The sequence below is a fragment of the Trichlorobacter sp. genome (assembly GCF_034008105.1).
In the GTDB taxonomy this organism is placed as follows: domain Bacteria; phylum Desulfobacterota; class Desulfuromonadia; order Geobacterales; family Pseudopelobacteraceae; genus Trichlorobacter.
Window position 1 is genome coordinate 1 of the sequence record NZ_JAVEPN010000013.1, and the last position, 56276, is coordinate 56276.

Annotated in this window: 58 protein-coding genes, 2 tRNA genes and 1 pseudogene (1 of these 61 running past the window's edge); 51 read left to right on the forward strand and 10 right to left on the reverse strand. The window is 59.4% G+C overall.

Translation table 11 applies throughout. The features are described from left to right. Positions 1-168 (forward strand): annotated as a pseudogene (locus RBQ93_RS12455) (Fic family protein); the annotation flags it as partial. After that, positions 168-2483 carry an EcoAI/FtnUII family type I restriction enzme subunit R gene (hsdR, locus tag RBQ93_RS08905; RefSeq protein WP_320371759.1) on the forward strand — a complete coding sequence of 772 codons (2316 nt, stop codon included), beginning with the start codon at positions 168-170 and terminating at the stop codon, positions 2481-2483. The pseudogene RBQ93_RS12455 and the gene hsdR, both read left to right, overlap by 1 nt. 17 nt (positions 2484-2500) lie before the next feature. Here hsdR and RBQ93_RS08910 read toward each other — a convergent pair whose 3' ends face one another. Further along, positions 2501-3754: an MFS transporter gene (locus RBQ93_RS08910; protein WP_320371760.1), complete on the reverse strand. Its 1254-nt coding sequence runs from the start codon at positions 3752-3754 to the stop codon at positions 2501-2503. Next, a complete protein-coding gene (gene rfbC / locus RBQ93_RS08915; protein WP_320371761.1) occupies positions 3747-4292 on the reverse strand; it encodes a dTDP-4-dehydrorhamnose 3,5-epimerase in 546 nt (181 codons plus the stop codon). Before rfbC ends, RBQ93_RS08910 begins: the two co-directional genes overlap by 8 nt. 112 nt (positions 4293-4404) lie before the next feature. Here rfbC and RBQ93_RS08920 point away from each other — a divergent pair, with 112 nt between their 5' ends. Continuing rightward, on the forward strand, positions 4405-5676 hold the full coding sequence (locus RBQ93_RS08920) for a pitrilysin family protein (protein ID WP_320371762.1): 1272 nt from the start codon (positions 4405-4407) through the stop codon (positions 5674-5676). Positions 5677-5714: 38 nt separating this feature from the next. Here the strand turns inward: RBQ93_RS08920 and dut are convergent, their stop codons facing one another. Beyond that, positions 5715-6179 carry a dUTP diphosphatase gene (gene dut, locus RBQ93_RS08925; protein ID WP_320371763.1) on the reverse strand — a complete coding sequence of 155 codons (465 nt, stop codon included), beginning with the start codon at positions 6177-6179 and terminating at the stop codon, positions 5715-5717. An 87-nt stretch (positions 6180-6266) separates the two neighbouring features. Here dut and RBQ93_RS08930 point away from each other — a divergent pair, with 87 nt between their 5' ends. The 12 genes from RBQ93_RS08930 (at position 6267) to RBQ93_RS08985 (ending at position 16675) form a co-directional block, all read left to right on the forward strand. Further along, positions 6267-7367: an aminopeptidase gene (locus RBQ93_RS08930; protein WP_320371764.1), complete on the forward strand. Its 1101-nt coding sequence runs from the start codon at positions 6267-6269 to the stop codon at positions 7365-7367. A 1-nt stretch (position 7368) separates the two neighbouring features. Then, on the forward strand, positions 7369-7980 hold the full coding sequence (locus RBQ93_RS08935; RefSeq protein WP_320371765.1) for an L-threonylcarbamoyladenylate synthase: 612 nt from the start codon (positions 7369-7371) through the stop codon (positions 7978-7980). Between the two features lie 17 nt (positions 7981-7997). Next, positions 7998-9095, forward strand: coding sequence for a sensor domain-containing diguanylate cyclase (locus RBQ93_RS08940; RefSeq protein WP_320371766.1), 1098 nt, complete (start codon positions 7998-8000; stop codon positions 9093-9095). 60 nt (positions 9096-9155) lie between these two features. Continuing rightward, positions 9156-10433, forward strand: a complete 1278-nt coding sequence (locus RBQ93_RS08945; RefSeq protein WP_320371767.1) for an O-acetylhomoserine aminocarboxypropyltransferase/cysteine synthase — start codon at positions 9156-9158, stop codon at positions 10431-10433. A gap of 129 nt (positions 10434-10562) precedes the next feature. Continuing rightward, a complete protein-coding gene (queD, locus tag RBQ93_RS08950; protein WP_320371768.1) occupies positions 10563-10931 on the forward strand; it encodes a 6-carboxytetrahydropterin synthase QueD in 369 nt (122 codons plus the stop codon). After that, positions 10924-11670, forward strand: a complete 747-nt coding sequence (locus tag RBQ93_RS08955; RefSeq protein ID WP_320371769.1) for a 7-carboxy-7-deazaguanine synthase QueE — start codon at positions 10924-10926, stop codon at positions 11668-11670. Before queD ends, RBQ93_RS08955 begins: the two co-directional genes overlap by 8 nt. Beyond that, a complete protein-coding gene (locus tag RBQ93_RS08960) occupies positions 11667-12389 on the forward strand; it encodes a creatininase family protein (protein ID WP_320371770.1) in 723 nt (240 codons plus the stop codon). Before RBQ93_RS08955 ends, RBQ93_RS08960 begins: the two co-directional genes overlap by 4 nt. Continuing rightward, entirely contained in the window at positions 12382-12774 is a 393-nt protein-coding gene (locus RBQ93_RS08965) for a hypothetical protein (RefSeq protein WP_320371771.1), read from the forward strand. Before RBQ93_RS08960 ends, RBQ93_RS08965 begins: the two co-directional genes overlap by 8 nt. Then, positions 12771-14075 (forward strand): class I SAM-dependent RNA methyltransferase, encoded by a 1305-nt coding sequence (locus tag RBQ93_RS08970; protein ID WP_320371772.1) that lies wholly within the window; start codon positions 12771-12773, stop codon positions 14073-14075. Before RBQ93_RS08965 ends, RBQ93_RS08970 begins: the two co-directional genes overlap by 4 nt. Before the next feature lie 49 nt (positions 14076-14124). Continuing rightward, positions 14125-14400 carry an HU family DNA-binding protein gene (locus tag RBQ93_RS08975; protein ID WP_320371773.1) on the forward strand — a complete coding sequence of 92 codons (276 nt, stop codon included), beginning with the start codon at positions 14125-14127 and terminating at the stop codon, positions 14398-14400. Between the two features lie 8 nt (positions 14401-14408). Further along, positions 14409-15332, forward strand: coding sequence for an exopolyphosphatase (locus tag RBQ93_RS08980; RefSeq protein ID WP_320371774.1), 924 nt, complete (start codon positions 14409-14411; stop codon positions 15330-15332). 107 nt (positions 15333-15439) lie between these two features. Beyond that, complete coding sequence (locus RBQ93_RS08985) at positions 15440-16675, forward strand: EAL and HDOD domain-containing protein (RefSeq protein ID WP_320371775.1); 1236 nt, start codon at positions 15440-15442, stop codon at positions 16673-16675. A 15-nt stretch (positions 16676-16690) separates the two neighbouring features. On the opposite strand, the gene RBQ93_RS08990 is transcribed toward RBQ93_RS08985, so the two are convergent. Genes RBQ93_RS08990 through RBQ93_RS09000 form a run of 3 tightly spaced genes read right to left on the reverse strand, consistent with a single transcriptional unit; the run spans position 16691 to position 19114 of the window. Next, positions 16691-17506 carry a tetratricopeptide repeat protein gene (locus RBQ93_RS08990; RefSeq protein ID WP_320371776.1) on the reverse strand — a complete coding sequence of 272 codons (816 nt, stop codon included), beginning with the start codon at positions 17504-17506 and terminating at the stop codon, positions 16691-16693. Further along, positions 17499-18434 carry an MlaD family protein gene (locus RBQ93_RS08995; protein ID WP_320371777.1) on the reverse strand — a complete coding sequence of 312 codons (936 nt, stop codon included), beginning with the start codon at positions 18432-18434 and terminating at the stop codon, positions 17499-17501. Before RBQ93_RS08995 ends, RBQ93_RS08990 begins: the two co-directional genes overlap by 8 nt. Beyond that, a complete protein-coding gene (locus tag RBQ93_RS09000; RefSeq protein WP_320371778.1) occupies positions 18431-19114 on the reverse strand; it encodes an ATP-binding cassette domain-containing protein in 684 nt (227 codons plus the stop codon). Before RBQ93_RS09000 ends, RBQ93_RS08995 begins: the two co-directional genes overlap by 4 nt. Before the next feature lie 148 nt (positions 19115-19262). Between RBQ93_RS09000 and iorA the strand changes: the two genes are divergently transcribed. From iorA to RBQ93_RS09180, 36 genes are all read left to right on the forward strand, one after another. Continuing rightward, entirely contained in the window at positions 19263-21038 is a 1776-nt protein-coding gene (gene iorA, locus RBQ93_RS09005; RefSeq protein ID WP_320371779.1) for an indolepyruvate ferredoxin oxidoreductase subunit alpha, read from the forward strand. Continuing rightward, on the forward strand, positions 21035-21613 hold the full coding sequence (locus RBQ93_RS09010; protein WP_320371780.1) for an indolepyruvate oxidoreductase subunit beta: 579 nt from the start codon (positions 21035-21037) through the stop codon (positions 21611-21613). Before iorA ends, RBQ93_RS09010 begins: the two co-directional genes overlap by 4 nt. Positions 21614-21625: 12 nt before the next feature. After that, on the forward strand, positions 21626-22933 hold the full coding sequence (locus tag RBQ93_RS09015) for a phenylacetate--CoA ligase (RefSeq protein WP_320371781.1): 1308 nt from the start codon (positions 21626-21628) through the stop codon (positions 22931-22933). Between the two features lie 140 nt (positions 22934-23073). After that, positions 23074-23505: an ACT domain-containing protein gene (locus RBQ93_RS09020; protein ID WP_320371782.1), complete on the forward strand. Its 432-nt coding sequence runs from the start codon at positions 23074-23076 to the stop codon at positions 23503-23505. Positions 23506-23528: 23 nt separating this feature from the next. Further along, on the forward strand, positions 23529-24677 hold the full coding sequence (locus RBQ93_RS09025) for an ABC transporter substrate-binding protein (RefSeq protein WP_320371783.1): 1149 nt from the start codon (positions 23529-23531) through the stop codon (positions 24675-24677). A gap of 10 nt (positions 24678-24687) precedes the next feature. Beyond that, entirely contained in the window at positions 24688-25830 is a 1143-nt protein-coding gene (locus RBQ93_RS09030; RefSeq protein ID WP_320371784.1) for an ABC transporter substrate-binding protein, read from the forward strand. A gap of 94 nt (positions 25831-25924) precedes the next feature. Beyond that, complete coding sequence (locus RBQ93_RS09035) at positions 25925-26809, forward strand: branched-chain amino acid ABC transporter permease (protein ID WP_320371785.1); 885 nt, start codon at positions 25925-25927, stop codon at positions 26807-26809. Between the two features lie 4 nt (positions 26810-26813). Further along, the gene (locus RBQ93_RS09040; RefSeq protein WP_320371786.1) at positions 26814-27779 is read left to right on the forward strand and encodes a branched-chain amino acid ABC transporter permease; all 966 of its coding nucleotides are present in this window, start codon (positions 26814-26816) and stop codon (positions 27777-27779) included. After that, a complete protein-coding gene (locus tag RBQ93_RS09045; RefSeq protein ID WP_320371787.1) occupies positions 27772-28527 on the forward strand; it encodes an ABC transporter ATP-binding protein in 756 nt (251 codons plus the stop codon). Before RBQ93_RS09040 ends, RBQ93_RS09045 begins: the two co-directional genes overlap by 8 nt. After that, entirely contained in the window at positions 28527-29270 is a 744-nt protein-coding gene (locus RBQ93_RS09050; RefSeq protein WP_320371788.1) for an ABC transporter ATP-binding protein, read from the forward strand. The genes RBQ93_RS09045 and RBQ93_RS09050 overlap by 1 nt, the downstream gene beginning before the upstream one ends. Position 29271: 1 nt before the next feature. Continuing rightward, the gene (gene pyrF, locus RBQ93_RS09055) at positions 29272-29997 is read left to right on the forward strand and encodes an orotidine-5'-phosphate decarboxylase (RefSeq protein WP_320371789.1); all 726 of its coding nucleotides are present in this window, start codon (positions 29272-29274) and stop codon (positions 29995-29997) included. Continuing rightward, entirely contained in the window at positions 29994-30731 is a 738-nt protein-coding gene (gene rlmB, locus RBQ93_RS09060) for a 23S rRNA (guanosine(2251)-2'-O)-methyltransferase RlmB (protein ID WP_320371790.1), read from the forward strand. The genes pyrF and rlmB overlap by 4 nt, the downstream gene beginning before the upstream one ends. Continuing rightward, positions 30728-32173, forward strand: a complete 1446-nt coding sequence (rlmD, locus tag RBQ93_RS09065) for a 23S rRNA (uracil(1939)-C(5))-methyltransferase RlmD (RefSeq protein ID WP_320371791.1) — start codon at positions 30728-30730, stop codon at positions 32171-32173. The genes rlmB and rlmD overlap by 4 nt, the downstream gene beginning before the upstream one ends. A 42-nt stretch (positions 32174-32215) precedes the next feature. Continuing rightward, positions 32216-32290 (forward strand) — tRNA-Val (locus tag RBQ93_RS09070). 58 nt (positions 32291-32348) lie between these two features. Then, the gene (gene thrS / locus RBQ93_RS09075; RefSeq protein WP_320371792.1) at positions 32349-34259 is read left to right on the forward strand and encodes a threonine--tRNA ligase; all 1911 of its coding nucleotides are present in this window, start codon (positions 32349-32351) and stop codon (positions 34257-34259) included. A gap of 30 nt (positions 34260-34289) precedes the next feature. Next, positions 34290-34817 (forward strand): translation initiation factor IF-3, encoded by a 528-nt coding sequence (gene infC / locus RBQ93_RS09080; protein WP_320371847.1) that lies wholly within the window; start codon positions 34290-34292, stop codon positions 34815-34817. Between the two features lie 33 nt (positions 34818-34850). After that, on the forward strand, positions 34851-35048 hold the full coding sequence (rpmI, locus tag RBQ93_RS09085; RefSeq protein WP_320371793.1) for a 50S ribosomal protein L35: 198 nt from the start codon (positions 34851-34853) through the stop codon (positions 35046-35048). 100 nt (positions 35049-35148) lie between these two features. Continuing rightward, a complete protein-coding gene (gene rplT / locus RBQ93_RS09090) occupies positions 35149-35502 on the forward strand; it encodes a 50S ribosomal protein L20 (protein WP_320371794.1) in 354 nt (117 codons plus the stop codon). An 87-nt stretch (positions 35503-35589) separates the two neighbouring features. Further along, positions 35590-36606: a phenylalanine--tRNA ligase subunit alpha gene (gene pheS, locus RBQ93_RS09095; RefSeq protein WP_320371795.1), complete on the forward strand. Its 1017-nt coding sequence runs from the start codon at positions 35590-35592 to the stop codon at positions 36604-36606. Between the two features lie 14 nt (positions 36607-36620). Further along, on the forward strand, positions 36621-39026 hold the full coding sequence (gene pheT, locus RBQ93_RS09100; RefSeq protein WP_320371796.1) for a phenylalanine--tRNA ligase subunit beta: 2406 nt from the start codon (positions 36621-36623) through the stop codon (positions 39024-39026). A 102-nt stretch (positions 39027-39128) separates the two neighbouring features. Then, positions 39129-39410, forward strand: a complete 282-nt coding sequence (locus tag RBQ93_RS09105) for an integration host factor subunit alpha (protein WP_320371797.1) — start codon at positions 39129-39131, stop codon at positions 39408-39410. A gap of 24 nt (positions 39411-39434) precedes the next feature. Continuing rightward, on the forward strand, positions 39435-39785 hold the full coding sequence (locus RBQ93_RS09110; RefSeq protein ID WP_320371798.1) for a MerR family transcriptional regulator: 351 nt from the start codon (positions 39435-39437) through the stop codon (positions 39783-39785). A gap of 3 nt (positions 39786-39788) precedes the next feature. After that, a tRNA-Pro gene (locus tag RBQ93_RS09115) sits at positions 39789-39865 on the forward strand. A gap of 201 nt (positions 39866-40066) precedes the next feature. After that, a complete protein-coding gene (locus RBQ93_RS09120) occupies positions 40067-40606 on the forward strand; it encodes a DUF177 domain-containing protein (RefSeq protein WP_320371799.1) in 540 nt (179 codons plus the stop codon). 33 nt (positions 40607-40639) lie between these two features. Beyond that, positions 40640-40825, forward strand: a complete 186-nt coding sequence (gene rpmF / locus RBQ93_RS09125; RefSeq protein ID WP_320371800.1) for a 50S ribosomal protein L32 — start codon at positions 40640-40642, stop codon at positions 40823-40825. Positions 40826-40846: 21 nt separating this feature from the next. Next, positions 40847-41872: a phosphate acyltransferase PlsX gene (gene plsX / locus RBQ93_RS09130; RefSeq protein ID WP_320371848.1), complete on the forward strand. Its 1026-nt coding sequence runs from the start codon at positions 40847-40849 to the stop codon at positions 41870-41872. A 62-nt stretch (positions 41873-41934) separates the two neighbouring features. Continuing rightward, positions 41935-42918: a beta-ketoacyl-ACP synthase III gene (locus tag RBQ93_RS09135; protein WP_320371801.1), complete on the forward strand. Its 984-nt coding sequence runs from the start codon at positions 41935-41937 to the stop codon at positions 42916-42918. Between the two features lie 28 nt (positions 42919-42946). Further along, entirely contained in the window at positions 42947-43870 is a 924-nt protein-coding gene (gene fabD, locus RBQ93_RS09140) for an ACP S-malonyltransferase (protein WP_320371802.1), read from the forward strand. A gap of 23 nt (positions 43871-43893) precedes the next feature. Beyond that, on the forward strand, positions 43894-44331 hold the full coding sequence (fabZ, locus tag RBQ93_RS09145; RefSeq protein ID WP_320371803.1) for a 3-hydroxyacyl-ACP dehydratase FabZ: 438 nt from the start codon (positions 43894-43896) through the stop codon (positions 44329-44331). 28 nt (positions 44332-44359) lie between these two features. Then, positions 44360-45097 carry a 3-oxoacyl-[acyl-carrier-protein] reductase gene (gene fabG / locus RBQ93_RS09150; RefSeq protein ID WP_320371804.1) on the forward strand — a complete coding sequence of 246 codons (738 nt, stop codon included), beginning with the start codon at positions 44360-44362 and terminating at the stop codon, positions 45095-45097. A 153-nt stretch (positions 45098-45250) separates the two neighbouring features. After that, positions 45251-45484, forward strand: coding sequence for an acyl carrier protein (acpP, locus tag RBQ93_RS09155; protein WP_320371805.1), 234 nt, complete (start codon positions 45251-45253; stop codon positions 45482-45484). An 85-nt stretch (positions 45485-45569) separates the two neighbouring features. Beyond that, entirely contained in the window at positions 45570-46805 is a 1236-nt protein-coding gene (fabF, locus tag RBQ93_RS09160) for a beta-ketoacyl-ACP synthase II (RefSeq protein WP_320371806.1), read from the forward strand. A gap of 3 nt (positions 46806-46808) precedes the next feature. After that, positions 46809-47261 carry a ribose 5-phosphate isomerase B gene (rpiB, locus tag RBQ93_RS09165; protein ID WP_320371807.1) on the forward strand — a complete coding sequence of 151 codons (453 nt, stop codon included), beginning with the start codon at positions 46809-46811 and terminating at the stop codon, positions 47259-47261. A gap of 101 nt (positions 47262-47362) precedes the next feature. Next, positions 47363-48610 carry a serine hydroxymethyltransferase gene (glyA, locus tag RBQ93_RS09170; protein ID WP_320371808.1) on the forward strand — a complete coding sequence of 416 codons (1248 nt, stop codon included), beginning with the start codon at positions 47363-47365 and terminating at the stop codon, positions 48608-48610. Between the two features lie 129 nt (positions 48611-48739). Then, complete coding sequence (locus tag RBQ93_RS09175) at positions 48740-49141, forward strand: (deoxy)nucleoside triphosphate pyrophosphohydrolase (protein ID WP_320371809.1); 402 nt, start codon at positions 48740-48742, stop codon at positions 49139-49141. After that, positions 49138-52395 (forward strand): UvrD-helicase domain-containing protein, encoded by a 3258-nt coding sequence (locus tag RBQ93_RS09180; RefSeq protein ID WP_320371810.1) that lies wholly within the window; start codon positions 49138-49140, stop codon positions 52393-52395. The genes RBQ93_RS09175 and RBQ93_RS09180 overlap by 4 nt, the downstream gene beginning before the upstream one ends. A gap of 91 nt (positions 52396-52486) precedes the next feature. Here RBQ93_RS09180 and RBQ93_RS09185 read toward each other — a convergent pair whose 3' ends face one another. The 4 genes from RBQ93_RS09185 to clpB all read right to left on the reverse strand — a co-directional run. Further along, a complete protein-coding gene (locus RBQ93_RS09185; RefSeq protein WP_320371811.1) occupies positions 52487-53536 on the reverse strand; it encodes a hypothetical protein in 1050 nt (349 codons plus the stop codon). Positions 53537-53546: 10 nt separating this feature from the next. Continuing rightward, positions 53547-53798 carry a hypothetical protein gene (locus RBQ93_RS09190; RefSeq protein WP_012470056.1) on the reverse strand — a complete coding sequence of 84 codons (252 nt, stop codon included), beginning with the start codon at positions 53796-53798 and terminating at the stop codon, positions 53547-53549. Between the two features lie 120 nt (positions 53799-53918). After that, positions 53919-54113 (reverse strand): hypothetical protein, encoded by a 195-nt coding sequence (locus RBQ93_RS09195; protein ID WP_320371812.1) that lies wholly within the window; start codon positions 54111-54113, stop codon positions 53919-53921. 250 nt (positions 54114-54363) lie between these two features. Next, positions 54364-56276: the 3' portion of an ATP-dependent chaperone ClpB gene (gene clpB / locus RBQ93_RS09200; protein WP_320371813.1), read on the reverse strand. The gene runs 688 nt beyond the window's last position; 1913 of the gene's 2601 nt are visible here — the last part of the coding sequence; its start codon lies beyond the right edge, outside the window — the gene reads right to left on this strand; its stop codon occupies positions 54364-54366.

Genomic DNA, 56276 nt, shown 5'->3' on the forward strand with positions numbered 1-56276 from the left:
GGCATCGCCAAACGTCAGACCGCCTCGCTGTATCTGAAACAGTTGGTCCGGATCGGCGTACTGACCGAACTGGATGCGGGGAAGGAAAAGCTGTTCATTCACCCCAAGTTGCTACAACTGCTGACGCGCGACAGCAATGCATTTGTTCCCTACGGGAAGACCGCCTGATGAACGAAGCCGAAACCAGAGCCGAGCATATTGACCCCGCCCTGCAGGCCGCTGGCTGGGGTGTGGTGGCAGGTAGCCGCATCCGGCGGGAATACCCGATCACCTTAGGCCGGATCGAAGGCCACGGCAAACGGGGTAAGGCGCTGACGGCTGACTACGTGCTGGAATACCGCAACACCAAGCTGGCGGTGGTGGAGGCCAAGGCGTGGGACAAGCCTTGTACCTCCGGGGTCGCCCAAGCCAAGGAGTATGCCGGTAAGCTGGCGATCCGTTTCACCTACGCCACCAACGGCCAGGGTATCTACAGTATTGATATGGAGACGGGCACAGAAGGTGAGTTGTCGCAGTACCCCACCCCGGATGAGCTCTGGAACCTGACCTTTGCGACTCGCAACGGATGGCGTGACCGCTTTGCTGCGGTGCCGTTTGAAGATCGGGGCGGCTACTTTCAAGGGCGCTACTATCAGGACATCGCCGTTGAACGGGTACTGCGGGCAGTTGCTGATCATCAAGACCGTATCCTGCTGACCCTGGCCACCGGAACCGGCAAGACCTTTATCGCCTTTCAGCTTGCCTGGAAGCTGTTTCAGAGCCGCTGGAACCTGACTGACTGGAAAAAGGAGGGCGAGCCGACCCGCCGCCCCCGCATTCTGTTCCTGGCTGACCGCAATATTCTGGCAGATCAGGCCTACAACGCCTTCTCAGCCTTCCCTGAAGATGCCCTGGTGCGGATTGCCCCGGATGAGATCAAGAAAAAGGGTAAAGTCCCCAAGAACGGCAGCATCTTCTTCACCATCTTCCAAACCTTCATGAGCGGGTACAACGATACCCCCTACTTTGGCGAGTATCCGCCGGATTTCTTCGATTGCATCATTATTGACGAGTGCCACCGGGGCGGCGCCAATGACGAGAGCAACTGGCGGGGGATTCTGGAATACTTCAGCCCTGCGGTGCAGCTTGGCCTGACCGCCACCCCCAAACGCAAGGACAACGTGGATACCTATGCCTACTTTGGTGAGCCGGTCTACATCTACTCGCTGAAGGATGGCATCAATGACGGCTATCTGACCCCCTTCCGGGTAAAGCAGATCTCCACCACCCTGGATGAATATATCTACATTCCTGATGATACGGTTATTGAGGGGCAGATCGAGGCGGGCAGGGTCTACGAGGAATCTGACTTTAACAAGATCATCGAGATCAAGGAGCGGGAAAAGAAGCGGGTTGAGCTGTTCCTGTCCATGATCGACCAGCAGGAAAAGAGCCTGGTGTTCTGCGCTACCCAGGATCATGCCCTGGCGGTGCGTGACCTGATCAATCAGCTGAAGACCAGCCCTGATCCCAACTACTGCCAGCGGGTGACCGCCAATGACGGCGTATTGGGTGAACAGCACCTGCGGGATTTTCAGGATAACGAGAAGACCATTCCCACCATCCTGACCACCTCGCAAAAACTCTCAACCGGCGTGGATGCCCGTAACATTCGCAACATCGTGCTGATGCGGCCGGTTAATTCCATGATCGAGTTCAAGCAGATCATCGGACGGGGAACCCGGCTGTATGACGGCAAGGATTACTTCACCATCTACGACTTTGTGAAGGCCCACCACCATTTCTGTGATCCTGAGTGGGACGGCGAACCGATGGAAGAAGTTGAAAAAGCGATAAGTCGTCCGCGCCCCATAGAGCCTGGAGAAGTCACAAGAGAAAAGCAGCCGCCAAGACAGAAGGCAAAGGTTAAACTGGCTGATGGCAAAGAGCGCAGCATCCAACACATGAGCGTTACCAGCTTCTGGCACCCTGACGGCACGCCGATGTCGGCCCAGCAGTTTATGGAACTGCTGTTCGGCAGGCTGCCGGAGTTCTTCAAAAATGAGGAAGAGTTGCGGGGGCTCTGGAGCCGACCGGATACCCGCAGGAAACTGCTGGAAGGGCTGGCAGAAAAGGGATTCGGTCATGACCAGCTGGCCGAGATGCAGCGGATCATTGACGCCGAGAAAAGCGATCTGTTCGATGTGCTGGCCCATGTGGCCTACGCCATGCCGCCGCTGACCCGTGAAGAACGGGCAGGCAAGGCCCGCACCCTGATCACCCAGCATTTTAACAACAAACTGCAACTGTTTCTGGACTTTGTGCTGGCCCATTACGTGGATGTTGGCGTGGAGGAGCTGGATCAGGCCAAGTTGACACCACTCTTAAAACTGAAATACCGTGACTCAATTCCCGATGCAGTGGCTGACCTGGGACAGACCCCAGCGGAGATCGGTCAGGCCTTTGCCGGGTTCCAGCAGTATCTGTATCCGCCGAGCCGCTAACTGATGCAGTGAATAGTCTACCGCTTCCCTCGGGCCATCCTGCTGCTGTCAGGATGCCTGCGCAGGAGCCACATGCAGACCGGCCCGCACAGGGCCCCCAATCCCACGGTGGTAAAGGCGACCCCCCAGGCTCCATTCACGCCGGGCCAGGGCTGCCAGTCCTGGAAACGGTCCAGTGCCCAGCCGAAGACGGTGGGTGAGATCATGCCCATGGTGTAGCCGATCAGCGATTGCATCCCCATGGCGGCCCCCAGGTAGCCGGGCGCCACCAGTTCGGTCAGGCCGGTGGAGAAGACCGGCGATTCGGCCACGATCAGCCAGCCGTACAGAATCCCCACGGCCAGAGTCAACCAGAGGTTGGTGTTGATCAGCCAGCCGAACAGGAAGGAACAGCCGGCGCTGGACAGCATGACCAGCGTGATGGTGATGGTGCGGCCGAAGCGATCGGAGAGGCTGCCGGTGATGGCGGTGGAGAAGGCGCCGACCCCCACCAGAACGGCGGCAATGGTGGCCGCTGTGGCGGTGGCGGTGGACGAGGCCACGCCCCAGCCGGTGAGGGCGGCGGCAAAGAATGGCGCCAGCCAGCTGCGCATGCCGTACATCTCCCACATATGGCTGGCATAGCCCAGGATGATCAGCAGGGCCGGCCGGTTGGTGAGAATCTCGCCGGTAAATCCTCTTGGGCTGCGTGGCACCGGGGCAGGTCGGTAGCCACGGAAGACAAACAGCGACAGACCGGCCCCCAAAAATACCCCGGCCGAGCAGACCAGCATGGCGGTGCGCCAATCCCAGAGGCTGGTGATAACCCCCGGCACCACCAGCGACAGCGAGGCCCCCAAGACCAGGGCGCCGACGTAGATGCCGATGGCCCGACCCCGGCGGTGGCTCTCGAACCGTTCCGCCACCAGTTTGAGGCCCGGCATGTAGGTGCCGCCCATGCCGATGCCGGTCAGCCCCCGCAGAATCAGGCCGCTGGTGAAGTCGTGGGCAAACAGGCCGAATAGCAGGTTGGCCAGGCCGGACCAGAGTGCGGCGGTGATGAAGATGTTGCGGATGTTGAGCCGGTCGGAGAGGGTGGAGAGCAGTACGCCGGAGGCGATGTAGCCCAGTTGATAGACCGAGAAGATGATGCCGGCCTGGGTGTTGGACATACCCCATTCGGCCTTGAGTAACGGCAGAATGGCGGAATAGTTGATGAAGACCAGCATGATGAACAGCTGGCTGGTGCAGAGCAGCAGCAACCAGCGGCTATTGCTGCGCTGGTCAGTCAAAGGTTTCAGCCTCGGCCAGCAGGCAACCCTGGCCGTCTTTGGCGGAGAGCAGCGGCTGGCCGTTCAGGGGCCAGCTGATGCCGATGGCCGGGTCGTTCCAGGCGATGCAGCGCTCATGCTCCGGCGCGTAGTAGTTGCTGGCCAGGTAGAGTACCTCGGCTGTGGGGGATGTGACGCAGAAGCCGTGGGCAAATCCTTCAGGAATCCAGATCTGGCGTTTGTTATCCGCTGAGAGGGTGATGCCGTACCACTGGCCGAAGTGGGGCGATGAACGGCTGATATCCACCGCCACATCGAATATCTCGCCGCTGACCACCCGCACCAGCTTGCCCTGGGGCTGGCTGATCTGATAATGCAGACCCCGCAACACGTTCTGGGCCGAGCGGGAGTGGTTGTGCTGGACAAAGTGGTGTTCCAGACCGGTCAGTTCGTGCCAGACCCGCTGGTTAAAGCTTTCGAAAAAGAAGCCCCGGTCGTCGCCGAACACCTTGGGTTCAATGATCAAGACACCGGGCAGGGGGGTGGTTATGCACTGCATGGGCTACCTCACGGATGGGTTACTAGGCCTGTCATAGCAGATGTTACGGGCCTTCTGCAAGAAACTGATGGGAGGAGTGGAAAAATTGGAAAACTGCGGTAGGCTATCCAGCATGGTACAGGAAACGACATTCAACAACGGTGTGCGGCTGGTGACCCAGCAGGTGCCGGGCATGCATACGATCACGCTGGGTATCTGGGTGGCCAACGGCGCCCGCCAGGAACAACCGTCCATAAGCGGCGTGGCCCACTTTATCGAGCACCTGCTGTTCAAGGGCACTGAACGGCGCAACGCCCGCCAGATCTCGCGGGAGATCGATTCACTGGGCGGGATACTGAACGCCTTCACCGGCCACGAGTACGTCTGCTACTACGCCAAGGCCTTAACCCGCTTTCTGCCGCAGGTGTCCGATATCCTGAGCGACATGTTCCTCAATTCGATCTTCCCGGCCGAGGAGATCGAAAAAGAGCGTAATGTGGTGCTGCAGGAGATCAAGATGCGGGACGACACCCCGGAGGAGGCGATCCACGACCGTTTCCACCTGAGCTTCTGGCAGGGACACCCTCTGGGGCATGCGATCCTGGGCAGCACCGAGACCATCAGCGCCATCAGCCGCGAGGCGATTGTGGCCCACAAGCAGCAGTGGTACCGGCCCAGCGAGATCGTGATTGCCGCTGCCGGCGGGGTGGAACACCAGCAGCTGGTGGATCTGCTGGAAGGTCCCTTTTCTGCCCTGAGCCCCGGCGAGCCGCGCCGCGAGACCGGCAGCTGCAGCCGCCCCTCCAAGGGGCGGGTGGTGGAGCTGTCGGAACGTGATCTGGAACAGACCCTGATCTGCCTGGGCACCGATGGTCTGCCGCACACCGATCCGGGCCGCTATGCCCTGGTGGTGCTGAACACCATCCTGGGCGGCGGCATGAGCTCGCGCCTGTTTCAGGAGATTCGTGAAAAGCGCGGTCTGGCCTATTCGGTTTACTCCTATCTCAGCTCCTACAGTGATGCCGGTGCGCTGACGGTCTATGCTGGTACCGACCGGGGGCGGAGTTGTGAAGCGGTCAAGATTGTGTTAGCTGAGATGGGGCGCCTGCGCGACGAGCTGGTGGCTGAGGATGAGCTGAACGCCGCCCGGGAGCAGATCAAGGGCAAGATTCTGATGTCGCTGGAGTCCAGCGACAGCTACATGTCACGGCTGGCCCGCAGCTATCTTTACTACGGCCGCTATCAGCCGCTGGAGGAGCTGATGGCCGGTTTCGACGCCGTCAGCGCCGTCGACTTGCAGCAGCTGGCCGGCAGACTGTTCCAAGACAGTTCTCTGAATGTACAGGTGATGGGCAAGGTGGATCCGACCTGTTTCACCACCAACCGTGAACTGATCAGCCTGTAACCTTTGCGGGGCATGGCCGCTGGCCGTGCCCCGTCTTGTCACCCCCGACCGGTGTGGCCGAAGCCGCCTGCCCCTCGCGCACTCTCCTCGCTGAACTGCTCCACCACCCGTAAACTGGCCTGCACCACCGGCACAAACAGCAGTTGGCAGATCCGCTCGCCGGGTTGGATGCTGTACGGCTGCTGTCCCTGGTTGCGGATGCCGATCTTGATCTCGCCCTGATAGTCACTGTCGATCACACCGATAGTGTTGGCCAGCACGATGCCGTGCTTGATACCCAACCCTGAACGGGGGGCCAGGATGGCCACCAGACCGGGATCGTGGATGCCGATGGCGATGCCGCTGGGAATGGTGACGGTCTCGCCGGGGGCCACCGTGATCTCGTTGTCCAGGCAGGCTCGCAGGTCAAGGGCGGCGGAACCGTCGGTGGCGTAGGCCGGCAGGGGGATCTGGTTGCCGATCAGTGGGCTCATGATTTTGGTTTCAATCTCACGGTGTTTCATGTAAAAAATCCCTTCTGAAAGCTGATTGAATGCGTTTTTATCGTAAAGACGCCCGGACGGAAAGCGAAAACAGAACAAGGAGTGACTATGCGTGATCCCCGCGTGGCTGACATGGCCAGGGTCTTGGTTGACTATTCCACCCGCATCAAGAAGGGCGACCGGGTCTTGATCTCGGCGGCCGGTTTTGAGGCGGCCCCGCTGGTGAAGGAGCTGTACGCCCTCTGTCTGCAGCGGGGCGCCGAGTATGTGGAGTACAGCTTCAACCATCCCGAGATCGACCGTCAGTTCTATAACCTGGCCTCCAAGAAACAGTTGGCAGTCTTTCCCCAGCACAAGCTGGATTTCTACAAGACCCTGACTGCCTACATCGGCATCTCGGCTGGTGAAAATTCGATGGTTAACGCCACCAGCAACCAGCAGTCCATGGTGGCCTACCAGAAGTTGACCCGTCCCCTGGTGGACCAGCGGGTCAAGCACACCAAGTGGGTCGTGACCCGGTACCCGACCAACGGTGCGGCCCAGGAAGCCAAGATGAGTCTGGAGGAGTACGAGGACTATCTGTTCAGCGCCTGCAACGTGGACTGGGCCGCTGAATCCCGCAAGATGGAGGCCTTGAAGAAGCTAATGGACACAACCGACCGGGTACGGTTGGTGGGGCCGGACACCGATCTGCGTTTCAGCATCAAGGGGCTTAACAGCATCAAGTGCGACGGCCGCTTCAACATCCCGGACGGCGAGGTGTTCACTGCGCCGGTCAAGGACTCGGTGCAGGGGCATATCACCTACAACTGCCCCACCATCTACCAGGGCAAGGAGTTCAACAACATCCGGCTGGAGTTCAAGGACGGCAGGATCGTCAAGGCCGACGCCGGCGCCATGAGCGCGGCCCTCAACAAGATTCTGGACACCGATGATGGTTCCCGCTACGTAGGTGAGTTCGCGGTGGGGGTCAACCCCAATATCCGCACCCCGATGCGCAACATCCTGTTTGACGAGAAGATCTTTGGCTCGATCCACTTTACCCCCGGCCAGGCCTATGACGAGGCCGACAACGGCAACCGTTCCGCGGTACACTGGGACATGGTGCGGTTGATGCAGGACGGCGAGATCTGGTTCGATGACCGTCTGATCCAGAAAAAGGGGCGTTTTGTGCTGCCGGCACTGGAAGCGCTGAACCCGGAGAAGTAGCATGCTGCTGGAGATCAATCCCGACAATCCGCAACCACGCCTGATCGCCCAGGTGGCCCGCTCTCTGCAGGATGGGGGCGTGATCGCTTACCCCACCGACACCACCTACGGCATCGGCTGCTCAATCTTTAACAAAAAGGGGCTGGAGCGGATCTATCAGGTCAAGCAGCGGGATAAGCGCAAACCGTTTTCCTTTATCTGCAGCGACCTGGCCGAGGTGTCACGCTATGCCCGGCTTACCAATATGGCCTTTAAGGCGATGAAGCGTTGCCTGCCCGGTCCCTACACCTTTGTGCTGGAGGCCAGCCGTGAGGTGCCCGACCTGTTGACCACCCGCCAGAAGACGGTCGGCATCCGCATTCCCGACAACCGGATCTGCATGGCGATCGTGCAGCAGCTGGGGGCGCCGATCGTTACCACCAGCGCCAACCTGACCGGGGAGGAACCGGTGGGGGATCCGTTCGAGATCCAACGAATTTTCGGCAATGGGCTCGATCTGGTGGTGGATGGCGGGCTGTTGACCACCGATGTCAGCACCGTGATCAGCATGATCGGCGACCGGCCTGAGGTGCTGCGCCAAGGCGCCGGCCTGTGCGACTGGTTACATGGCTAACCAACCAAGGAGGCGCTATGGTGCCGGCCCATATGCGTAACAATGAGGATGTCGTTGATCTGCTGTCCCGCAGAAATGCCGAGATGGCATCCCTGCTGGAGATCGGCAAGACGCTGACCTCGTCGTTGGAGCTGCGTGATGTGCTCAAAGGGATCATGGCCCAGCTGGAACGGCTGTTACAGCCCCAGATCTGGTCATTGCTGCTTAAAGATGAGGAGACTGGTGAGCTGACCTTTGAGATCGCGGTTTCGCCCGTCTCAAACGATCTGAAAGGGATGCGGCTGCAGCCCGGCCAGGGGGTTGCCGGTTGGGTGGCGCAGCAAGGCGAGGCGTTGCTGATCCCTGATGTGTCCAAGGATACTCGTTTTGATAATAGTGTTGCCAATGCAGTCGATTACCCGGTTTCGTCGATCGCCTGTGTGCCGCTCAAGATTCGTGAGCGGGTCCTGGGGGTGCTGGAGCTGATCGGGGTCGACGGCAGCGAACCGTTCAACCCCGAGAATATGCCGCTCTTGGGGGCGCTGGCCGACTTTGCGGCCATTGCCATCGACAACGCCCGCAACTACCAGCGGATCAGCGAGCTGGTGATTACCGATGACCTGACCGGCCTGTACAACGCCCGGCATTTTCATGAATTGCTGGAATATGAGGTGGATCGCGCCAAACGCTACGGCAGTCAGGTTTCACTGCTGTTTCTGGACCTGGATCACTTCAAGGAGGTTAACGACACCTACGGCCATCTGGTGGGGAGCCGGGTGATCGCCGAAGTGGGGCATCTGATCCGCCGCCATATCCGCTCCGCCGACCGTGCTGCCCGCTACGGTGGCGATGAATATGTGATTGTGCTGCCCAACACCGGCAAGCAGGGTGCCCTGTCGGCAGCCACCAAGATGCTGGAGCGTCTGCACGAGCATAGCTTTCAGGCCGACTCCGGTGAGCAGATTTCGATGACTGCCAGTTTTGGTGTGGCTACCTATCCCGATGACGCCCCCAACAAGACCGAACTGATCCGGGCCGCCGATACGGCCATGTACGATGCCAAAGAAGGCGGCCGGAACGGCGTCTGCTCGTTTGAAAACGACTTCATTAAAAAATATGAGATGCCCGGAAAATGAACTTGACTTAAAATGTATGGAATGTGTAGGGTGGCTTATCCTTAAAATTGGAGAACAACCATGACTGTTCAACAATCCCTGGCCACCCTGGCCCTGCATGCCGGCCACGATCCTGCAGCCGATCCCACCCTTTCGCGGGCAGTGCCGATCTACCAGACCAGTTCCTACGTCTTCAAAAGCAGCGAGCATGCCGCCAACCTGTTTGCCCTCAAAGAGTTCGGCAATATCTATACCCGCCTGATGAACCCCACCACCGATGTGCTGGAAAAACGGATGGCCGCCTTGGACGGCGGGGTGGCCGCCTTGGCGCTGGCCTCCGGCCAGGCTGCCATCAGTTATACCATCATGACTCTGGCCAGGGCCGGTCAGAATATCGTTGCTTCCAGTGCGTTGTACGGTGGCACCTATACGCTGTTTCACCACACCCTGCCGCGCTTCGGCATCACCACCCGTTTTGTGGACAGCAGCGATCCGGAAAACTACCGCCGGGCCATTGACGAGAATACCCGTCTGATCTACTGCGAGTCGATCGGCAACCCCAACAATAACGTCGATGATTTCGAGGCGGTGGCCAGGATCGCCCACGAAGCTGGTATTCCGCTGGTGGTGGACAACACCGTCACCACGCCGGCCCTCTTCCGGCCGTTGGAGCATGGCGCCGATATTGTGGTCTACTCGCTGACCAAATTTATCGGCGGTCACGGCACCAGCATCGGCGGCTGTGTGGTGGATGGCGGCCGCTTCCCCTGGGATAACGGCAAGTTCCCCGAATTTACCGAGCCTGATCCGGCCTACCATGGCGCGGTTTTCTGGCAGGCGGTGGGCAACCTGTCGTTCATCATCAAGATGCGGGTTCAATTGCTGCGCGACCTGGGGGCTTGCCTGTCCCCCTTCAACGCATTCCAGTTTATTCAGGGGCTGGAAACCCTGCAGGTGCGTATGCCGCGCCATGTGGAGAACGCGCAGCAGGTGGCCCAGTGGCTGGAACAGCAGCCCCAGGTGGCCTGGGTCAATTATCCTGGGCTGACATCCCATCCAGATCATCAGCGGGCGCAGCGCTACCTGCCTGATGGCGCCGGCGCCATCATCGGCTTCGGTGTCAAGGGGGGTAGCGAGGCTGCGCTGCGTTTCATCGACCGGCTCAAGTTGGCCTCGCATCTGGCCAATATCGGCGATGCCAAGACCCTGGTGATCCATCCGGCCAGCACCACCCACCAGCAATTAAGCGAGGATGAGCAGCGCGCCGCTGGGGTTACGCCGGATTTCATTCGTCTTTCGGTGGGTATCGAAGGCGTACACGACATTATCGCCGATCTGGAGCAGGCCCTGCAGGGATAACGAGACCACCGGTGCGGGTTCGTCGTTGACTGGGTTTGTATACGTATGTTTGCATCAGTGGGGTGGCCTTGCGGTCGCCCCTTATTTTGTGTACTATGTCCGCCTATTTGCATCAATGAAAGGAAGCCCATGTATCGTCTGACCATCAAGACCGGCTTTGCTGCCGCCCATAATCTTATCAACTATCAGGGGGATTGCGAAAATCTCCACGGCCACAACTGGAAGGTGGAAGTGACCGTCACCGCCCGCGAACTGGACCAGGCCGGCATGGCCATCGATTTTAAGGTGCTGAAGAAAGAGACCAATGCGCTGCTGGATGAGCTGGACCACAAGTACGTCAACCAGCATGAGTTCTTCAAGGAGTTGTCACCCTCCTCTGAAAACATCGCCCGTTTTCTCTACCAGCGTCTGTCGCAACAACTGAATAACGGCAATATCACCGTCGAAAAGATTGGGGTCTGGGAGTCGGACAATGCCTGTGCCGAGTACTATGAATAGCAGCACACCGTTGATCGAAATCTTTTCATCGTTGCAGGGGGAAGGGGTGTTGGCCGGCTATCGCCAGATCTTTATCCGCCTGCCTGGCTGTAACCTGGACTGCGCCTACTGCGACACCAGTATCGAGGCGCCGGCGGTCTGTCGGGTGGAAACCTCGCCGGGCAGCGGCCAGTTTCAAGAGATTCCCCAGCCGGTTTCGTTACAGACGGTGCTGGATATCGTGCATCGTTGGTGCAAGGAACTGCCCGATGCCCATCACTCGATCAGCATCACCGGTGGCGAGCCGCTCTTGCACGCCGACCTGCTGGCGCAGTGGTTGCCGGAACTGAACATCCTGCTGCCGATCCACCTGGAGACCAACGGCACCCTGCCGGATGCCGTGTCGCGTTTGATTGAGCACCTGGATTTTATCTGCATGGACATCAAACTGCCCTCTGCCGCAGCCACACCGGAGCTGTGGGAGGAACACCGCCGTTTTCTGGAGGCGGCCCGGGAGCGGGATGTCTCGGTCAAGGTGGTGGTGGGTGAACTGACTGCTGATCAGGAACTAGTCAAAGCCTGTAAACTGGTTGCCACAATAGATGATGAAATACCATTAGTAATACAGCCTGTTACCGACAGAGATGGTAGGGTTGCTGTGCCGGCGCAGCGTCTGATGCGGCTGCAGGCCCTGGCCAGCAGACAGCTGTACGATGTGCGGGTGCTGCCCCAGCTGCATCGTTTTATGGAGGTCTTGTGATTCTGGAAGCGATGACCATGCCGCAGGTTGAGGCCGGGCTCACAAGGTGTAAAACCGTGTACATTCCCTTTGGTTCATTGGAGGAGCATGGCAGCCACCTGCCGCTCAGTACCGACACGATCCAGGCCTACGAGGTGGGCAAACGGGCCGCTGAACGGATTCCGTTGTTCGTAGCGCCGCCGATCCACTACGGTAACTGTCGCTCCACCAACCAGCATCCCGGCACCATCTCCATCTCCACCACCACCCTGCGCGGCCTGCTGAAGGATCTGGTCCGTTCCTTCTACGGTCAGGGCTTCCGAAATGTGATCGTGCTGACCGGTCATGCCGGCGGCGCCCACCGGATGGCGCTGCAGGATGCCGGTGAGGAGCTGCTGCTGGAGCTGCCGGAGCTGCGCATAGCCGTGGTCACCGAGTATGAACTGGCCAAGGAACAGGGACGGGGGCTGGTAGAGACCCCAAACGACGCCCATGCCGGCGAGATTGAGACCTCCCGTATCATGCACAGCCATCCTCAGCTGGTGCAGGGCAGCGCCCCCGCTGAATACCCCAGTTTTCCCACCGGTATCCTGGTGCGGGATAAGCGAAAATATTGGCCCGGCGGGGTGTGGGGCGATCCCTCCAAGGCTTCAGCTGACAAGGGTGCCAAGCTTGAAGAGCTGGTGGTTGTCAAGGTGGTGGAGCTGGTGAGGCAGCTGGAAGAGGGGCGCTATGTCTGAGCAGGGCGCCCTGATGGTTCGCGAGTTTGCCAACGGCCTGAAATTGGAGTTGGTTGACACCTCCCGTCACTATTTCGGCGGCTACTGGCGGTTGAGCATCGAGGCCCGTTGTCTGGTGCCGTTGTCAGCTGCCACTATTGACGACCCGGAGCGCCTTGCGGAGCTGCGGCGTCAGTTGGGGGACCCGGTGCCGTTGGTGCGCAGTGTCGAGCAGATGGCCGTGCCGCCGGAGCTGGTTGACGAGACCCGCGCCGCCCTGCAGCAGCGCCTGTTGACGCAACTGGAACCGCTTTTGGAACATCCTGATTTTGCTGCCCGCTTTATCGCTAAAGAATATCAGCAACGGATCAAGCGTACCCTGCGCGGTATCCCCTGTCTGTCATGAAGCACGCCGAGTTGACCATTGATCGCCTGGCCTTCGGTGGCAGCGGGGTAGGGCGGCTTGAGGGCAAGGTCTGCTTTGTGCCGTTCAGCGCCCCCGGTGATCGTCTGACCGTGCGGGTGACGAAGGAACACCGTTCCTGGCTGGAGGGAGAGCTGGTCGAGCTGCTGGAACCGTCGTCGCTGCGTGTGCATCCTTGTTGCCCGGCCTTTGGCCAGTGTGGCGGCTGCGATTGGCAGCATCTGGGCTACCCAGCCCAGGCCGAGGCCAAGCGTTTGATCCTGCTGGAGACCTTGCAGCGGGTCGGCAGATTGATCGATCCGCCGGTGGGGCCGACCATGGCTGCTCCCAGCCCCTACGGCTACCGGGCTCGGGCCCAGTTCAAGCTGCACCGTGCCCCGGATGGTCTTAAGGCTGGCTTTTACCGGCGCGGTTCCCGTTTTGTGATCGATCTGCCCCAGGGCTGCCCGGTGGTGACCGATGCCATTAATGGCGCCCTGGCGCGACTCAGGCTGCTGCTGGAAGATCTGCCGGATGCTGATCGCGTGCCGCAGATCAGTATTGAACAGGGCGAGCAGGGCTGCCATGCCATCGTGCATTACATCGGTAACGATCCGCAACGGCTGGTGGCCTTGCTTGCCAGTCATGAAGCGTCCCTGGCGCTTGCTGGCCTGTTTTTGCAGAGTGGCCGCAAGGATACGCTGCTGCCGGTCTTTGGTGACCAGCGGATCAGCTACCGGGTGCCGGCCGGCGCAGGTGAGATGACCTTAGGCTACGGTATCGGCGGGTTTTCCCAGGTCAACCGGCAGCAAAACCGGGCCATGATCGAGCGGGTACGGCAGCTGGTGCGGCCGGTGGCCGACGGGCGCCTGCTGGACCTGTACTGCGGCAATGGCAACTTCTCCCTGCCACTGGCCGATCTGTTCGCCCAGGTGGTGGGTATTGAAGGCTATCAGCCCTCGATTGCATCGGCTGTTGACAACAGCCGTCAAGTTCGTGTAAACAATAGCACTTTCCGATGTGCCGATGTCGGGGCTGAACTGCAGCAGCTGGTGGCACGGAATGAACGCTTTGCAACCGTGTTGCTTGATCCGCCGCGCAGCGGCGCGTTGGAGGCAGTTAAACTGCTGCCGCAGCTGAAACCGCAGCAGGTTGTGTATGTCTCCTGCGACCCCGGCACCCTGGCCCGTGACCTGGCAATCCTGATCAATCAGGGCGGCTATCGCCTGGAGAACGCCTTGCCGTTGGACATGTTTCCCCAGACCGGCCACCTGGAGACCATTGCCAGTCTGACCCACAGCTAGAAATCGCCCTTTGCGCGTTTTTAAGTATCCACCACTGAAGGAGTGTGCCATGAACAAGTCGGAACTGATCGAAGCCTTTGCCGCCCAGCGTGATATCTCACACAAGCGGGCCGAAGAGGTGGTCAACATGATCTTCAACTCGATGAGCGAAGCGATGATTAACGGCGAGCGGATCGAGATCCGTGGCCTGGGAAGCTTTGTGGTCAAGGAATACGGCGCCTACACCGGCCGCAACCCCAAGACCGGCGAGCCGATCAAGGTGAACCCCAAGAAGTTGCCGTTTTTCAAGGTGGGCAAGGAACTCAAGGAGCGTATCTTCGGTTAGTAATGTCGATGCCGCAGCGGATTGCCGCCATTGATTTCGGGACCAATACCGCCCGCTTGCTGATCGCCGACCGTTATCCTGAGGGGCGTTTTGAACAGGTGTCATTGATGAGGGCCATCGTCCGGCTGGGCGGTGGCTTTTGTCGTCAGCAGGGACTGGCTGATGACGCCATGCAACGGGCCTTGTCCTGCCTGCGTGACTTTCGTGATGAAATCAGTCGGCTGGGTGTGCAGGCGGTACGGGCCGTGGCCACCAGTGCTGTGCGTGACGCCGTAAACGGTCCAGCCTTTGTGGCGCAGGTAGAAGGTGAAACCGGTATCCGGCTGCGGGTGATCGACGGCCAGACCGAGGGCAGCATCACCCTGCAGGGGGTGCTGGCCGGTCTTGATCAGCGCCCGGACAGCCTGTTGTTGTTTGATGTGGGTGGCGGCAGCACCGAATATACCTTTGCGCAGGGTACCACCCACCGTTTCGTCCACAGTCTGCCGTTGGGTGTGGTGCGGCTGACTGAAGGCAAGGGCGAGCCCTTCGCCATGGCTGAAAAGATCAACCGGGAGCTGGACACCCTTGAGACGCATATGGCCAGTGACCAACTGCAGATCGATCCTGCCACGACGCTCTTGATCGGTACTGCCGGAACCGCCACCACCCTGGCGGCCCTGAGCCTCAAGATGGCCGAGTACGACTACCGCAAGGTCAACAACCTGGTGCTGGACAAGAGCGAAATCCAGCGCATCTACGACCAGCTGCTGCCACTGTCGCCGTCGGAGCGTCTGCAGCTGCCCGGTCTGGAGCCGGGGCGTGAGGATCTGATCATCGCCGGGGCGCTGATCACCCTGCTGACCCTGCAGCGCTTCCATTTTGATCAGATGAAGGTGAGTGATTACAGTCTGCTGGAAGGGCTGGTGGTCACGGATCTGCTGGATGCCTGATCCCTCCGAAAAGTTGTTCCCCTGCTGAAAAACTTTCCAAACCTGTTACACTGCTAGTACGTGAGCACAACGTCCTTAGGTCCTACCCCGTCGAACGAGGTAAAGCCGTGCAGCATCTCATGGGCAGACAACCGATTCTGAACGGTTTGGAAGAGATCGTCGGCTACGAACTCCTCTTCCGCTCGCCCCGGTCTTTGACGGCGGCCAGTTTCGACAGTCATGTGCAGGCCACGGCCCAGGTGATTGTGGATGTGCTCTCCAGTTTCGGCATCCGCGAGGTGCTGGGGGAATACCGTGGCTACATCAACGTGGACGCCGAGATGCTGCTCAGTGACACCATTGAGCTGTTGCCCCGCGATGTGATCAGCCTGGAGCTTTTGGAGCATGTCGAGATCACGTCCGATCTGATCGCACGCTGCCAGCAGCTCAAGGATAAAGGTTTTCTGCTGGCCCTGGACGACCATCGCTATGGCCCGCAGTACGAGCCGTTCTATCAGGGGCTGGCGGATATCATCAAGCTTGACCTGCTCACGACGCCGCTGGAGGAGTTGTATCGCGAGGTGGATCGTTTCAAGCGCTATCCGGTAAAATTATTGGCTGAGAAGGTGGATAGCCGCCATGTCTTCCTGCGCAGCCGCCGGATGGGCTTCGATCTGTTTCAGGGCTATTTTTTTGCCCGTCCCTCGATTGTGCAGAAGACCCGTATGGCCAATGCATCGGGCGTGTTTTTCAGGCTGCTGCAACAGCTTTCCTCAGATGCCGAGATTGACCAGATCGAAGAGACCTTCAAGCTGAGCCCGGTGCTTACCTACAAGCTCTTGTTGCTGGTCAATTCGGTGGCCTATGGATCGCGGGAAAAGATCCGTACCGTGCGTCAGGCCATTACCCGGGTGGGGCTGCAGCACCTGCGGCGTTGGGTGCAATTGGCCATCTTCGCCGACGAAGGGGCGGGGGTACAGACCTTCAACAATCCGCTGATGGACATGGCAGCGGCGCGGGCTGCCTTTATGGAGGAGATGGCCCGGCTGGAGCTGTCCAACAGCAAGCTGCTGCGTCATGCCCAGCCTGATGAGGCGTTTATGGTGGGCATCCTCTCCATGCTGAAGGATGTCTATGATATCGGTATGTCGGATATTCTGCAGAACCTGAACGTGACCGACGAGATTCAGGGCGCCCTGGTCAGCCATGGCGGTGACCTGGGAACCCTGCTCTGTGTGAGTGAGATGATGGAACGGCTGGAACTGGATGAGGCAGCCAGCTGCCTGGAACGGCTGGGCGTTTCGCCGCAGTCGGTGCTGGAATGCCAGAAAAAGGCCTATGCCTGGCGGAGCAAGCTGGTCTGACGCTGTAGTACTCCTTTATGGTGTTTCAGGCTGTGGAGGGGGCTGTTTGTCGTCGTTGATGGCATCCCTCACGGTGGTGGCCCGCTGTTGGTACTCCTGCTGCGCTGCGGTATCGCCGCGCAGCCCCGCCAGTTCAGCCAGCGCTTCGAGGTCCGCCGCAATCCGGGCCGGCAGTTCCAGTTGTTTGTCCAATGCCAATGCCTGCTGCAATTCTTGTTGTGCCTGGTCATGGCGCCCCTGCTGACCGCGTATCATCCCCAGCATTCTCAACGCATTGGCCCGCTCTGCCGCTAACGAGTCGTCGGTCGTTTTTTTCAAGGCCTCTTCAGCCAACTGGGCAGCCCGGTCACGGTCACCCTGCAGCAGCGCCAGCCGGGCCAACAGATTGAGACGGCTGGCGATCAGTTCGCCCTGTTCCTCACGTCGCGCGATCTCCGCCCACCGGTTGGCTGCTGCAACATCATTACGGGCCAGTTCCAGCAGGGCACGTTCCTGGGCTACATCGGCATGGTACGGGCCGCCAGTGGCCAGCGGCAGCGCCTTGGCGATGGCCTGGTCTGCAGCCACCAGATCGCCGGTCTGACGGGCCAGCCGGGCCTGTTGGAGCAGTACGCTGGTCTGCCCCTGGCGATCATCCAGGGAAGCGGCCAATCGCAGGGCCTCCTGCAACAACCGCTCGGCCTCGGTTTGCCGGCCTCGGTCAGTCTGCAGCTGTGCCCGTTGTTGCAGCACAGCAAGTTTCTGCTGGCCTGGCGTCAGTCTGGCGGCGCCACCCAGGCAGCCGTAAAGGGTGCCGCTCATCACGAGCAACAGCAGAACGGTTCTAGTCATGGCTGTCACCTACGCCGGGTTGACGGCGTTGCTGGCCATCAGTGCCCCCTCCCAGCAGCCAGGAATTGTTGAGGCTGTTCATCAGCCGGTCGGTGCTGAACAGGAGCTCTTCGGTGCGTGACAAGAGGCCCGGCAACAGCGGGAAGGTCTTGTCGGCCAGCTGTCTGGTGGAAACGGAGACGGCGTTGACGTTGTCCAGCAGTGGCGGCAGTTTTTCCAGGCTGGTGTTCAGCCGGTCAATGTTCAGCCTGTCCAGTTTGTGGTTGGCGTTGTCCAGCAGCGTGAAGGAACGTTGGCTGATGGCTTCAAGGCGCTGGGTGGCGTTGATCAGCAGGATATCGGCCCGCTCGCGGGTCTGATGCAGGTTGCGGGTCAAGAGCTCCATGTTGCGGATCGCCTTTTTGAGGTCGCCGTCAGGATCGTTGATGTAGCCGATGATGTCGCGTACCTCCACCAGCACCGGCCTGACCTTGTCGGACAGTTCCTCGACGATCTGATCCAGCCCTTTGGTCTTTACAAAGGCAATTGATTCTCCATCCTTGATCTCAGGCTTCTCAGGGCTGCCCACCGATACCTCGATGACGCCGTCTCCCACCAGCCCCTCTTTGACCTGTTTGGCCTTGGAATCGCTGCGGATCCATTTGGCATACTTCTGCTCCACCTCGATGGTGATATCCACCATGGCATGCTCGTTGAGAGACAGATCGGTGAGCCTGCCGATACGGAAGCCGGACAGCTTGACCGGCATCCCCTTTGAGAAACCGGTGCCCCGGTCGGCAGTAAAGTGCAGCGTGTATTTTTTGGTGAACAGACCGCGCTGAATGCCCACCAGTGCCACCACCAGGGCAATCCCTGCCACGGCAGCCAGCAGAAACAGGCCGATCTTTCGTTCCAGGTGTTTGAATCGGGGATCTTCTTCCTTGATCATGCAGACCTCGCAACGGGCTGGGTGTTGGATTTCAGGTCGTAACTACAATCCGGCTGAAGCTCGTTAAGCGCCTTGCTGCTGGTGGTCAGGAACAGCGAAGCCAGACCCGGGACCGAACGGTGCAGCAGCTGCGCCTGGTCGAACAGCAGACGGCGCTGGTCACTGGTCAGGTTGTCAAAACAGCCGGCATACAGCATCAGACGGGGAGCAGCTATGGCGGCGCGGATAAAGGCAGCCATTCTGCGTTCAAAGGCTGACAGATGCCCCGGCAGCGCCAGCAGGTTGCCGCAGTAGCCAAAGCCGTCCAGCAGTGCCAATGCCTGCTGTTCGGCCTGGTCGGTAACGCTGCCCTGCCGGTAGCAGATCGGCAGGGTGATATTTTCCCACAGCTTGAGGTTGGCAATCAGCCCGCCTGAGGCACTGACGATGCCAATCTGCTGACGCAGTCCCAACAGCTGCTGCCGGGAAAGTTGCGCGGTGTCGTTGCCATCCAGCAGTATCTTGCCGTTTTCCGGCAGCTCCATGCCAGTGCAGAGTCTGAGCAGTTGGGTCAGCTGCTGGTCATCGGCGACAATGCAGCGGACCTGCCGCCCAGGTGCAAGTTCAAGGGAGAGGGCAGGTGAACGACTGTCCAGTATGAGATCCTGTATGCAGAGCAGCGATGCCATGCCAATGTTCATACCACAAACCGCGTCACTTCACAAATAGCCAGCAAAGCGGCATTTTGAGGGCGTTGAACAAAAGTAAACGAATTGACAAGCTTCCGTTGAGACGTGTATAAATTACTCCTTTATCACCCCATCACGCTGTGCAAGAAATGAGTGTCTGATGAAAGAGATCCTTTCCGGCAATGAAGCCATTGCCCGTGGTGCCTTTGAGGCTGGCTGCCTGGTGGCCAGCGCCTATCCCGGCACCCCTTCCACCGAGATTCTTGAAAATGTGATCAGCTACCGGGAGATCAACGCCTCTTGGGCCCCTAACGAAAAAGTGGCCCTGGAAGTGGCGATTGGCGCCTGTTTCGGCGGGGCCCGCGCCCTGGCCTGTATGAAACATGTCGGCGTTAACGTGGCGGCCGATCCGCTGTTCACCGCCTCCTACACCGGTGTCAAGGCTGGTCTGGTGCTGGTGGTGGCCGACGACCCGGAGATGCACTCCTCCCAGGACGAGCAGGACAGCCGCCACTACGCCCGTTTTGCCAAGGTGCCGATGCTGGAGCCGGCCGACTCCCAGGAGTGTAAAGAGTTTACAAAGCTGGCCTTTGAGCTGTCGGAACAGTTCGACACACCGGTCATGCTGCGCAGCTGCACCCGTATCTCCCACGGCAAGTCGATCGTGGAGCTGGGTGAGCGGGTGAGCGACCTGCCGGCCCCCAAGCTGGTCAAGGATGCCGCCAAGCTGGTGATGCTGCCGGGCAACGCCCGGGTGCGCCACCCGATCGTCGAGGCTCGCACGGTCCAACTTTCCGGCTACGGCGACACTGCCGCCCTTAACCGGATGGAGCTGCGTTCCGACGAGATCGGTGTGATCTGCGCCGGGGTGACCTACCAGTACGTGCGCGAAGCGCTGCCCGAGGCCAGTGTGCTCAAGCTGGGTATGGTCTGGCCGCTGCCCCACAATCTGATCCGCGACTTCAGCAGCAAGGTCAAGCAGCTGTTTGTGGTGGAGGAGTTGGACCCGTTCATTGAGGAGCAGGTCAAGGCGATGGGGATCGCAGCCAGAGGCAAGGATATCATCTCGCTGTGCGGCGAACTGTCGCCGGGACGCATCCGTGATGCTTTTGCTCAGGCCGGTGTAATCGCCGCCCAGAACAAGACCTCCGTTGCCCCCGAGGTGCTGCCGCCCCGGCCGCCCAACATGTGCCCCGGCTGTCCGCACCGCGGTCTGTTCTATCAACTGAACCGCGCCAACGCCTATGTGACTGGCGACATCGGCTGCTACACCCTCGGTTTCATGCCGCCTCTGAACGCCATGGATACCTGCGTCTGTATGGGTGCCTCCATCAGTAACGGCTCTGGCATTGTCCGCTCCCTGCCACCTGAAGAACAGCGGCGAGTGGTGGCGGTGATCGGCGATTCCACCTTCCTGCACACCGGCGTCAACAGCCTGATGGAGATGGCTTGGAACCGTGCGCCGGCCACGGTGGTGATTCTGGATAACCGAATCACGGCCATGACCGGCCGTCAGGAGAACCCGGCCTCCGGTTTTACCCTGAACGGTGAGCCGGCACCGGAGGTCAATATCCCCGAACTGTGCCGGGTACTGGGAATCAAACATGTGCGCGTGGTGGATCCCTACGATCTGGATGCCACCCGGCTGGCCCTGGAAGAGGAGATGAACCGGCCCGAGCCGTCGGTGATCATCACCAATCGTCCCTGTGTCCTGATCAAGGGGGCCGGACGGTTTGAAAAAGGTGCGGTGCTGGAGGTTGATCAGGGTAAGTGTACCGGCTGCAAGGCCTGTCTGCGGATCGGGTGCCCGGCCATCGAATGGAAACCCAACCCGGACAACAACAAAGGCAAGGCCTTCATTGACCCGCAGTTGTGCACCGGCTGCAACGTTTGTCAGCAACTCTGTAAATTCAACGCCATCGGGGGGAAGCAATGAACAACTCCGTAACCAACATCCTCCTGGTGGGGGTGGGCGGGCAGGGCATCCTGCTGGCCTCCGAGATTCTGTCCGAGGCCTTCATGCTGGCCGGACACGAGGTAAAGAAGAGCGAGATTCACGGTATGTCCCAGCGGGGCGGCAGTGTGGTCTCCCATGTCCGTTTCGGCAGCCAGGTCTTTTCGCCGGTAGTGCCGGAGGGTGAGGGGGATATCCTGTTCGGTTTCGAGCTGCTGGAGGCCTGTCGCGCCCTGCCACTGCTCAAGCAGGGCGCCAAGGTGGTGGTCAACGATTACCGTATCCTGCCGCCTTCAATCCTGCTTGGCCAGGCCGAGTACCCCAAGGGCCTGGCGGACAAAATCAAGGCTCAGTTTCCGGATTTTCTGTTGGTGGATGGCCAGGGGCTGGCCCATGCGGCCGGCGACGTGCGGGCCGCCAACACGGTGCTGTTGGGTGCGGTCTCCAAGGGGCTGCCATTAGCCGATGAGATCTGGCAGCAGGCCCTTGAGAAGATGGTGCCCAAGCGGGCGTTGGAGATCAACCTGAAGGCCTTTGCACTGGGCCGGACACTGTAGGAGGTCGCTTCGATGGCCAACTATTTTAACGAAGAGTTCGAGACCCTGCCCAGGGCCGCCCTGGAAGCGCTGCAGCTCAAACGCCTGCAGTCGGTGGTGGCGCGGGTCTATGCCAATGTCCCCTTTTATCGTCAGTCGTTCGACCAGGCCGGTGTGAAGCCGGAGGATGTGAAGAGCCTGGCCGATTTGCAGCGGCTGCCGTTCACCACCAAGCAGGACATGCGGGATTCCTATCCCTATGGTCTGTTTGCCGCGCCGATGGAGGAGATCGTCAGGATTCACGCATCTTCCGGTACCACCGGCAAGCCGACGGTGGTGGGCTATACCCAGCAGGACATCAGTACCTGGACCGACCTGATGGCCCGTTCTTTTGTGGCGGCCGGCGCCCATAAGGGTGATATCATCCACAACGCCTATGGCTACGGTCTGTTCACCGGCGGCCTGGGTGCCCATTACGGCGCTGAAAAGCTGGGGGCCTCGGTGATCCCGATCTCCGGCGGCAATACCAAGCGTCAGATCATGATCATGCAGGACTTTGGCTCCACCGTACTGACCTGTACCCCCTCCTATTCACTCTATCTGGCCGAGGAGGCAGCTGCGGAAGGTGTGGATATCAGGTCGTCCAAGCTGCGGGTCGGCATTTTCGGTGCCGAACCCTGGTCAGAAGCGATGCGGGCCGAGATCGAGGCCAACCTGGGGCTGGACGCCATCGATATCTACGGCCTGTCCGAGATCATGGGGCCCGGCGTGGCCATCGAGTGCATCGAGGCCAAGCAGGGGCTGCATATCTGGGAGGATCACTTCATCCCGGAGATCATCAATCCTGAAACCGGCCAACCGGTGGCCGACGGTGAAAAGGGTGAGCTGGTGATCACCACCATCACCAAGCAGGGGATCCCGCTGATCCGCTACCGTACCCGTGACATCACCAGCATCGATCGTAGCCCCTGCATCTGCGGCCGCACCCATGGCCGCATTGCCCGCCTCAGCGGCCGCTCGGACGACATGCTGATCATCCGCGGCGTCAATGTCTTCCCGTCCCAGATTGAATCGATCCTGGTGCGGGTGGAAGGGGTTGAACCGCATTATCTGTTGATTGTGGACCGCAAGGACAACCTGGACACCCTGGAGGTGCAGGTGGAGGTCAACGAGCAGATGTTTTCCGACGAGATCAAGGTGCTGCAGTCGCTGGCCCGCCGGATCGAGAAGGAGATCAAGGATATGCTGGGGGTCACCTCCACCGTCAAGCTGGTGGAACCCAAGACCATCCAGCGCAGTGAAGGCAAGGCTAAACGGGTGCAGGACAACAGAAAGCTGTAGAAACGGTCTTTTTTCGCTCTGGCACAGCCTCCCAGCGAAATGCCTTGTGCGGCGTACTGAACAGGTACGCCTCCGCGTCATTTCTCGGGAGTCAGCACCATAACAAAAAAATCCTCGTTTCATGGCAAGGAGTCACGCGTATGAAAGTCGAACAGCTCTCCATCTTCATTGAAAACAAGTCCGGCCGCCTGGCCGAGATTACCCGTATCCTGGGCGAGGCCGGGATTAACATCCGGGCCCTGTCTCTGGCCGACACCTCTGATTTCGGTATCCTGCGTCTGATCGTCAATGATGTCGAACAGGCCAAGACGGTATTGAAGGATAAGGGTTTCACTGTCAACAAGACCGAGGTGGTTGCGGTGGAGGTGCCGGATCAACCTGGCGGACTGTCGGCCATCCTGCAGGTGCTGGACCGTGACCAGATCAACGTGGAATACATGTACGCCTTTGTTGAACGCTGCGGCGGCAATGCGGTGATCATCTTCCGTTTTGATGAGACCGATAAGGCGATTGCGGCACTGTCAGGCACTAACTTCAACATTCTGGCGGGTGAGCGACTTTATTCGATGTAAGCACCTGTGAAAAAGGGGGGACTATGAAGAAGCTGGTGATGATCGGCAGTATGGCACTTCTGATGGTCTGTATGGCTACGGCGGCCATGGCTGCCGGAACCATCAAGATCGGTGGTCTGTTCAGTGTGACCGGCCCGGCATCGTTTCTGGGGGAGCCTGAAAAGAAGACCCTGGAGATGCTGGTGGCCGACCTGAACGCCAAGGGAGGCATCAACGGACAGAAGCTGGAGGCGGTGATCTACGACACTGCCGGCGATGCCACCAAGGCGGTGCAACTGGCCACCAAGCTGATCAGGAACGACAAGGTGGTGGCCATCATCGGCCCTAGCACCACCGGCGAGTCGATGGCGGTGCTGGCCCTGACAGAAAAGATGAAGATTCCGCTGATCTCCTGTGCCGCCGGTATCAAGATTACCGAGCCGGTCAAGGAGCGTACCTGGACCTTCAAGACCCCGGCCAATGATTATGTCGCCGCTGAGAAGATCCTCAACTACATGGCCAAACAGAAGCAGAAGAACATCGCCCTGCTGACGGTGACCGACGGGTTTGGCGCCTCGGGCCGCGAGCAGTTGAAAGAGTTGGCAGCCAAAAAGGGCTTCAGCATTGTGACTGACGAGACCTACGGCCCCAAAGATACCGATATGACACCGCAGTTGACCAAGATCCGCGCTAGCAAGGCCGACGCCGTCATCTGCTGGGGCACCAACCCCGGCCCGGCCATTATTACCAAAAACATCAAGCAGTTGGGGATCAAGATTCCGATCTACATGAGCCACGGCGTGGCATCTAAGAAGTATATTGAACTGGCCACCCCGGCTGCGGTCGAAGGGGTGATGCTGCCGGCCGGCAAGCTGGCTATTTATGAGATGTTGCCCAAGAACGACCCCCAGCAGAAGCTGCTGCGTGAGTACGATGCGGCCTATCGCAAGGCTTACGGTATGGAGGCCTCGACCTTTGGCGGCTACGCCTATGACGCCTTCCTGCTGGTGACCAACGCCATCAGGACCAAGGGCGCTACACCGGCCCAGATCCGCGATGGGCTGGAGCAGACCAGGAAGCTGGTCAGCGTCTCCGGTATCTTTACCATGTCGGCCAATGACCACAATGGCCTTGATCTGTCGGCCTTTGAGATGGTGAAGGTCACCAAAGGTGACTGGGCAATCCTGAAATAGGGGGATGACGATGCTTACACGAATCATGACTGTTCTGATGCTGTCGGCGACATTGCTGTTGTCTGCTTCGTTTGCCCTGGCAGCTGATACCATCAAGATCGGCGGCCTGTTTTCGGTGACCGGACCACCTGCCTTCCTGGGGGAGCCGGAACGCAACACCGCCAAGATGGTGGTGGATGGGATCAACAAGTCCGGCGGCATCAAGGGCCAGAAGCTGGAACTGATTGTGTACGATACCGCCGGCGACGCCACCAAGGCGGTGCAGATGGCCACCAAACTAATCCGGGATGACAAGGTGGTGGCGATTATCGGACCCAGCACCACCGGTGAGACCATGGCGGTGATTCCGGTGGTGGAGAAGGCCCGCATCCCGTTGATCTCCTGTGCGGCCGGCAGCAAGATCACCGACCCGGTCAAACGGTATGTCTTCAAGACCGCCCAGAACGACGCACTGGCCGTGGAGCGGATCTATGACTACCTCAAGCGGCAGAGGCAGAATCGGGTGGCCCTGCTGACCGTATCTGACGGTTTTGGCGCATCGGGCCGTGAGCAGTTGAAGGCGCTGGCCCCGCGATTCGGCATGCAGATTGTGGTGGACGACACCTACGGCCCCAAGGACACCGACATGACGTCCCAGCTGACCAAGATCCGGGCCTCCCAGGCCCAGGTGCTGATCGTCTGGGGCACCAACCCCGGTCCGGCGGTGATTGCTAAAAACGCCCGGCAGCTGGGCCTGAAGCTGCCGCTTTACATGAGTCACGGCGTCTCTTCCAAGAAATTCATCGCCTTGGCTGGTGATGCGGCCGAAGGGGTCAGGTTGCCTTCCGGCAAGGTGATCGTGGCCGACGCGCTGTCCAAGAAAGATCCGCAAAAGGCCTCGTTGCTGGCCTTTGTCAAGGACTACCAGAATCACTACAAACAGGAAGGTGACCACTTCGGTGGCCACGCCTGGGACGCGGTCATGCTGCTCAAGGCGGCCATCGAGCGTGGCGCCACTACCGCTGAGTCGATTCGTGATGGACTTGAAAATACCCGTAATTTTCACGGCATCGGCGGTACCTTCACCTATTCGGCCGGTGACCATGCCGGTCTGAACAAGGAGGCCTTTGTGATGGTGGAAATCAAGAACAGGGACTGGAGTCTGGCAAAGTAGAAACAGCCCTCTTATCTGTTGTACTGGCAGGTTCATTACCGGAAAGGCAGGCATCCGCCTGTCTTTCCGTATTCAAAGGTTGCACTGAAAACGCATGGAATTAGGTACTCAACTGTTACAATACCTGCTGTCGGGGCTTTCCACCGGGGCGATCTACGCCCTGATCGGGATCGGTTTTTCCATCATCTATAACGCCACCGGCATCATCAATTTTGCCCAGGGGGAGTTCGTGATGCTGGGCGGGATGCTGACCCTGTTTCTGCTGTCAGTGCTGCAGCTGCCGCTGTGGATTGCCATCCCGCTGGCAGTGCTGCTGGCTGCCCTGGTGGGGCTGCTGTTCGAGCGGCTGGCCATCAGACCCTTGCGTAAGGCCTCACCGATCTCCCTGGTAATCATCACCATCGGTGGTGCGATCCTGATCCGTGGTCTGGCCATGCTGATCTGGGGTAAGGATACCCACAGCCTGCCATCCTTTACCGGCGACGAGCCGATCATGCTGGCCGGCGCCACCCTGTTGCCCCAACATCTCTGGATTTTTGGCATCACGGTGGTGCTGATCGGGCTTAACAAATGGTTCTTCAGCCACACCATCAGCGGCAAAGCGATGCGGGCCTGCTCCTATAACCCCCGCGCCGCCGGGCTGGTGGGGATCGACGTGCGGCGGATGGTATTGCTCTCCTTTGTGATCAGCGCCGCCATGGGGGCACTGGCCGGGATCATCGTGGCGCCGTTGACCATGACCGCCTACGATGTGGGGATCATGCTGGGTCTGAAAGGGTTTTGCGCCGCCATCATCGGTGGCATGTCCAGTGGCCTTTCCACCGTGATTGGGGGTCTGGTTCTGGGGGTGCTTGAATCGCTGGGGGCCGGACTGATCTCCTCCGGTTACAAGGACGCCATCGCCTTTGTGATCCTGCTGCTGATCCTGTTCCTGCGACCCCAGGGGCTGTTCGGCAAGCCGGAAAGCGAACGGGTGTAACGGCGTGAAACGTGAGCTGCTGAAATACTCGATCTTTGCTGTCTGCGTGCTGCTGGCGCCGCTTGCCTTCCTTGACAGCTACCTGTTGAACGTGCTGGTCTTTGTCGGTATCCACACCATGCTGGCGGTGGCCCTGAACCTGCTGTTGGGCTATGCCGGCCAGATATCCCTGGGCCATGCCGCCTTTTTCGGGTTGGGGGCCTACCTGTCCGGTGTGCTGACCACCACCTATGGCTGGAATCCATGGTTTACCATGCTGGTTGCCGCCATCGTGGTGGGCGGCCTGGCCTTTATGATCGGCTTCCCGATCCTCAAGCTGAAAGGGCACTATCTGGCCATGGCCACCCTGGGCTTGGGGATCATCATCTTCATCGTCTTCAACGAATGGGTCGAGGTGACCAGCGGCCCCTCCGGTTTTTCCGGCATCCCCAACCTGCAGTTGGGCCAGCTGATCTTTGACAGCGACCTGAAGAATTACTACCTGGTCTGGTGTTTTGTGCTGGGCTGCGTGCTGCTGTCGGTCAACCTGGCCAACTCACGCATCGGGCGGGCCTTGCGTGCCATCCACGACGCCGAGGTTGCCGCCCGGGTGGTGGGGGTCAATGCCCGGCTGCTCAAGGTGCAGATCTTCGCCCTGTCGGCCATGATCTCTGCCATCGCCGGTTCGCTCTACGCCCATGTGATGACCTTTATCGCGCCGCCCTCCTTCGGCTTCAACATCTCGGTGGAGCTGTTGACCATGGTGGTAATCGGCGGTCTGGGCAGCATCTACGGCTCATTCCTGGGGGCGCTGTTGCTGACGCTGTTGCCGGAGTTTCTGCGTTTCATGCATGACTACGATATTGTCTTTTACGGCGGTCTGCTGATGGTGATGACCATCTTCATGCCGGGCGGCCTGGTACAGGGGATTCCTGACCTGTTCCGCAAGCTGGTTGGCCTGCGGAAGGGGAAGGGGGACAGCCATGCTTGAGTTGCAGGGCATCACCCAGATCTTTGGTGGCGTCACCGCCTTGAACGATGTCTCGTTCTCCATCCGGGCCGACGAGATCACCGGTGTGATCGGTCCCAATGGCGCCGGTAAGACCACCCTGTTCAACATCGTCACCGGCATCTACCAGCAGACCAGCGGTCGGGTGATCTTCGAGGGGCAGGATATCAGCGGAATTCCGGCTGAACGGCTGGCAAGCCTGGGGATGGTGCGTACCTTCCAGAATATTGAACTGTTCGGCAAGATGACCGTGCTGGAAAACGTGATGGTGGGGCTGCACAGCAGAAGTTCCAGTGGCCTGTTTGCCTGCTCGTTCAAGATGCCCTGGGCACTCAAGGAAGAACGTCGTATCCGCGAAGAGGCATTGCAGTGGCTGGAGTTTGTCGGCATTGCCGACCTGGCCGACGTAACCGCCGCCAACCTGCCCTTTGGCAGGGGCCGGATGCTGGAGATCGCCCGGGCCATGGCCTGCAAGCCGCGCATGATGCTGATGGATGAGCCGGCCGCCGGGCTGAACTCCCAGGAGACCGTCGGTCTGGCGGAGCTGATCCGCAAGATTCGTGAACTGGGCGTAACCGTGGTGCTGGTGGAGCACGACATGGAACTGGTGATGGATATCTGCGACCGGATTGTGGTGCTCAACCTGGGACAGAAGCTGGCCGAAGGGACGCCGCGCGAGATACAGGATAATCCCGAGGTGATTGCCGCCTACCTTGGAGACGATGACTGATGCTAAGACTTAAAAATGTCAACACCTACTACGGTAAGGTCCATGCCCTGAAGAACGTCTCCTTGCATCTGGCCCAAGGGGAGATCGTAACCCTGATCGGCGCCAACGGCGCCGGCAAGACCACCATCCTCAACACTATCTCCGCTGTCACTCCGGCCAGCGGCGGCGATCTGTTGTTTCAGAAACAGGAGATCAAGGCTCTGGCCCCGGACCGGATCGTTAAATTGGGAGTTTCCCAGGTGCCGGAGGGGCGCCAGGTCTTCAAGCCGATGACCGTGGAGGAAAACCTGGAACTGGGTGCTTACCTGCGCTATCGGTCCCGGGATGCCAAGGCAGACATCCATAACGATATGCAGGAAATCTTCCAGCTGTTTCCACGTCTGGAAGAACGTCGCAAGCAGGCGGCCGGCACCATGTCCGGCGGTGAGCAGCAGATGCTGGCCATCGGCCGGGCCCTGATGGCCCGTCCCAAACTGCTGCTCTTGGATGAACCCTCCATGGGCCTGGCGCCCCTGGTGGTGCAGGAGATCTTCCGTGTGTTGCAGCAGCTGCGGGGCGAGCGGGGGGTCACCATCCTGCTGGTGGAGCAGAACGCCAAGGCCGCACTGAGGCTGGCTGACCGGGGCTATGTGCTGGAGACCGGCAAGGTGATCCTGGAAGGACCAGCCGACGAGCTGCTGGAAAACGCCGAGGTCAAGCGGGCCTACCTGGGCAAGGACAAAAAAGAGATATGGGAGCGCTGATATGACACCAGAACAGGCACGTGAAAAGATTATCTTTGCCCTGGATGTGGACAAACTGAGCGAGATCGACCGTTGGGCTGAGCTGTTGTCCTCCAAGGTCGGCATGTTCAAGGTGGGCAAGGAGCTGTTCACCACCGCCGGCCCGGCCGCGGTGGAGGCGGTCAAGCGCCACGGCGGTCAGGTGTTCCTTGATCTCAAATACCACGACATCCCCAATACCGTGGCCCAGGCCATGCTGGCCGCCGGTCGGCTGGGGGTCAAGCTGGCCAATCTGCACGCCCTGGGCGGACCGGAAATGATGGAACAGGCCGCCACTGCAGTGCGTAAACAGTTTACTGATGCCGAGCGTCCCCGTCTGCTGGCGGTGACCATTCTGACCTCCTCGACGCAAGAGACACTCAAGGCGGTGGGGATCGAGCAGCCGGTGGAACAGATGGTGGTGCGTCTGGCCAGGCTGGCCAAGGAGAGCGGCATGGACGGGGTGGTGGCTTCGCCGCTGGAGATACAGGCCATCCGTGCCGCCTGCGGTCCTGATTTCCTGATCGTGACCCCCGGTGTGCGACCGTCCTTTGCCTCAGTGGATGACCAGAAGCGAATCATGACCCCGGCTGAAGCGGTCAAGGCCGGTGCCGACTATCTGGTGATCGGTCGTCCGATTGCCAAGGCTGCTGATCCGGTGCTGGCCGCCGACCTGATTGTGGACGAGATTGTGAAAGGGACGCCATGAGCGACGACATCCTGTACGGTGTCAATCCGGTCCGTGAGGCCCTGCGTGGAAACCGCAGGGCTTTCGAGCTTTTTGTGCAGACCAGCGGCAGCGACCATCGTATTGCCAAGATCGTTGCCCTGGCCGAAGAAAAGGGCGTCGCGGTTCGCCGGCGTGAACGGTCCGATCTGGAGCGTCTGGCCGGCAACTCCCATCACCAGGGTCTGGTGCTGCGAGTGGCCCCCTTTGCCTATACCGACCTGGATGATTTTCTGGCTGCTCCGACAGGGGATGCGCCATTGTTTTTATTGATGCTGGACGGTATTCAGGATCCCCAGAATCTGGGCGCCCTGATCCGCTCGGCGGCCTGCGCCGGCGCCCAGGGAGTGATCATCCCCAAGGACCGGGCCTGCGGCGTCACGCCGGTGGTGGAGAAGGCCTCGGCCGGTGCGGTGGAGACCCTGCCGGTGATCCAGGTCACCAATCTGGTGCAGGCCCTGGAACGTTTGAAACATGCCGGCTGCTGGGCTTATGGCCTGGCTGGCGAGGCCGAGAAGGATATCTACCAGACCGACCTGCGGGGCAATCTGGTGCTGGTGATCGGCAGCGAAGGGGAGGGGATGCGGCCGCTGGTGCGCAAGCAGTGTGACGGCCTGCTGGCGATCCCGCAGTATGGTGGCGTCTCATCCCTCAACGCCTCGGTGGCTGGTGGTATTGTGCTGTTTGAGGCGGCCCGCCAGCGGAGTAGACCATGAAAAAACCATCACGCAATCCTGCCGAACGCACCGCTGCCAAGCCGCCGGTAAAAGGTGCGGCACTGTCCGGCTTGAGGCGGGGTATGACCCTGGAACTGCTGATTGAACGGCTTGACCCGGAAGGGATGGGTGTTGCCCATTTCGAGGGCGCCACCATCCTGGTGGCCGGCGCACTGCCCCAGGACCGGTGTCTGGCACGGATCAGTCATCTGGGACAGAACGTGACCCATGCCGATCTGATCAAACTGACCCAAACGTCGGAGCTGCGTACCAAGCGACCGATCTGTGGTGAGGCCGAGCAATGTCTGGGCTGCGCGCTGATCGGGATGCGCTATGCCGAGCAGGTGCGCTGGAAGCACGAGCAGGTGAGGGCCGAATTGGCCGCCTATCCCACCTTAAAGAAGGTGCCGGTGCTGGAGCCGCTCAGCCCCAACCAGCGGATGCACTATCGCACCACCGCCAAACTGGCGGTGGCCGGCACCCACCGTGAGCCCTATATCGGCATCTATCGCCGAGCCAGTCACGATGTGGTCGACCTGGAAGACTGTCCGCTGCACCATGCCCTGGTGAACCGGGTGGTCAAGGCCACCCGCGAGGGGATCAGCAAACTGAAGGTGCCGATCTGGCAGGAGAAGAACAAGACCGGCGTCCTGCGCTACCTGGTGGTGCGGGTCTCTGCCAGCAGCAATCAGGCGATGGTGACCTTTGTTACCTACCGCCGGGCCTTCAACGAAATCCATCACCTGGCCCGCTTTGTTCAGGAGCAGGTGCCCCAGGTGGTGGTGACCTGTCAGAATGTCAACAGCAGCGAAGGCAATGTGATCTTTGGCCCCCACGACCATTTTCTGACCAAGCAGCAGACCGTGCAGGACCGGATCGGCGAGGTGGAGGTGCTGATCTCGCCTCGTTCGTTCCTGCAGGTCAACAATGAGGCTGCCGCGCTGCTCTATAACGCGGTGCTTGAACGGGCCGGCCTGACCGGAAAACAGACCGTGCTGGACTTGTACTGCGGCATCGGTGGTATCGCCCTGACCCTGGCCCCCCATGCAAAACGGGTGGTGGGAATTGAGATGAACACCGAGGCGGTGGCCGATGCCCGACGCAATGCCCGACTGAATAATCGGCGTAATTGTCGCTTCGAAGCCGGCGATGTGCGCGAGCTGCTGGCTGATAGCATTGAAGATGAGCAACGCTTTGATCTGGTGGTTCTGAATCCGCCTCGCAAGGGCTGCGACCGGGAGGTGCTGCAGCAGGTTGCAGAGCTTGCACCGGAGCGGATTGTGTATGTGTCCTGTTCGCCCCAGACCTTGGCTCGCGACCTGGATATCCTGAGCGGCCTGGGCTATGCCTGCCATGAACTGCAGCCGGTGGACATGTTCCCCCAAACTCCCCATGTGGAAAATGTGGCGCTGCTGGAGCGAATCCCTGTAAAAACAGCTTGACAGAAGCTTGCACGACCTGTTATCAAGACAATTCCTTGCTGGAGGCGCGTAGCTCAGGGGGAGAGCGCTACCTTGACACGGTAGAGGTCGGCGGTTCGAGACCGCCCGCGCCTACCATTGAACTGAGAGCGGCATCGGCACTACCGATGCCTTTTCTGTTTGGAGAAGACGAACCATGTCCTTGATTAACGTACAGTTGCCCGATGGTTCGAAGCGCGAACTGCCCAGCGGCGCCACCGTGGCTGATCTGGCCGCATCAATCGGCGCCGGTCTGGCCAAGGCTGCCCTGGCTGGCCAGGTGAACGGCGAGCTGGTGGACCTTTCGGCCCCCCTGGCCGATGGTGCTTCCGTGGCCATCATCACCGAAAAGAGCCCCGAGGCCCTTGATATCATCCGCCATTCCACCTCACACCTGATGGCCCAGGCGGTGAAGGAACTGTTCCCCCAGGCCAAGGTGACCATCGGTCCGGCTGTGGAAAACGGGTTCTATTACGACTTCGATGTCGATACGCCGTTTACCCCGGAAGATCTTGAAAAGATTGAGAAGCGGATGGCCGAGCTGGCCGCCGCCGGTCAAGCGGTTCAGCGTTCGGTGATGTCCGCTGCTGAAGCGATCGCCTTCTTTGAAAAGATGGGCGAGCCCTATAAGAAAGAACTGATCCAGGATATCGGCGCCGAGCAGGTCTCGATCTACAGTCAGGGCGGATTTGCCGACCTGTGCCGTGGTCCCCACGTGCCCAACACCAACAAGCTGAAGGCCTTCAAGCTGCTCTCGATTGCCGGCGCCTATTGGCGTGGTAATGAGAACAACCGGATGCTGCAGCGTATCTATGGCACTGCCTTTGTGGACAAAAAGGAGCTGGAAGCCTACCTGCATCGCATCGAGGAGGCCAAGCGTCGCGACCACCGTAAACTGGGTCGCGAACTGGATCTGTTTTCCTTCTCCGACGAGGTCGGTCCCGGTTTTGCCATCTGGCATCCCAAGGGGGCCATGCTGCGCACCCTGCTGGAAGATTTCGAGCGCAAGGAACACCTGAAGCGCGGCTACGATATCGTGGTGGGCCCGCAGATCCTCAAGACCGAGCTCTGGCAACGGTCGGGGCACTACGATAACTACCGCGAGAACATGTACTTCACCGAGGTGGACGAGCAGAGCTTCGGCGTCAAGCCGATGAACTGCCTGTCCCACATGATGATCTACAAGTCGCAACTGCGTAGCTACCGCGACCTGCCGCAACGCTATTTTGAACTTGGTACGGTGCACCGCCACGAGCGGGCTGGTGTGCTGCACGGTCTGTTGCGGGTTCGTTGTTTCACCCAGGACGATGCCCATATCCTCTGTACGCCCGAGCAATTGGACGGCGAGATTAAAGGGGTGCTGAAGTTCGTCTCCGATGTGATGGCTATCTTCGGTTTTGACTACGAGATGGAGCTTTCCACCCGCCCTGAAAAGTCCATCGGCAGCGATGAGGATTGGGAGCGGGCCACCGCAGCCCTGTTGGGCGCCCTGAAGGATACCGGCCGGCCCTTTGAGATCAACGAGGGGGATGGCGCCTTCTACGGTCCCAAGATCGATATCAAGCTGCGCGATTGTCTTGACAGGCGGTGGCAGTGTGCTACTATCCAGTGCGATTTTACCCTGCCTGAACGGTTTGATCTGACCTATGTGTCCAGTGACGGCGAGCGTAAACGGCCGGTCATGGTGCATCGGGTTATCCTCGGTTCCATTGAGCGCTTCATCGGCGTGCTGATCGAGCACTTTGCCGGCAACTTCCCGTTGTGGCTGGCGCCGGTGCAGGCGGTCGTACTGACGGTGACCGACAACCAGATCCCCTATGCGCAGGAAGTGTTCAAACAACTGCGTGCAGCCGGTATCCGGGTGCAGGAAGACCTGCGCAACGAAAAGCTGAATTTCAAGATCCGCGAGGCCCAGCTGCAGAAGATTCCCTACATGCTGGTGATCGGGGATAAGGAAGTGGAGCAGGGGACCGTGACGCCGCGCTACCGCGACGGCAAGAACCTGCATGCCATGAAACCTGAAGAATTTATCGCCTTTGTAGAATCAGAAGTAAAGGCACACAAGTAATATGCTGTTATCCTGCGAGGAGGTGTCGCCATAGCCGCCCCTAAAACTGCAACAACCAACATCAACCATGCCATTCGCGCCCAAGAAGTACGCGTGGTTGCCGACGATGGCGAACAACTGGGGATTTTGACCCTTCGGGAGGCCCTGGAGGCTGCCGAAGCCCGTCAGCTTGATCTGGTGGAGGTTTCGCCGACCGCCACGCCGCCGGTCTGCCGCATCATGGACTACGGCAAGTTCAAGTATCAGACCAGTAAGAAACAGCAGGAAGCCAAGAAAAAACAGGTGCAGGTACAGGTCAAGGAGGTCAAGATCCGGCCCAAGACCGATGATCATGACCTGGACTTCAAGATCAAGCATGTGCGTCGTTTTCTAGAAGAAGGCAACAAGGCCAAGGTAACCCTGGTCTACCGTGGCCGCGAGATCACCCACCAGGATATCGGACGTGCCGTGATAGAAAAATTTGCAGCCGGACTAGCCGATATCGGCGTGGTGGAGGTTGCTCCCCGGATTGACGGCCGTCAACTGTTTATGATTATTGCGCCCAAGGCGAAAAAATAACCCTGTAGAGATTTATTCACAAAGGAGTCTGCAATGCCCAAGATCAAGACCAATCGCGCCGCAGCCAAGCGCTTCAAGAAGACCGGCACCGGCAAGATCAAGCGTGCCCATGCCTTCACCAGCCACATCCTGACCCCCAAGACCACCAAGCGCAAGCGTAACCTGCGTCAGGGCAACACCGTTGCTGCGGTGGATCAAAAGAACATCAGCGCACTGATTCCTTACCTGTAACCGGGTAGGGGCGCTAGGTGCACCGCTAGGTGCACCGACCCAGAACCGTGAGGAAAACGGCCCCTTGCGGATCGGGCAATACACCTAAAGGAGTACTAAGATGCCGAGAGCAAAAGGTGGTTTTAAAACACGCCAGCGTCGCAACAAGGTATTGAAGCTGGCCAAAGGGTACCGTGGCGCACGGAGCAAGCTGTTCCGCAGCGCAACCGAGGCAGTTGACCGGGCGCTTAACTACGCCTTCCGTGACCGTCGCGTCAAGAAGCGGGACTTTCGTTCCCTCTGGATCATGCGGATCAACGCGGCTTCTCGCCTGAACGGACTGCCCTACAGCAAGTTCATCTTCGGTCTCAAAAAGGCTGATATCCAGATCGACCGCAAGGTGCTGGCCGATATCGCCATCTCCGATCCGAAGGGCTTCGCCGAGATTTCGGCCCTGGCCAAGGCTCAGCTGTAGGTCTGGCTGATCCACAGAAAAAAGGAATGGGGGCTTAGTGCTCTCATTCCTTTTTCAGTTTAACCCCTACAGACAAAGGACTTTGGTATGCGGGAACAGCTTGAACAGATGCGGCAGCAGGCCATGGCGGCCATTACTGCGGCCACCAGTGAGGAAGCGCTGAACGAGATCCGGGTCAAGTATCTGGGGCGCAAGGGGGAGTTGACCGGCCTGATGAAGGGGCTGGGAGCACTGCCGCCTGAAGAGCGCCCCAAGGTGGGCCAACTGGTCAACGTGGTCAAGGATGAACTGGAAGGGGCCGTTGAGCAGGCCATGAGTGCAGCCCGTGAGGCGGCCACCGCGCAGCGACTGGCCACAGAGCGGATCGATGTGACCCTGCCGGGCCGACGTCACCGTCTGGGCAGCAAGCATCCGGTGACCCTGGTGGTGGAAGAGGTCAGCGAGATCTTTGCCGGTCTCGGTTTTGCCGTGGCCGAAGGGCCGGAGATCGAGCACGACTGGTACAACTTCGAGGCGCTCAACTTTCCGCCGGAACACCCGGCCCGTGATATGCAGGACACCTTCTTTGTGGAGAACGAGTTGCTGCTGCGAACCCATACCTCGCCGGTCCAGATTCGCACCATGCTCAAACAGAAACCGCCGGTGCGGATCATTGCGCCCGGGACGGTCTATCGCTGCGATTCCGATGCCACCCACTCGCCGATGTTCCACCAGATCGAGGGCCTGATGGTGGACAGCAAGGTCTCCTTTGCCGACCTGAAGGGGATCCTGACCGTCTTCACCAACCAGCTGTTCGGCCAGAAGACCGGTGTGCGGCTGCGTCCAAGCTTTTTCCCCTTCACCGAGCCGTCGGCCGAGGTGGATATCGCCTGCGTGATCTGCGGCGGCTCTGGTTGCCGGGTCTGCAAACAGACCGGTTGGCTGGAGATCCTGGGGGCCGGCATGGTGGACCCCGAGGTGTTCCGCCATGTGGGCTATGATCCTGAGTCCATCTCCGGCTTTGCCTTCGGCATGGGGATTGAGCGGATCGCAATGCTGAAATACGGCATCAGCGATATGCGGCTGCTGTTTGAAAACGATGTCAGATTTTTACGTCAGTTCTGAGGCGCGGTGAATCTATGAAAGTTACCTATAACTGGCTGAAAGAGTTTGTTGATTTTGATCTGTCTCCCACGGCGTTGGCTGATCTGCTGACCATGCTGGGCCTCGAGGTGGAGGGGATCGAGCAGGTTGGTGGCGGGCTGGACCAGGTGGTGGTGGCGCGGGTGGTGGAAAAGAACCAGCACCCCAATGCCGACAAGCTGTCACTCTGCAAGGTGGACAACGGCACAGAGATCCTGGATGTGGTCTGCGGCGCCCAGAACTTCAAACAGGGCGATACCGTGGCCCTGGCCCAGATCGGCGCGGTGCTGCCGGGTGACTTCAAGATCAAACGTTCCAAGATCCGTGGTGAAGAGTCCTGTGGCATGCTCTGTTCCGAGAAGGAGCTGCATCTGGCCGACGAGAGCGCCGGTATTATGCTGCTGTCGCCTGATCTGACACTCGGCGTGCCGCTGTTTGATGCCCTGGGGCTGAAGGACACGATTTTCGAGATCGGTTTGACCCCCAACCGGGCCGATTGTTTGAGTGTAATCGGCATCGCCCGCGAGATCGCGGCCAAGCTGGGCACGACCCTTAAGCACCAGGCGATGGCGGTGCCTGAAGGCAGTCAACCGGCAAGCCAGCATATCGGCGTCACTATTCAGGACCCTGTCGGCTGCCCGCGCTACGCGGCCCGCTACATCAGCGGCTGCACCATCGCGCCGTCGCCGGCCTGGCTGGTCAACCGGCTGCAGGCAGTGGGGGTTCGTTCGATTAACAACGTGGTGGATATCACCAACCTGGTGATGATGGAACTGGGACACCCGCTGCACGCCTTTGATTACCGTCAGGTGGCCGGCGGCCAGATTGTGGTGCGTAAGGCTGGGGAGGGGGAGCGCTTCACCACCCTTGACGGTCAGGAGCGTATCTTGACTGCCAGCGATGTAGTGATCTGCGATAAAGAGCGGGCTGTGGCCCTGGCCGGTATCATGGGCGGGCTCAATTCCGAGATCAAGGACGATAGCCGCGACATCCTGCTGGAGAGCGCCTTCTTCGATCCTCCCACCATCCGTCGCACCGGCAAGCGGCTGGGGCTGCACACCGAGTCATCCCATCGCTTCGAGCGTGGTGCCGACATCGGCATGGTGCCACTGGCCCTCGACCGGGCTGCCGCCCTGATGGCCGAACTGGCCGGCGGTACCGTTGCGGCAGGGCGGGTGGACGCCTATCCGTCTCCCAAGCAGCCGGTCAGTATCTGTTTCCGTCCCCAGCGTTGCAACGACATGATCGGTATCCAACTGACCAGCGAACGGATGGCGGAGCTGTTCCGCAATCTGGCCTTCACGGTGGCGGTAAACGCCGATGGGAGCCTGCAGGTGGGAATCCCTTCCTGGCGGATTGATATTGAGCGTGAGATTGATCTGATTGAGGAGATCTGCCGACTGAACGGTTTTGATCAGGTGCCGGCCAGCATGCCGGTGGCGGCGGTGATCTCTGATCGTCCCAGCCGTCACCAGCAGCTGCAGCGGCTGGTTCGTGACCATTTTGTGGCCGAGGGGATGAACGAGATCGTCACCTTCAGCTTCATCGGTCCGGATGGCGCCGACAAGCTGGGACTGAGTGGCGACGACCCCCGACGCAGCGGCATCAGGCTCTGCAATCCGCTGGCCGAGGAACAGTCGGTGATGCGTACCACTCTGCTGCCCGGTTTGCTGGAGACCGCCTCGCGCAACATGAGCTTCCGTTCGCTAGACCTGCGTCTGTTTGAGATGCGCCGCATCTACATGCCCACGGCCGATGCAGAACTGCCCCATGAGCCGATCTGGGCTACCGGACTGATCAGTGGCGCCCGTTTTGCGGAAAGTTGGTGTCAGCAACAGGCTGAGGCTGACTTCTTTGATGCCAAGGCGGTGCTGGAGAACCTGTTTGAAAAGCTGCAGCTGGATGGCATCCGCTGGTCAGCCGAGCAGCCGGAGCCCTATTACCATCCAGGCAAGGCCTGCCGCATCCTGTGCGGGACCACGCTGATCGGTACGCTGGGAGAGCTGCATCCGGCAGTGCAGGGCCGGTACGAACTTGAGCGCCCAGCCTACTGCTTTGAGCTTGATTTCGAAGCCCTGGTGCGGCTGTCCGGTAAGCGGCGGGCCATCGTACCGCCGTCCCGCTATCCCGACAGTGTGCGTGATCTGGCCCTGCTGGCGCCGCTGGAACTGGCTGCAGAGCAGCTGCTGTCCTGTGTCAGTGGACTGCGACTCAAGGAGCTTGAGGACGTAAATGTCTTTGACCTGTATCAGGGTCAGGCTATCCCGTCCGGCCAGAAGAGCATCGCCCTGCGCTTGCGCTACCGCTCGCCGGAACGCACCCTGACGGACGATGAGGTGTCGGCGTTGCACCAGAAGGTGGTGGATACCCTGGCGAAAAAATTGGGCGTGGCACTGCGATAAACTGTTGCGGTTGGGTAAACCACGTGTTATAAAGCGTTTCTCCTGCTCACAGGGGATTTTTTAGTCTGCATGTACGCGTGCTATTTGAGGTGGGGTTAAGCTATGACGAAAGCTGATATTGTTGAACGGATTCATCAGAAGATCGGTCTCTCCAAGAAAGAGTCTGCCGAGATGGTGGAGATGGTCTTCGGTATCATGAAAACCACCCTGGAAGACGGAGACAAGATCAAGATTGCCGGTTTCGGTAATTTTGTGGTTAAGCAAAAGGCCGACCGTCGTGGACGCAATCCGCAGACCGGTGAGGCAATTACCATCAGTGCCCGTCGCATTCTGACCTTCAAGCCCAGTCAGGTGCTGAAGAGCGCCATCAACAACGAGGAGTAGCCGCGGAGGGTTACGGGGCCGGTCATGCAACCCTCTTTCCCGGATAAGACCTACTATAAGATCGGCGAGGTAGCCAAGCTGGCCGATCTGAAAAGTTCAGTACTGCGGTTTTGGGAGACTGAATTTACCTTTCTGCGTCCTGAGAAGAGTTCCAGCGGTCAACGTCTGTACACCAAGCAGGATATTGAAACGATACAGCAGATCAAACGGTTGCTGTATCAAGAAAAATATACCATCGAAGGGGTTCGCAAACGGCTTAAGCCCCAGCGATCCCGGTGCCCGGAACCCCAACCAGCCGGGCAGGAGCAGCAGGACCTACGCTCCATTCTGTCGCAGGTACGACAGGAACTAGTTTCCCTTCGAGCAGCATTGTAGTTTCGGTGCGTAGCGCAGCCTGGTAGCGCACTACCTTGGGGTGGTAGGGGTCGCTGGTTCAAATCCAGTCGCACCGACCAAAATAGTCTGGTTTATACGCCAGGCAGCCTAAAAGCCCCGGAGTTTCCGGGGCTTTTTCGTTGTGCAGTTGTTTGCTTGATTGCTGTCGTTACAGCCGGTCCGCTGCCGGCAGATCAGCCTGTGTTTTGTATTATTCCTTGACAAACCGACCAGTTTCACTATATTACATCGTTTCTTAACCCGTGTGTTCAAGGCGTACCATGAAGGTCAGGCTAGACCATATCCGTGATGTTATCAGAGAGCTGTCGTTCTCAGAGCCGGCTGAGTCTTTTCCGGTGCTGGTGGCTATGGTGACATCGGGTGAATGCGTCTTTGACGGACCGGTGCAGGCTACGCTGACCGCAGGTCGTGAGATGGATCACTATCGGGTTGAAGGCACGGTGTCGGTTCCGTTGCGTCAGACCTGTTCCCGCTGCCTGGTCAGCTTTGATCAGCAGCTCAGTTCCCGTTTTACCATCTTCTTCCGTGAAGGAACCCCTCAGGAAGGGGACGAGGATGAGGTCGAGCTGGCAGAGCAGGATCTGGTTTCAGCCGTTTTCAGCGGTGAAGAGATCGATCTGCTGCCGGAAATCGGTGAGCAGGTGGCCCTGGCTGTACCGCTCAAGCCTTTGTGCAGCGAACAGTGCAAAGGGCTCTGCCCGGTTTGCGGTGCCGATCTGAATACAACCAAGTGCGACTGCTCGCGAGAACCGGTTAATCTTAAATTTGCAGCCTTAAAGGACTTTAAGGTCCAACGTTAAACCTGGCCGTTTGGCCATAAAGGAGAATCCGCCATGGCAGTACCCAAGAAGAAGACCTCTAAATCCCGCAAGAATATGCGGCGCGCCCATGATTTTCTGACACCTCCCTCGTTGTCGGTATGTCCCCAGTGCAAGGCTGCCAAGATGCCGCACCGCGCTTGCCCCTCCTGCGGTACTTACAAGGGTAAAGAAGTAGCTGGCGCTGCTAAAAAAGCCTAACCGCAGCCCTTGTCGACACCGATGAGAGTTGCCGTTGATGCCATGGGTGGCGACAATGCCCCGGCCATTGAGGTCGAGGGTGCAGTTGCTGCTGCCCGTGAACTGGGAATAGCTGTTACCCTGGTGGGTGATGAGGTGCGGCTCCGTCAGGAGCTCGAACGTCATGACGTCACCGGGCTGGACATCACTATCCATCATGCCAGCGAAGTGGTGGGGATGCACGATTCCGCCTCCGATGCCGTGCGTAAAAAGCGTGACTCTTCGGTGCGGGTTGCCTTTGAGCTGGTCAAGGACGGCAAGGCCTGTGCTGCGGTCAGCGCCGGTAACTCAGGCGCCACCATGGCTGCCGGTATGTTCGTACTGAAAAGGATCGCCGGCATTGAACGGCCCGCCATTGCCCAGATTTTTCCAACCCTCAATGGTCAGACGTTGGTGCTGGATGTGGGCGGTAATGTCGACTGCAAGCCGATCAATCTGGTGCAGTTTGCCATCATGGGACAGGTCTATGCCACCCATGCCATGGGGATTGACAATCCGCGCATCGGCTTGTTGTCCAATGGCGAAGAAGAATCCAAGGGTAATGAACTGACCCGCGAAACCAACGCCATGTTGCGTCAGACCTCGTTGAACTATCACGGCTATGTGGAAGGACGCGATATTTTTAAAGGGACTGTCGAGGTGGTGATCTGCGACGGTTTTGTGGGCAACGTGGTGTTGAAGCTTTCTGAAGGATTGGCCGAAGCGGCCGGTTCGATGCTGCGTCGTGAGATATCCAATGACTTTGTTGCCAAGCTGGGGTACCTGTTTGTGCGGGGGGCCTTCAACCGTTTCAAGAAGATCGTCGATTATGCCGAATACGGCGGTGCACCGCTGATCGGTATTAACGGCGTCGGCATGATCTGTCACGGCGGCTCAAACGTCAAGGCGATCAAGAACGCCATCCGCTTTGCCCATGAGTATGCCCGTCACGGCGTAACGGAGCACATTGCTGAAAAGCTGTCCGAAAACTACGCCGCCCTGTTTCCTCGCAATGGTGGCACCCTGTAATTTTGTGTAGTTGTGCGTTGCTAACGGAAACGGATGGTGTCGTTTCCGGGGAGGAAGGTCACATGCTGCATCCTCGCATTACAGGAACCGGTTCTGCTGTTCCTGAACAGATCCTCACCAATCAAGATCTTGAAAAACTGGTCGACACCAACGATGAGTGGATCACCTCCCGTACCGGCATCAAGGAACGTCGTATCGCTGCAGCAGGTGAATGTACCTCCACCTTTGCCACGCTGGCTGCCCGTCGAGCAATTGAGATGGCCGGCATCTCCGCCGAAGACCTTGATCTGATCATCCTCGGCACCGTTACACCTGATTTCCCTTTTCCGGCTACCGCCTGTATTGTCCAAAAAGAACTTGGCGCTAAAAACGCCGTTGCCTTCGATATCTCTGCCGCCTGCTCAGGTTTTATCTATGGCCTGAATCTGGCCGAGGCGCAGATCAAGAGTGGTATGGCCAAAAAGGTGCTGGTGATGGGGGCCGAGGTGCTGAGTCGGGTGGTTGATTTTACGGATCGCAATACCTGTATCCTTTTCGGCGATGGTGCCGGTGCAGTGGTGTTGGAGGCCGATAGCGGTGCTCAGGGTATTCTTTCCACTCACATCTTCACCAACGGCTGTCACTGGGACCTGCTGTACCAGCCGGGCCCCGGTTCACGCCATCCTGCCAGTGATGCTGCAACCATTGATCAAAAACTGTATTACCTGCGCATGGAAGGGAACGAAGTCTTCAAGCACGCCGTGCGTGCCATGGGTGACGCTGCCGTTGCCGCCCTTGAGGCCAATCAGTTGACTGCTGACCAGTTGGCGTTACTGATCCCGCACCAGGCCAACCGGCGTATCATCGAAGCCACCGGCAAGCGGATCGGCCTGCCGGAAGAGAAGGTCTTCGTTAACCTGCATAAGTACGGCAACACTTCCTCGGCCTCGATCCCGATCGCTCTGGATGAGGCCAACCGCGAAGGCCGGATCAAGGCCGGCGACCTGGTGCTGCTGGACGCCTTTGGCGGCGGCTTCACTTATGGTTCGGCCCTGATCCGCTGGTAGTTTACATTCCATAGCAAGGACAGACACCATGAGTAAAACCGCCTTTTTGTTTCCTGGTCAGGGCTCCCAGTATGCCGGCATGGGCAAGGATCTGGCTGAACATTTTCCGGTTGCCCGGCAGGCCTTTGAAGAGGCCGATGACGCTCTGGGGTTCAAGCTGTCGGCACTCTGTTTCAATGGACCCGACGATGATCTCAAACTGACCTTCAATACCCAGCCAGCCATTCTGACCACCAGCATTGCAGCATTGCGTGTGGTGCAGCAGGAAACCGGCCTCAAGGCCGACTTCCTGGCTGGTCATTCGCTGGGTGAATACTCGGCCCTGGTCTGCGGTGGGGCTCTCTCGCTGGCCGATGCAGCCCGAACGGTGCGCGCTCGCGGCACCTTCATGCAGGAAGCGGTGCCGGTGGGGGTAGGGGCCATGGCGGCCATGCTGTCCATCGAGGCCGATGAATTGGTTGCCATCTGTGAAGAGGCAGCCCAGGGCGAGGTGGTGGCGCCGGCCAACTTCAATTCGCCGGGCCAGATCGTGATTGCCGGTCATGCCACGGCGGTCAATCGTGCCATCGAACTTGCTAAGGCCAAGGGCTATCGCAAGGCGATGCTGCTGCCGGTCAGCGCACCGTTCCATTGTTCCCTGATGCAGCCGGCTGCCGACCGCCTGAAAACGGTGCTTGATGCGGTGCAGGTCAATGCCCTGACGCTGCCGGTGATCACTAACGTGGAAGCGGCCGCCAATCAGGATAGCGGCCGGGTGCGTGAGCTGCTGGTGCAGCAGGTCTGTGCGCCGGTGCGTTGGGAACAATCGGTCCAGACCATGATCGGACTGGGTGCCACCACGTTTGTTGAAATCGGCCCCGGCAAGGTGCTGACCGGCCTGGTCAAGCGGATCAACAAAGAGATGACGCTGGTCACTATCGAAGACACTGCCGGAGTTAAGGCGGCCGCCTAATCAGCGGCAAAAGGAGCTGGACCATGCTTGACATCAATCAGATCATGAAGATATTACCCCATCGCCACCCGTTTCTGCTGGTGGACCGTGTGCTGGAACTGGAGGTGGGCAAGCATATCGTGGCGATCAAAAATGTTACCATCAACGAACCGTTCTTTCCTGGACACTTTCCAGGTCATCCGGTTATGCCGGGGGTCCTGATTGTCGAGGCCATGGCCCAGGTAGCTGGTATCCTGGCCTACCAATCCGACGAGAGCGTGCGCGACAAGGTGACCTATTTTGTGGGCATCGACAACGCCAAGTTCCGCCGTCCGGTCATGCCGGGGGACCAGCTCAAGATTGAGATCGAGGTCAGTGGCTGTAAACGTGGCATCTGGGTCTTCAGCGCCAAGGCCACCGTGGACGATAAGGTGGTGACCGAAGCGGAACTGAAGGCGACCTTTGCAGACAGACAGGCGTAAGACGCTTTTATAGAAAGGAACTGTAACCATGCCAAAAGGAAAAGTAGCCGTTATTACGGGAGCTTCGCGGGGGATCGGCAAGAGCATCGCCCTGGCGCTGGCTGCCCAGGGAGCCACCATCGTGGCCATGGATATGGATCAGGCAGCCACTGATGCGGTGGTGGCCGAACTGCAGGCCGCCGGTACCAAGGCCCTGGCCGTGGTGGGCAACGTGACCGTCGCCGCCGATGTTGAGCGGATGATCGATGCTGCGGTGGAGGCGTTCGGGCGGGTGGATATCCTGGTCAATAACGCCGGTATCACCCGTGACGGCCTGATCATGCGGATGAAGGACGAGGAGTGGGATGCCGTGCTGAACGTCAACCTGAAAGGGGCCTTTGTCTGCACCCGGGCCGCCTTTAAGGTGATGAGCAAGCAACGTTACGGTCGGATCATTAACATCGCCTCGGTAGTGGGTCAGATGGGCAACGCCGGTCAGGCCAACTACTGCGCCAGCAAGGCCGGCCTGATCGGCCTGACCAAGTCTAACGCCCGCGAGATGGCCAAGCGCAATGTGACCGTCAACGCCGTGGCTCCCGGCTTTATCGCCACTGCCATGACCGATGCCCTGCCGGAAAAGGTGCGTGAAGAACTGGCTGCCCAGATTCCGCTGGAGCGTCTCGGCTCGGCCGACGACATCGCCAACGCCGTGACCTTCCTTGCTTCTGAGGCATCAGCCTACATCACCGGCCACGTGCTGTCGGTAAACGGCGGTATGTACATGTAGCCGATGGGGTTTTCAGCCGTTCAATTGTGCGGTTAATCCCAGCCTGACAGATCTGAAATTTTGCTTTGACTTTTGCCGTTGCTTCTTGCTAAGAAGCAGGTGCGTTCTGAGAACACAAAACCCGCAACGGTTTTTATCACACGGAGGTGAAAGATGTCTGACGTCGCAAAAAGAGTAAAAGAGATTATTGCTGAGCAGCTTGGTGTGGACGAGGCTCAGGTGGTTTCCGAGGCTTCCTTCATGGACGACCTGGGTGCCGACTCGCTGGACACCGTTGAGCTGGTGATGGCTCTGGAAGAAGAGTTCGATATCGAGATTCCTGATGAGGACGCCGAGAAGATCCAGAGCGTGCAGGATGCCGTTGATTACATCACCGAGCACACCTAGGACCTGGTGACGTATAGAGTATCTGAAGGAGGGGAACTGTTCCCCTCTTTCACTTTATTGTGACCATCAGATTCAGGAGCAAGCCATGAGAAGAGTTGTCATCACCGGGGTAGGCGCGGTTTCGCCGCTGGGAACCGGCAACCAGAAAAACTGGGACGCCCTCATTAACGGTCGGTCTGGCACCGGACTGATCACCCGTTTCGATACCAGCGCCTTTCCGGTCAAGGTAGCCGGCGAGGTAAAGGATTTCGATCCTGAGCAGTTCATCGATAAAAAAGAGGTCAAGAAGATGGACCTCTTTATCCAGTACGCCATGGCAGCTTCCCAATTTGCCATGGAGGACTCGGGACTGCAGATCACCGAGGAAAACGCCGAGCGGGTCGGGGTGCTAGTTGGGGCTGGTCTGGGTGGTCTGCCCACCATCGAAAAGTACCACTGCGCCTTTTTGGAGGGTGGCTACAAGAAGATCTCTCCCTTCTTCATTCCGATGCTGATCATCAACCTGGCGCCGGGTCATATCTCGATCAAGTACGGCGCCAAGGGCCCTAACGTGTCGTCGGTTTCTGCCTGCGCCACCGGCACCCATTCGATTGGTGATGCCTACCATATCATTGCCCGCGGTGATGCCGACGCCATGATCGCCGGCGGCACCGAGTCCACCGTGACCCCGCTGGGGATCGGCGGCTTTGCCGTGATGAAGGCCCTGACCGACAGCCGTAATGACTGTCCCGAACGTGCCTCCCGTCCCTTTGACAAGAGCCGTGACGGCTTCGTGCTGGCTGAAGGCGCCGGTATAGTCATTCTGGAGGAGTACGAGGCAGCCAAACAGCGCGGTGCTAAGATCTACGCCGAGGTGGTCGGGTACGGCCTGACCGGCGACGCCTACCACATGACCGCTCCGGCGGCCGGTGGCGAGGGCGCTGCCCGCTGCATGAAGATGGCCCTCAAAAATGCCGGTGTCAATCCTGAGCAGGTGGGTTACATCAATGCCCACGGCACCTCCACGCCGTTCAACGACTTAAACGAATCGCTGGCCATCAAGTCGGTCTTCGGTGACCACGCCTACAAGCTGATGGTCTCTTCCACCAAGTCGATGACCGGTCACCTGCTGGGGGCCGCTGGCGGTCTTGAGGCGGTTATTTGTAGCATGGCCCTGGAAAAGGGGATTATCCCGCCGACGATCAACTATGAAGAGCCGGACCCCGAGTGTGATCTGGACTACGTGCCCAACACGGCCCGCGAGGCCAAGGTGGAGTACGCCATGAGCAACTCGCTGGGTTTTGGCGGCACCAACGCCACCCTGCTGTTCAAAAGAGTGTAACTGATGAAGATCGCCATCGGCGCCGACCACGGCGGATTCGAACTGAAGCAGGCCCTGATCCCGTTCCTGCAGGGGCGTGACATCGAGGTGCTGGATGCCGGCACCCATTCCGCCGATTCGGTGGATTACCCCAACTACGCTGAGGCAGTGGCGCTTTTGGTGGTGCATGGCGATGCTGATGCCGGCATCGTGATCTGCGGCACCGGCATCGGTATCTCGATCGCCGCCAACAAGGTGCCCGGTATCCGTGCGGCCCTGGTGACCAGCCCGGAGATGGCAGCCCTGGCCAAGCAGCACAACAACGCCAATGTGCTGGCCTTAGGGGGGCGCATTCTCTCGCCGGAGACGGCGGAGGCCTGTGTGGCAGCCTGGCTGGATGCCGCCTTTGAAGGTGAGCGGCACCTGCGGCGTCTGGATAAGATCAGCGCCATCGAGACCAACAGCAACTGCCGTTAAGTTTGGCAATTTACGAAGAAAACGGGCGGGACTTGCAGAAGTCCCGTTTCGTGTTTACAGACCATGTATACAGCAGACCATTGCAGATAAGGAGCAGGAGCATGTCAATCCTTGATACATTCGATCCCGCCGTGGCCGAGGCGATCCGTCACGAGACCGAGCGCCAGGAGTACAACCTGGAGCTTATCGCCTCCGAGAACTTCGTGTCCGAGGCCGTGTTGGAGGCCCAGGGCAGTGTGATGACCAACAAGTACGCCGAGGGCTATCCCGGCAAGCGCTACTACGGCGGTTGCCACCACGTGGATGTGGTGGAGCAGCTGGCCATTGATCGCGCCAAGGAGCTGTTCGGTGCCGAGCATGCCAACGTGCAGCCCCACGCCGGCTCCCAGGCCAACATGGCGGTCTACAATGCCGTTTGCCAACCGGGCGACACCATTCTGGGTATGAATCTGTCCCACGGCGGTCACCTGACCCACGGTAGTCCGGTCAACTTCTCGGGACGTTTCTACAAGGTGGTGCCCTACGGCGTCTCCCAGGAGAGCGAGACCATCGACTACAGCGAAGTGGAGCGGCTGGCGGTCGAGCATAAGCCCAAGATGATCGTGGTGGGCGCCAGCGCCTATCCCCGCATCATCGACTTCCCGGCCTTCCGTGCCATCGCTGACAAGGTCGGCGCAGTGGTGATGGTGGATATGGCTCACATCGCCGGTCTGGTGGCCGCCGGGGTGCATCCCAGCCCGGTACCGTACGCCGAGTTCGTGACCACCACCACCCACAAGACCCTGCGCGGGCCACGGGGCGGCATGATCCTGTGTCGTGAGGAATTTGCCAAGACCGTTAACTCGCAGATCTTCCCCGGTATCCAGGGTGGCCCGTTGATGCACGTCATCGCCGCCAAGGCGGTGGCCTTCAAGGAAGCGTTGCAGCCTGAATTCAAGAGCTACCAGCAACAGATCGTCAAGAACGCCAAGGCGCTGTCTGAGGCGCTGATGAAGCGGGGCTTCAAATTGACCTCCGGCGGCACCGACAACCACCTGATGCTGATCAACTTCTCCGGTACCGAGATTACCGGCAAGGCGGCCGAAGAGGCGCTGGACAAGGCCGGCATCACCGTCAACAAGAATACCGTACCGTTTGAGACCCGCTCGCCGTTCGTCACCTCCGGTATCCGGATCGGTACTCCGGCCTGTACCTCCCACGGCCTGAAAGAGTCCGAGATGGATCAGGTGGCCGGTTTCATCGCCGACGCCATTGCCAATATCGGTAACGATGAAGCGCTGGCCGGCATTCAGAAGCGGGTCAACGAGTTGATGAAAAAATTCCCGCTGTATGCCAATCGCTTGAAGTAAGGCACGCTTGTCGCAGTCCCCTGCAGACGGCCCGTTGCAGCCAGCGACGGGCCGTTTTGTCTGTTGTGAGTTGTCTGGTTTTGTGGTTCTATAGAGCACTTGACACCGCTAAGGAAACCCCTGACTGTCGTGACCGCTTCCCATCCCCATATCCAGGTTGTCTGCGCCGTGATCGAGCATGACGGACTGATTCTGGCCACCCAGCGCTCCAGCAGTATGTCGCTGCCGCTCAAGTGGGAGTTCCCTGGTGGCAAGCTGGAACCGGGTGAGTCGCTGCAGGACGGTCTGCTGCGAGAACTGCAGGAAGAGTTGGGCATTACGGTCAGGGTTGGGCAGAGGCTGGCTTCGGTCACCCATCGCTACCCCGGTTTCACGGTGACCCTGCATCCCTTTTGTTGTGATCAACTGAGCGGAACCATTACCCTGCATGAACATCAGGCCAGCTGCTGGCTGCCCCCCGCACGACTGCGTGAACTGGATTGGGCCGAGGCCGATTGGCCGATTATCAATGCGCTGGCAAGCCTGACATGAACTACGTTGCTGATCTGCATATCCACTCGCCGTTTTCCCGCGCCACCAGCCCTGACTGCAGTCCGGCCGGTCTGGCCGCCTGGGCGCGCATCAAGGGGATCCAGATCGTCGCCACCGGCGACCTGACCCATCCCGGTTGGCTGAGTCGTCTGCAGCAGGAACTGGAGCCTGCCGAGCCGGGCCTGTACAGGCTGAAGGACGAGTCGTCCATACCGGCCATGCTGCCCGGTCTGCCGCCCAATGATGCACCGGTCAGGTTCCTGCTTTCGGCTGAGATCAGCTCAATCTACAAACGTCACGGCCAAACCCGCAAGGTGCACAACCTGCTTTACCTGCCGGATTTTGCCGCTGCCCAGCGTCTGAACGCCAGGCTGGCCGGAATCGGTAACATCGAGTCCGATGGCCGACCGATCCTGGGGCTGGACAGCCGCAACCTGCTGGAGAGCATGCTGGAGGCATCCAGCGACGCCTTCATGGTGCCGGCCCATATCTGGACCCCCTGGTTTTCGCTGTTCGGCTCCAAATCAGGTTTTGACAGCATTGAGGAGTGCTTTGGCGATCTGAGCGAGCATATCTTCGCCCTGGAGACCGGCCTCTCGTCCGACCCGGACATGAACCGGCTGATCTCCGGGCTGGACCATTGCGCCCTGATCTCCAACTCCGATTGTCACTCTCCTTCCAAGCTGGGGCGCGAGGCCAACCTGTTCAACACCGGTTTTGACTTCTATTCACTGCGGGACGCCCTGAAAGAAAACCGCAAGGATCGTTTCGTCGGCACCATCGAGTTTTTCCCCGAAGAGGGCAAATACCACTTTGATGGCCATCGTGACTGCAAGGTCTGTCTTGATCCCCATGAATCCAGAAAGCTGGGCAATCGCTGTCCGGTCTGCGGCAAACCGCTCACCATCGGTGTCCACCACCGGGTGCTGGAGCTGGCTGACCGCGAGAAGCCGCTGTACCGAACAGATGCTCCCGGCTTTCATTCACTGATTCCGCTACCCGAACTGCTGGGTGAGTTGCTGCAGGTGGGGCCGGCTACCCGGACTGTCACCGACCAGTACGCCAAGTTGATTGCCCGCTTCGGTTCTGAATTTAACCTGCTGCTGCACACCCCGCTGGATCAGCTGCGGGACTACGAGCCGCTCTTCGCCGAGGCGGTGGGCCGGATGCGTGAGGGCAGGGTGCTGCGGCATCCCGGGTATGACGGTGAATTCGGCACGATCAAGGTTTTTGAGGAGGGTGAACTGGTACAACTGACCGGCCAAACAAGCCTGTTTGGCGAACCAGCCGGACTCAAGCGTGGCCGTAAAAAAACAACGGAAAAGGTGCCATTGCCGGTCTTGCCTCCCCTTGAACTGACCAGGCCAGAATCAGTGCTGCCCAGTGGTCCTAATCAACAGCAGCAGGCTGCCATTCAGGCCGGTGGACGACGGATTTTGGTGGCGGCCGGGCCCGGTACCGGTAAGACCTTTACGCTCATCTCCCGTCTGGCACGACTGCTGGAACAGGGGGCAGAGCCAAGCCGGGTAGTGGCGATCACCTTCACCAACCGGGCCGCCGATGAACTGCGTGAGCGCTTGAAAAAACGGTGTGGTGCGGCGGCTGATCAGGTCTTTGTCGGCACCTTTCACCGCTTTTGTCTGGAGGGCCTGCGGGCTGCCAATCCTGGCCTGGCGGTAGTGGGACCTGAAGAACGCGATCGAGTGCTGCGGCGACTGTTTCCAGAACTGGGGGGCAGCGAGCGAATCCGTCTGACTGCTGAACTGGCCGCGCACTTCCTGCGCAGCGCAGCTCAGCTGAGTGAACAGGTGCAACGCTATGTGGACGAGTTGTTGCGCCTGAACGCCATCGATCTGGATGCCGTGGTTCCGGTCTTTGTGCAACTGCTGGCCGCTGACCCGCAGTTGTGCGAACAGCTACAGCACCAGGTGGGCTATCTGTTTGTCGATGAATTCCAGGATCTGAACCGTTCGCAGTACGATTTGGTACAACTGTTGGCCCACGGGGCCGAGGTGTTTGCCATCGGCGACCCCGACCAGGCCATTTACGGCTTTCGTGGCAGTGATCTGCGCTATTTCTTCCGTTTCGCCGAAGAGCCGGGCACGGTACTGCTCTCGCTCAGCACCAGTTACCGTTCTGCCCCGGCCATCGTGCAGGGGGCCACGGCGCTGATCAGCCGCAATCTGATTCGCAGCGGTCTGCCGCTTCAATCAGATCAGAGCTGTCCGTCCAATGGCGTGATCGAACTGCACAGCGCGCCGTCACCAGCAGCCGAAGCTGAACTGATTGTGCGACGGATTGAAGAGCTGCTGGGTGGTATCGAGAGTTTCTCGCTGGCAACCGGTCGGGGGGGGGATCAGCAGGCTGGTGGCAGTCTGGGGTTCGGTGACATCGCGGTGCTGTTCCGGTTGGGACGCCAGGCCGAAGAGCTGTCCGTTGCCTTGAATCGTCGCGGTATTCCGTTTCAGCTGGTGGGCGCTACCCCGTACTACCTTTCACACGGTCTGCGTGCGGCCTATTACTTTATCCAGGCCGCCGCCGGCAGCCAGAGTATGGCCGAATGGCTGGAACTACTGGCAACCTTAAAAGGTGTGGGGACCACCACGGTGCAACGGCTGGATGCTCAGCTGCCGCTGCAGGGAGATTTTTTTGCCGCAGTGGGGCAGATCAAGAAACCTGCTGCAGCCCTGAAGAGTGCGCTGGCAGAACTTTCCAGCCAGCTGGAGCGCTTCCGTCAGGATGTTGTTAAGGATGGCCTGGGAGCCGCCCTGGAGTCTGTGCTGCGCTATCTGGAGCTTGATGCAGTTGGTGAAGGAGAACGTCGTCTGGTGCAGTTGGCCAACAGTTTCGGAACCGACCTGACCGCCTTCAGCCAACACCTGCGTCAGTACGCCAGTGCCACGGTCTATGACCCGCGGGCCGAGGCAGTAACGTTGATGACCTGCCACAGTGCCAAGGGACTCGAATTTCCGGTGGTCTTTATGGTGGGGCTGGAAGAGGGGATCTTTCCCTGTACCCTGATGGGGCCGCCCGACGTGGAAGAGGAGCGGCGGCTGTTCTACGTGGGGTTGACCCGTGCCCGTGAGCGGGTGATCCTGACCTCAGCCCGGCGACGTCCCTGGGTGGGCAACGGTGAGCTGCATACCGCTTCACGTTTTATCAGCGAACTCCCGGCTGAACTGTTGACCCGGCCGGAGCCGCAGAAAGCGCGCCGTAAACAGGAGGATACAACGGTTCAGCTGGACCTGTTCTGATGACGGCCGGAGTTGTAATGCCCTGAAAAAGCGAAAGGCCCTGGTTCCCACGCCAGGGCCTTTCCGTATTTCATGGCGGAAATACGTGCCTTTAGGCCTTTTCAGTCACCGCCTTTTTCACTGGGCCGTTGCGACGGATGGCGGCGGCAAATTCCATCCAGAAGACGAGGTAGATCGAGATCATCAGCGAGAGGCCGATGTTCTGGTTCTCTGCGCCCAGTGCCTTGGCAAGAATCGGTGAAGCAAAACCGGCGCCAAGTGTTCCGGTAACCCGCTCAAGCAGGTAGAAGATCGGCAGGGTCAGCAGGGTGCCCACCACCATGATCGAGATGCCAGGCAGACGCTTGACCCAGTATTTGGGGGAGAAACCGTACATCCGCATGAAGATCACCACCCAGATGATCCAGACCGAGTAGTCGACGGCGGCGTCCGGCAGGGCCAGCTTGTTCTTGACCAGCGCGATCTCCAGTACGGTAACGGCACCCAGCAGGGTGAACATCCAGTTGAACTTCTCCGAGGCCTGGGTCTGCCAGTTGCGGCTATCCGGGGCCGGAGCCTCGTTGTAGGAGTGATTGTGGGTGCCCAGGGCCGAGAACAGGATGGCAAACCAGATGCCGGCGTTGTGGAACAGGAGCGAGGCATGGTTGCCGGAGACGTTGGCGATGCGGGACATCGGGTCGCGGATGAAGTCAGCGGCGATCCGCATCAAGAACAGGTTCACCACCACGGAACAGGCGATGATCACCGCCAGGGTGAACAGGCGTCGTGGCAGCAGGTAGGGGTCGACCCGATCAGGGAAGCCGATGATGAAGGCCAGCCAGATCAGGAACATGATCAGCGGAATGCCGTAGGTGATGCCGTAGACCGAGTTGCCGGCAAAGTCACCGTGCTGGGCGTAGATAATCAGGTTATTGCTGGGATCGGCATCGGTGTTGGCGGCGGTGACCACATCCTTGGGCATCTTCTTCAGGTGCGGCAGCAGGCCCATGGCGTACCAGCCGTGGTCACCCTGGGTGGTGTCGACGATCCAGTAATCGTTGCCCATCATATCGTCGAGACCTTGGAACATACGCATGCTGAAGGCGGCGCAGAGGATACAGACCACCAGCAGCAGGGCGGCGTGAGATAGTTTCATCGGCATGACGGATCTCCTAGTCTTTGTGGGTGGTCCAGAACATCGACACCGCATTGGCGGCAAACAGGCCGTAGAGCCACATGGTGTTCCAGGCCGGGCCGGACCAGTGGCTGCCGTGACCGCCACCGATGACGCCGGCAGCGACAATGATACCCACCATGGCGGTAAAGGACACCATGGCAACGGCACGCAGGATGGAGCTGTTGCGCCAGGTGTGGCGTTCAAGCTCCTCAATCCGCTGCATCAATTCAAGCTCTCTCTGGGTCATGTTTCTTCTCCTTTGCGCTCGTAATACCGATAAACAGCAGGGATACCATGAGGGCTCCCACAATAAGTACAGGGTGCAAGCTGGTGGACAGATGATAGAGCATGGTCGTTTCCTTGGGCGTTAGGCCGGTACTGCCGTCAGGGTACTGGTCAGTGGTACGCGGTCAGCCAGTTCCAGGTATTTGGCGCATTCAGTAAACTGTTTATTGCAATAGCGGATGATCATGTTCACGTCGTGTGGGGATATGTAGCCGCATCCCACATCGCACAGATCGTCGTTTAAACCGTAATATGGACAGATAGGTCTGTTCTGCATGCCTTCTACTTAGCAACTGCTATGCCAGAGTGAAATAAATGCTTTTTGTCTTGTAACATGCTGAAAATATGGGGAGATGTATAAATGCTCATGCGGTGCTGCAATTTGCAAAGTTGCAAATATGGTTTTGGGCGATTAACTGAATTGCAAAATTGCAAATGAGGGGAAGGGCACAGAAGGGTAAACCCGCCAACGTGCCCCGGATGTCAGGCAACGCTGGCGGGTTGTGGGTGTGGTGCAGCTGGTATGCTCAGCGAATGACCAATACGCCGTCTGCAAGTGCGACTGAGATGGTGCCGCCATCCGTTACTTGGCCGGCGATGATGGCTCGGGCCACCTTGGTCTCCAGTTCACGCTGCAGGTAGCGCTTTAAGGGTCGAGCACCGTAAACCGGGTCATAGCCCGCTTTGGCAATATGTTTTAATGCCTCATCACTGATATCCAGGGTGATCCGGCGTTCTTTCAGTCGTTCAATCAGTTGTTGGGCCAGCAGACCGGCGATCCGGGTTACCTCGTCCAGGTGCAGCGGTTTGAACAGCACGATGTCATCCACCCGGTTCAGGAACTCGGGCCTGAAGGCATGTTTCAACTCGTTCATTACCGCAATGCGGGCGCTCTCCCTGATATCACCGTCCGGGGTGATACCCTCCAGCAGGTGCGGTGCGCCGATGTTGGAGGTCATGATGATCACGGTGTTCTTGAAGCTGACCGTGCGGCCATGGCTGTCGGTGACCCGGCCGTCATCCAGGATCTGCAACAGGATGTTGAAGACGTCGGGGTGGGCCTTCTCGATCTCGTCAAACAGCAGCACACAGTAGGGCTTGCGCCGTACCGCCTCGGTCAGCTGGCCTCCCTCCTCATAGCCCACATAACCGGGAGGGGCGCCGATCAGCCGCGACACGGCAAACTTCTCCATGTATTCCGACATGTCGATCCGCACCATATTCTCTTCCGAGTCGAACAGCGACTCGGCCAGGGTGCGGGCCAGTTCGGTCTTGCCCACGCCGGTCGGGCCCAGGAAGATGAAAGAGCCGATCGGCCGCTTGGGGTCCTTGATGCCGGAGCGGGCCCGCAGCACCGCGTCCGCCACCAGTTGTACCGCCTCGTCCTGGCCCACCACCCGCTGGTGCAGGATCTCGTCAAGCTTGAGCAACTTTTCCCGTTCGGTCTCCACCAGTCTGGTCACCGGAATGCCGGTCCAGCGGGCCACGATCTCGGCGATCTCATCTTCGGTCACCTCTTCCCGCAGTAACTTCTGACCGCCCTGTTTGGTATTCAGGCTCGTCTCTTCGTTCTTAAGTGCGGTCTCCAGGCCGGGCAGTTCGGAGTACTTCAGTTTAGAAGCCTGCTCCAGGTTGTAGGAACGCTCGGCCTGTTCGATCTCGCGGCGGGTCTTCTCAATCTGTTCCCGCAACCCCTGCACCCGCTGGATGGCAACCTTTTCGGCATCGTACTGGGCCCGCATGGCGGCGGCCTTTTCCTTCTCTTCGGCCAGTTCCTTGCGCAGGTTTTCCAGCCGTTCCCGGCTGGCCTGATCCTTCTCTTTTTTGAGGGCCTGCTCTTCGATCTCCAGCTGCATCACCCGGCGGGAGATGGTGTCCAGCTCCGAGGGCAGCGAGTCGATCTCGGTGCGCAGCATGGCGCAGGCCTCGTCCACCAGGTCGATGGCCTTGTCCGGCAGAAAGCGCTCAGTGATGTAGCGGTGGGAGAGGGTGGCGGCCGCCACCAGGGCGTTATCCTGGATCTTGACCCCGTGGTGCACCTCGAAGCGTTCTTTGAGGCCCCGCAGGATCGAGACCGAATCCTCCACCGTGGGCTGGTCAACCATCACCGGCTGGAAGCGCCGTTCCAAGGCGGCGTCCTTTTCGATGTTCTGTCGGTACTCGTCCAGGGTGGTGGCGCCGATGCAGTGCAGTTCGCCCCGGGCCAGCATCGGCTTGAGCATGTTGCCGGCATCCATGGCCCCTTCGGCCTTGCCGGCCCCGACGATGGTGTGCAGCTCGTCGATGAACAGGATGATCCGGCCTTCGGCCTGTTTGACCTCGTTCAGGACCGCCTTGAGCCGCTCCTCAAACTCGCCGCGGTACTTGGCCCCGGCGATCAGGGAGCCCATATCCAGGGCAAAGATGGTCTTGTCCTTGAGGCCTTCAGGCACGTCACCCT

Coding starts and splice junctions, on each gene's coding strand:
- hsdR (WP_320371759.1), top strand. CDS start 168: ATGAACGAAGCCGAAACCAGAGCCGAGCATATTGACCCCGCCCTGCAG.
- rfbC (WP_320371761.1), bottom strand. CDS start 4,292: ATGCAGTGCATAACCACCCCCCTGCCCGGTGTCTTGATCATTGAACCC.
- RBQ93_RS08920 (WP_320371762.1), top strand. CDS start 4,405: ATGGTACAGGAAACGACATTCAACAACGGTGTGCGGCTGGTGACCCAG.
- dut (WP_320371763.1), bottom strand. CDS start 6,179: ATGAAACACCGTGAGATTGAAACCAAAATCATGAGCCCACTGATCGGC.
- RBQ93_RS08930 (WP_320371764.1), top strand. CDS start 6,267: ATGCGTGATCCCCGCGTGGCTGACATGGCCAGGGTCTTGGTTGACTAT.
- RBQ93_RS08935 (WP_320371765.1), top strand. CDS start 7,369: ATGCTGCTGGAGATCAATCCCGACAATCCGCAACCACGCCTGATCGCC.
- RBQ93_RS08940 (WP_320371766.1), top strand. CDS start 7,998: ATGGTGCCGGCCCATATGCGTAACAATGAGGATGTCGTTGATCTGCTG.
- RBQ93_RS08945 (WP_320371767.1), top strand. CDS start 9,156: ATGACTGTTCAACAATCCCTGGCCACCCTGGCCCTGCATGCCGGCCAC.
- queD (WP_320371768.1), top strand. CDS start 10,563: ATGTATCGTCTGACCATCAAGACCGGCTTTGCTGCCGCCCATAATCTT.
- RBQ93_RS08955 (WP_320371769.1), top strand. CDS start 10,924: ATGAATAGCAGCACACCGTTGATCGAAATCTTTTCATCGTTGCAGGGG.
- RBQ93_RS08965 (WP_320371771.1), top strand. CDS start 12,382: ATGTCTGAGCAGGGCGCCCTGATGGTTCGCGAGTTTGCCAACGGCCTG.
- RBQ93_RS08970 (WP_320371772.1), top strand. CDS start 12,771: ATGAAGCACGCCGAGTTGACCATTGATCGCCTGGCCTTCGGTGGCAGC.
- RBQ93_RS08975 (WP_320371773.1), top strand. CDS start 14,125: ATGAACAAGTCGGAACTGATCGAAGCCTTTGCCGCCCAGCGTGATATC.
- RBQ93_RS08980 (WP_320371774.1), top strand. CDS start 14,409: ATGCCGCAGCGGATTGCCGCCATTGATTTCGGGACCAATACCGCCCGC.
- RBQ93_RS08990 (WP_320371776.1), bottom strand. CDS start 17,506: ATGACTAGAACCGTTCTGCTGTTGCTCGTGATGAGCGGCACCCTTTAC.
- RBQ93_RS08995 (WP_320371777.1), bottom strand. CDS start 18,434: ATGATCAAGGAAGAAGATCCCCGATTCAAACACCTGGAACGAAAGATC.
- RBQ93_RS09000 (WP_320371778.1), bottom strand. CDS start 19,114: ATGAACATTGGCATGGCATCGCTGCTCTGCATACAGGATCTCATACTG.
- iorA (WP_320371779.1), top strand. CDS start 19,263: ATGAAAGAGATCCTTTCCGGCAATGAAGCCATTGCCCGTGGTGCCTTT.
- RBQ93_RS09010 (WP_320371780.1), top strand. CDS start 21,035: ATGAACAACTCCGTAACCAACATCCTCCTGGTGGGGGTGGGCGGGCAG.
- RBQ93_RS09015 (WP_320371781.1), top strand. CDS start 21,626: ATGGCCAACTATTTTAACGAAGAGTTCGAGACCCTGCCCAGGGCCGCC.
- RBQ93_RS09020 (WP_320371782.1), top strand. CDS start 23,074: ATGAAAGTCGAACAGCTCTCCATCTTCATTGAAAACAAGTCCGGCCGC.
- RBQ93_RS09025 (WP_320371783.1), top strand. CDS start 23,529: ATGAAGAAGCTGGTGATGATCGGCAGTATGGCACTTCTGATGGTCTGT.
- RBQ93_RS09030 (WP_320371784.1), top strand. CDS start 24,688: ATGCTTACACGAATCATGACTGTTCTGATGCTGTCGGCGACATTGCTG.
- RBQ93_RS09035 (WP_320371785.1), top strand. CDS start 25,925: ATGGAATTAGGTACTCAACTGTTACAATACCTGCTGTCGGGGCTTTCC.
- RBQ93_RS09045 (WP_320371787.1), top strand. CDS start 27,772: ATGCTTGAGTTGCAGGGCATCACCCAGATCTTTGGTGGCGTCACCGCC.
- RBQ93_RS09050 (WP_320371788.1), top strand. CDS start 28,527: ATGCTAAGACTTAAAAATGTCAACACCTACTACGGTAAGGTCCATGCC.
- pyrF (WP_320371789.1), top strand. CDS start 29,272: ATGACACCAGAACAGGCACGTGAAAAGATTATCTTTGCCCTGGATGTG.
- rlmB (WP_320371790.1), top strand. CDS start 29,994: ATGAGCGACGACATCCTGTACGGTGTCAATCCGGTCCGTGAGGCCCTG.
- rlmD (WP_320371791.1), top strand. CDS start 30,728: ATGAAAAAACCATCACGCAATCCTGCCGAACGCACCGCTGCCAAGCCG.
- thrS (WP_320371792.1), top strand. CDS start 32,349: ATGTCCTTGATTAACGTACAGTTGCCCGATGGTTCGAAGCGCGAACTG.
- rpmI (WP_320371793.1), top strand. CDS start 34,851: ATGCCCAAGATCAAGACCAATCGCGCCGCAGCCAAGCGCTTCAAGAAG.
- rplT (WP_320371794.1), top strand. CDS start 35,149: ATGCCGAGAGCAAAAGGTGGTTTTAAAACACGCCAGCGTCGCAACAAG.
- pheS (WP_320371795.1), top strand. CDS start 35,590: ATGCGGGAACAGCTTGAACAGATGCGGCAGCAGGCCATGGCGGCCATT.
- pheT (WP_320371796.1), top strand. CDS start 36,621: ATGAAAGTTACCTATAACTGGCTGAAAGAGTTTGTTGATTTTGATCTG.
- RBQ93_RS09105 (WP_320371797.1), top strand. CDS start 39,129: ATGACGAAAGCTGATATTGTTGAACGGATTCATCAGAAGATCGGTCTC.
- RBQ93_RS09110 (WP_320371798.1), top strand. CDS start 39,435: ATGCAACCCTCTTTCCCGGATAAGACCTACTATAAGATCGGCGAGGTA.
- RBQ93_RS09120 (WP_320371799.1), top strand. CDS start 40,067: ATGAAGGTCAGGCTAGACCATATCCGTGATGTTATCAGAGAGCTGTCG.
- rpmF (WP_320371800.1), top strand. CDS start 40,640: ATGGCAGTACCCAAGAAGAAGACCTCTAAATCCCGCAAGAATATGCGG.
- plsX (WP_320371848.1), top strand. CDS start 40,847: ATGAGAGTTGCCGTTGATGCCATGGGTGGCGACAATGCCCCGGCCATT.
- RBQ93_RS09135 (WP_320371801.1), top strand. CDS start 41,935: ATGCTGCATCCTCGCATTACAGGAACCGGTTCTGCTGTTCCTGAACAG.
- fabD (WP_320371802.1), top strand. CDS start 42,947: ATGAGTAAAACCGCCTTTTTGTTTCCTGGTCAGGGCTCCCAGTATGCC.
- fabZ (WP_320371803.1), top strand. CDS start 43,894: ATGCTTGACATCAATCAGATCATGAAGATATTACCCCATCGCCACCCG.
- fabG (WP_320371804.1), top strand. CDS start 44,360: ATGCCAAAAGGAAAAGTAGCCGTTATTACGGGAGCTTCGCGGGGGATC.
- acpP (WP_320371805.1), top strand. CDS start 45,251: ATGTCTGACGTCGCAAAAAGAGTAAAAGAGATTATTGCTGAGCAGCTT.
- fabF (WP_320371806.1), top strand. CDS start 45,570: ATGAGAAGAGTTGTCATCACCGGGGTAGGCGCGGTTTCGCCGCTGGGA.
- rpiB (WP_320371807.1), top strand. CDS start 46,809: ATGAAGATCGCCATCGGCGCCGACCACGGCGGATTCGAACTGAAGCAG.
- glyA (WP_320371808.1), top strand. CDS start 47,363: ATGTCAATCCTTGATACATTCGATCCCGCCGTGGCCGAGGCGATCCGT.
- RBQ93_RS09180 (WP_320371810.1), top strand. CDS start 49,138: ATGAACTACGTTGCTGATCTGCATATCCACTCGCCGTTTTCCCGCGCC.
- RBQ93_RS09185 (WP_320371811.1), bottom strand. CDS start 53,536: ATGCCGATGAAACTATCTCACGCCGCCCTGCTGCTGGTGGTCTGTATC.
- RBQ93_RS09190 (WP_012470056.1), bottom strand. CDS start 53,798: ATGACCCAGAGAGAGCTTGAATTGATGCAGCGGATTGAGGAGCTTGAA.
- RBQ93_RS09195 (WP_320371812.1), bottom strand. CDS start 54,113: ATGCAGAACAGACCTATCTGTCCATATTACGGTTTAAACGACGATCTG.